The 46,663-nt window shown below is 67.3% G+C and carries 42 protein-coding genes and 3 pseudogenes; 31 read left to right on the forward strand and 14 right to left on the reverse strand.

The annotated features are described in order from the left end of the window. A partial coding sequence (locus tag BN4346_RS30130; protein WP_235653566.1) for a type VII secretion-associated protein occupies positions 1-723 on the forward strand: 723 nt, incomplete at its 5' end. A 10-nt stretch (positions 724-733) separates the two neighbouring features. Here the strand turns inward: BN4346_RS30130 and BN4346_RS30135 are convergent. Continuing rightward, positions 734-1,594 (reverse strand): helix-turn-helix transcriptional regulator, encoded by an 861-nt coding sequence (locus BN4346_RS30135; RefSeq protein WP_067970039.1) that lies wholly within the window; start codon positions 1,592-1,594, stop codon positions 734-736. Positions 1,595-1,841: 247 nt separating this feature from the next. Here BN4346_RS30135 and gjpA (BN4346_RS30140) point away from each other — a divergent pair, with 247 nt between their 5' ends. Together gjpA (BN4346_RS30140) and BN4346_RS49680 are read left to right on the forward strand one after the other, a co-directional pair. Next, positions 1,842-2,954 carry an outer membrane porin GjpA gene (gene gjpA / locus BN4346_RS30140; protein ID WP_067970043.1) on the forward strand — a complete coding sequence of 371 codons (1,113 nt, stop codon included), beginning with the start codon at positions 1,842-1,844 and terminating at the stop codon, positions 2,952-2,954. Between the two features lie 356 nt (positions 2,955-3,310). Next, positions 3,311-3,499, forward strand: a pseudogene (locus BN4346_RS49680) (PGRS repeat-containing protein); the annotation flags it as partial. A 978-nt stretch (positions 3,500-4,477) separates the two neighbouring features. Here BN4346_RS49680 and BN4346_RS49685 read toward each other — a convergent pair. Both BN4346_RS49685 and BN4346_RS30160 read right to left on the reverse strand, forming a co-directional pair. After that, entirely contained in the window at positions 4,478-4,840 is a 363-nt protein-coding gene (locus BN4346_RS49685) for a hypothetical protein (protein WP_078058507.1), read from the reverse strand. A 95-nt stretch (positions 4,841-4,935) separates the two neighbouring features. Next, positions 4,936-6,378: a PE-PPE domain-containing protein gene (locus BN4346_RS30160; protein WP_067970050.1), complete on the reverse strand. Its 1,443-nt coding sequence runs from the start codon at positions 6,376-6,378 to the stop codon at positions 4,936-4,938. A 241-nt stretch (positions 6,379-6,619) separates the two neighbouring features. Here BN4346_RS30160 and BN4346_RS30165 point away from each other — a divergent pair, with 241 nt between their 5' ends. The 9 genes from BN4346_RS30165 (at position 6,620) to BN4346_RS30205 (ending at position 12,048) form a co-directional block, all read left to right on the forward strand. Next, positions 6,620-6,946 carry a WXG100 family type VII secretion target gene (locus BN4346_RS30165; RefSeq protein WP_067970053.1) on the forward strand — a complete coding sequence of 109 codons (327 nt, stop codon included), beginning with the start codon at positions 6,620-6,622 and terminating at the stop codon, positions 6,944-6,946. Between the two features lie 12 nt (positions 6,947-6,958). Next, complete coding sequence (locus BN4346_RS30170; protein WP_067970055.1) at positions 6,959-7,255, forward strand: WXG100 family type VII secretion target; 297 nt, start codon at positions 6,959-6,961, stop codon at positions 7,253-7,255. Positions 7,256-7,528: 273 nt separating this feature from the next. Beyond that, the gene (rplM, locus tag BN4346_RS30175; RefSeq protein WP_067970058.1) at positions 7,529-7,972 is read left to right on the forward strand and encodes a 50S ribosomal protein L13; all 444 of its coding nucleotides are present in this window, start codon (positions 7,529-7,531) and stop codon (positions 7,970-7,972) included. Further along, entirely contained in the window at positions 7,969-8,490 is a 522-nt protein-coding gene (gene rpsI / locus BN4346_RS30180) for a 30S ribosomal protein S9 (protein WP_067970062.1), read from the forward strand. Before rplM ends, rpsI begins: the two co-directional genes overlap by 4 nt. 146 nt (positions 8,491-8,636) lie before the next feature. After that, entirely contained in the window at positions 8,637-9,968 is a 1,332-nt protein-coding gene (gene glmM / locus BN4346_RS30185; RefSeq protein ID WP_067970065.1) for a phosphoglucosamine mutase, read from the forward strand. Between the two features lie 61 nt (positions 9,969-10,029). Next, positions 10,030-10,332 carry a type VII secretion target gene (locus BN4346_RS30190; protein ID WP_067970068.1) on the forward strand — a complete coding sequence of 101 codons (303 nt, stop codon included), beginning with the start codon at positions 10,030-10,032 and terminating at the stop codon, positions 10,330-10,332. A 1-nt stretch (position 10,333) separates the two neighbouring features. Beyond that, a complete protein-coding gene (locus tag BN4346_RS30195) occupies positions 10,334-11,368 on the forward strand; it encodes a hypothetical protein (protein ID WP_096867481.1) in 1,035 nt (344 codons plus the stop codon). A 24-nt stretch (positions 11,369-11,392) separates the two neighbouring features. Beyond that, positions 11,393-11,620, forward strand: a complete 228-nt coding sequence (locus BN4346_RS30200) for a CopG family transcriptional regulator (RefSeq protein ID WP_067970071.1) — start codon at positions 11,393-11,395, stop codon at positions 11,618-11,620. Beyond that, complete coding sequence (locus tag BN4346_RS30205) at positions 11,617-12,048, forward strand: type II toxin-antitoxin system VapC family toxin (RefSeq protein WP_067970074.1); 432 nt, start codon at positions 11,617-11,619, stop codon at positions 12,046-12,048. The genes BN4346_RS30200 and BN4346_RS30205 overlap by 4 nt, the downstream gene beginning before the upstream one ends. Positions 12,049-12,063: 15 nt before the next feature. Here the strand turns inward: BN4346_RS30205 and BN4346_RS30210 are convergent, their stop codons facing one another. Together BN4346_RS30210 and BN4346_RS30215 are read right to left on the reverse strand one after the other, a co-directional pair. Next, complete coding sequence (locus tag BN4346_RS30210) at positions 12,064-13,887, reverse strand: fatty acyl-AMP ligase (protein WP_067970143.1); 1,824 nt, start codon at positions 13,885-13,887, stop codon at positions 12,064-12,066. Positions 13,888-13,955: 68 nt separating this feature from the next. Beyond that, entirely contained in the window at positions 13,956-14,999 is a 1,044-nt protein-coding gene (locus tag BN4346_RS30215; protein ID WP_067970076.1) for an LLM class F420-dependent oxidoreductase, read from the reverse strand. Between the two features lie 281 nt (positions 15,000-15,280). On the opposite strand from BN4346_RS30215, the gene gjpA (BN4346_RS30220) reads away from it, so the two are divergent. Next, positions 15,281-16,405: an outer membrane porin GjpA gene (gene gjpA / locus BN4346_RS30220; protein ID WP_067970079.1), complete on the forward strand. Its 1,125-nt coding sequence runs from the start codon at positions 15,281-15,283 to the stop codon at positions 16,403-16,405. A gap of 76 nt (positions 16,406-16,481) precedes the next feature. Further along, positions 16,482-17,231, forward strand: coding sequence for a PGRS repeat-containing protein (locus BN4346_RS47600; protein ID WP_067970085.1), 750 nt, complete (start codon positions 16,482-16,484; stop codon positions 17,229-17,231). Between the two features lie 594 nt (positions 17,232-17,825). Here the strand turns inward: BN4346_RS47600 and BN4346_RS48395 are convergent. After that, a pseudogene (locus tag BN4346_RS48395) lies at positions 17,826-18,623 on the reverse strand (dienelactone hydrolase family protein); the annotation flags it as partial. Between the two features lie 119 nt (positions 18,624-18,742). On the opposite strand from BN4346_RS48395, the gene glmS reads away from it, so the two are divergent. From glmS to BN4346_RS30245, 3 genes are all read left to right on the forward strand, one after another. Beyond that, positions 18,743-20,611, forward strand: coding sequence for a glutamine--fructose-6-phosphate transaminase (isomerizing) (gene glmS / locus BN4346_RS30235; RefSeq protein ID WP_067970089.1), 1,869 nt, complete (start codon positions 18,743-18,745; stop codon positions 20,609-20,611). Positions 20,612-20,641: 30 nt separating this feature from the next. Further along, positions 20,642-21,181: a cupredoxin domain-containing protein gene (locus tag BN4346_RS30240; RefSeq protein WP_078058508.1), complete on the forward strand. Its 540-nt coding sequence runs from the start codon at positions 20,642-20,644 to the stop codon at positions 21,179-21,181. Between the two features lie 215 nt (positions 21,182-21,396). Next, positions 21,397-22,209, forward strand: coding sequence for a DUF4436 domain-containing protein (locus BN4346_RS30245; protein WP_067970092.1), 813 nt, complete (start codon positions 21,397-21,399; stop codon positions 22,207-22,209). On the opposite strand, the gene BN4346_RS30250 is transcribed toward BN4346_RS30245, so the two are convergent. Next, positions 22,206-22,556: a helix-turn-helix domain-containing protein gene (locus tag BN4346_RS30250; RefSeq protein WP_235653567.1), complete on the reverse strand. Its 351-nt coding sequence runs from the start codon at positions 22,554-22,556 to the stop codon at positions 22,206-22,208. The two genes, BN4346_RS30245 and BN4346_RS30250, sit on opposite strands and share 4 nt — an antisense overlap. After that, positions 22,525-23,976 carry an FAD-dependent oxidoreductase gene (locus BN4346_RS30255; protein WP_067970099.1) on the reverse strand — a complete coding sequence of 484 codons (1,452 nt, stop codon included), beginning with the start codon at positions 23,974-23,976 and terminating at the stop codon, positions 22,525-22,527. The genes BN4346_RS30250 and BN4346_RS30255 overlap by 32 nt, the downstream gene beginning before the upstream one ends. 152 nt (positions 23,977-24,128) lie before the next feature. On the opposite strand from BN4346_RS30255, the gene BN4346_RS30260 reads away from it, so the two are divergent. The 4 genes from BN4346_RS30260 (at position 24,129) to BN4346_RS30275 (ending at position 28,917) form a co-directional block, all read left to right on the forward strand. Next, a complete protein-coding gene (locus BN4346_RS30260; protein WP_067970102.1) occupies positions 24,129-24,677 on the forward strand; it encodes a hypothetical protein in 549 nt (182 codons plus the stop codon). Positions 24,678-25,130: 453 nt separating this feature from the next. Continuing rightward, positions 25,131-25,814, forward strand: a complete 684-nt coding sequence (locus BN4346_RS30265) for a PGRS repeat-containing protein (protein WP_154677559.1) — start codon at positions 25,131-25,133, stop codon at positions 25,812-25,814. Positions 25,815-25,849: 35 nt separating this feature from the next. Continuing rightward, the gene (gjpA, locus tag BN4346_RS30270) at positions 25,850-26,995 is read left to right on the forward strand and encodes an outer membrane porin GjpA (RefSeq protein ID WP_167666204.1); all 1,146 of its coding nucleotides are present in this window, start codon (positions 25,850-25,852) and stop codon (positions 26,993-26,995) included. A gap of 77 nt (positions 26,996-27,072) precedes the next feature. Further along, positions 27,073-28,917, forward strand: coding sequence for a fatty acyl-AMP ligase (locus tag BN4346_RS30275; RefSeq protein ID WP_235653568.1), 1,845 nt, complete (start codon positions 27,073-27,075; stop codon positions 28,915-28,917). Positions 28,918-28,983: 66 nt separating this feature from the next. Here the strand turns inward: BN4346_RS30275 and BN4346_RS30280 are convergent, their stop codons facing one another. The 4 genes from BN4346_RS30280 to BN4346_RS30295 form a co-directional block, all read right to left on the reverse strand. After that, positions 28,984-29,721, reverse strand: coding sequence for an SDR family NAD(P)-dependent oxidoreductase (locus tag BN4346_RS30280; protein ID WP_067970111.1), 738 nt, complete (start codon positions 29,719-29,721; stop codon positions 28,984-28,986). Next, a complete protein-coding gene (locus BN4346_RS30285) occupies positions 29,718-31,655 on the reverse strand; it encodes a flavin-containing monooxygenase (protein WP_067970152.1) in 1,938 nt (645 codons plus the stop codon). Before BN4346_RS30285 ends, BN4346_RS30280 begins: the two co-directional genes overlap by 4 nt. 99 nt (positions 31,656-31,754) lie before the next feature. Next, positions 31,755-32,615 (reverse strand): sensor domain-containing protein, encoded by an 861-nt coding sequence (locus BN4346_RS30290; protein WP_067970115.1) that lies wholly within the window; start codon positions 32,613-32,615, stop codon positions 31,755-31,757. 30 nt (positions 32,616-32,645) lie between these two features. Further along, positions 32,646-33,527: a sensor domain-containing protein gene (locus BN4346_RS30295; RefSeq protein ID WP_067970117.1), complete on the reverse strand. Its 882-nt coding sequence runs from the start codon at positions 33,525-33,527 to the stop codon at positions 32,646-32,648. A 112-nt stretch (positions 33,528-33,639) separates the two neighbouring features. Between BN4346_RS30295 and BN4346_RS30300 the strand changes: the two genes are divergently transcribed. The 4 genes from BN4346_RS30300 (at position 33,640) to BN4346_RS30315 (ending at position 39,256) form a co-directional block, all read left to right on the forward strand. Next, positions 33,640-34,287, forward strand: a complete 648-nt coding sequence (locus BN4346_RS30300; RefSeq protein WP_067970121.1) for a rhomboid-like protein — start codon at positions 33,640-33,642, stop codon at positions 34,285-34,287. Positions 34,288-34,534: 247 nt separating this feature from the next. Then, positions 34,535-35,941, forward strand: a complete 1,407-nt coding sequence (locus BN4346_RS30305) for an IS1380 family transposase (protein ID WP_067970154.1) — start codon at positions 34,535-34,537, stop codon at positions 35,939-35,941. A 492-nt stretch (positions 35,942-36,433) separates the two neighbouring features. Next, entirely contained in the window at positions 36,434-37,855 is a 1,422-nt protein-coding gene (locus BN4346_RS30310; protein ID WP_067970123.1) for a bifunctional ADP-dependent NAD(P)H-hydrate dehydratase/NAD(P)H-hydrate epimerase, read from the forward strand. A 12-nt stretch (positions 37,856-37,867) separates the two neighbouring features. After that, on the forward strand, positions 37,868-39,256 hold the full coding sequence (locus tag BN4346_RS30315; RefSeq protein WP_067970125.1) for a glutamate decarboxylase: 1,389 nt from the start codon (positions 37,868-37,870) through the stop codon (positions 39,254-39,256). 99 nt (positions 39,257-39,355) lie between these two features. On the opposite strand, the gene BN4346_RS30320 is transcribed toward BN4346_RS30315, so the two are convergent. Continuing rightward, positions 39,356-40,225: a hypothetical protein gene (locus BN4346_RS30320; RefSeq protein WP_067970157.1), complete on the reverse strand. Its 870-nt coding sequence runs from the start codon at positions 40,223-40,225 to the stop codon at positions 39,356-39,358. Between the two features lie 162 nt (positions 40,226-40,387). On the opposite strand from BN4346_RS30320, the gene alr reads away from it, so the two are divergent. Genes alr through tsaD form a run of 5 tightly spaced genes read left to right on the forward strand, consistent with a single transcriptional unit; the run spans position 40,388 to position 45,193 of the window. Then, on the forward strand, positions 40,388-41,542 hold the full coding sequence (gene alr, locus BN4346_RS30325; protein ID WP_078058511.1) for an alanine racemase: 1,155 nt from the start codon (positions 40,388-40,390) through the stop codon (positions 41,540-41,542). Continuing rightward, entirely contained in the window at positions 41,532-42,638 is a 1,107-nt protein-coding gene (locus BN4346_RS30330) for an alpha/beta fold hydrolase (protein ID WP_067970128.1), read from the forward strand. Before alr ends, BN4346_RS30330 begins: the two co-directional genes overlap by 11 nt. Continuing rightward, positions 42,631-43,092: a tRNA (adenosine(37)-N6)-threonylcarbamoyltransferase complex ATPase subunit type 1 TsaE gene (gene tsaE / locus BN4346_RS30335; protein ID WP_067970132.1), complete on the forward strand. Its 462-nt coding sequence runs from the start codon at positions 42,631-42,633 to the stop codon at positions 43,090-43,092. Before BN4346_RS30330 ends, tsaE begins: the two co-directional genes overlap by 8 nt. Beyond that, the gene (tsaB, locus tag BN4346_RS30340) at positions 43,089-44,171 is read left to right on the forward strand and encodes a tRNA (adenosine(37)-N6)-threonylcarbamoyltransferase complex dimerization subunit type 1 TsaB (RefSeq protein WP_067970160.1); all 1,083 of its coding nucleotides are present in this window, start codon (positions 43,089-43,091) and stop codon (positions 44,169-44,171) included. The genes tsaE and tsaB overlap by 4 nt, the downstream gene beginning before the upstream one ends. Next, complete coding sequence (tsaD, locus tag BN4346_RS30345) at positions 44,168-45,193, forward strand: tRNA (adenosine(37)-N6)-threonylcarbamoyltransferase complex transferase subunit TsaD (protein ID WP_067970137.1); 1,026 nt, start codon at positions 44,168-44,170, stop codon at positions 45,191-45,193. The genes tsaB and tsaD overlap by 4 nt, the downstream gene beginning before the upstream one ends. A 4-nt stretch (positions 45,194-45,197) precedes the next feature. Here the strand turns inward: tsaD and BN4346_RS30350 are convergent, their stop codons facing one another. Continuing rightward, a complete protein-coding gene (locus BN4346_RS30350; protein ID WP_235653569.1) occupies positions 45,198-45,869 on the reverse strand; it encodes a C39 family peptidase in 672 nt (223 codons plus the stop codon). A 463-nt stretch (positions 45,870-46,332) separates the two neighbouring features. Between BN4346_RS30350 and BN4346_RS48070 the strand changes: the two are divergent. Further along, positions 46,333-46,663 (forward strand): annotated as a pseudogene (locus BN4346_RS48070) (PGRS repeat-containing protein); the annotation flags it as partial.

Consider the following 46,663-nt stretch of genomic DNA (forward strand, 5'->3'; position numbering starts at 1 on the left):
CTGCTCGATCGCCTTCCCGGTGTGAACGTCTATGGGCCGTTGGCACCGGTCAACACGACCGGCACACTCGCGCTGGCGGCAGCCAACGCGGATTTCTCCATTGCCGAAGCCGGCGTGCGGCTCGCGCGCGCCAATCGCGCGCCTCCGCCGATCCGCCGGGCCGTCGATCCGCCGGTGGCCGAACCGGCCGGTCGTGGGCTGCGGCGGGCCCCGGCCGTCCTGGTCGGCGGTGTGGTGGCGCTGGCCCTGCTGGCGCGTCACGATGCGCGGAAGGACATCGAGACTCCGGTGACTTACCTAGTGGAAAGCCATGTCGCGGTGCAGGTTCCGACGGGTTGGTCGACGCGACGGGTGACTGACGGGCCGGGGTCGGCCCGGGTGGAGGTGGTCTCGCCCAGTGACCCGCAGCTGATGCTGCACCTGACCCAAGCGCCGGCAGTTGGCGATACCCTGGCCGCCATCGCAGAGCCGTTGCAGCGGGGCCTGCAACGCGCTGACGCCGAGACGCCCGGAGTATTCGTCGGTTTCGACCCGGCCGGCACCAGCGCGGGACGGCCCGCCGTGACGTATCAAGAGATTCGCGATGGCCATCACATCGACTGGGCGGTCTTGGTCGACCGCGCCGTGCGGATCGGCATCGGGTGTCAGAGCGGCCCGGGTGGCGAGGACACGCTGCGAGCGGTGTGCGAGCAGGCGGTGCGCTCCGCCCATGCCGTCAGCTGAGGGTGTGACGTCACTGGGAGGCGGTAGGGGATTTGCGCCACTGGCTGGGTGAAATACCGTGTGTCTGGCGAAACTGCCGGGTGAAATAGGCCGCATCCGGTAGTCCGACCCGCTGCCCGATTTCGGTGATCGACAGCCGGGTATCGGTCAGCAGGCGGCGGGCTTCACCCATGCGGCGTTGGGTGATCCACTCCACCACCGTGCGGCCGGTGCGCCGGCGCACAACGGTGGTCAGATGCCCCGCCGATACCGACACCTCACGTGCGACTTCGCGTAGCGAGAGCGGTTCGGTGAAGCGTCGATCGATGGTAGCGAACACCTCAGCCAACAGTGGTTCATCTTCTTGGCGCAGACCACCGATGGTGTCCGCGGCGAGTCGGCTCAGCTTGACCAGCAGCAGGGTAAGCAGGGCCGACACCGCTTCGCGGTCTCCGTCCTGTCGTTGCGCGAGTTCGTATTTCATCGAATCGACGACGCAGAAGAACGCCTGACGATCAGTGACTGGCAGCTCTATACGCAGCAGACCGTCTTCGTGCTCATGCAGGAACAGGCAGAGCAGGGGATGCGATCGCCAGGAGAGCCACGGCGATGTCCCGTCGTCGCCGACCGCAGTCGGGTCGAAGAACACCGCGATGCCGTCGTCGGCGCATTCCACCGCCTCTGGACCGACCGTGGCGCCCACCGCGACCACGTAAACCACCCCGGTCGCCCGGTCGCACCAGATGGCCGGGAAGTTGTGGATCTGACCATGCTGGGACAGCCTTTCCTTTCCGACCCGGGCCACCACCACCGGTGGCAGATGTGGATCGATCGGATACTCGTAAACCTTCACCCCGGCGCGCTGACGCACCAATCGGGCCGTAGGAAGCATCCGCCGACGATAGTCCAAACCTGCGAAAGAACGTCCTAACTTCACAGAAAAATGAAAGTTAGCTTTAAGGCGTGCCGAGCGAGAAGCGCTGCCATTTCTTCGGATTCGCGCCCGACCTGGAGACGGGTGCGAGCGGACCCCTGTGTTCACCTGAGAGATCTCCGTGGTAAGCCTCGCCTGTCCCGCCGCACGCCAGCTAACGCCAAACCCACCCCCGGCAGTCGCCACAACCATGAGGAGATATCCCTTGCGCGCAACAATTCGCCCCTACGCGACAGCCGGTGTCGCCATTGCTGGGGCCGGCCTGATCGCGGCGACCCCGGTGGTAGCCCCGCAGTCCGAACTCCACTCGGTGCGCGACGTGGCCCTCGCCGCTTCCAGTGCCTGGGACGAGGTGTTCAACACCGCGTCGCAGAACCTGACCCAGATGCTCAACAACTACTACCTGGCGCCGGAGATTGCGTTCCAGCAGTTCGTCGCCAACCAGATCGACTATGCCCAGCAGCTTCTCGACGACCCGACCAACCTGACCCACGTGACCGAGCAGATTCGGCACAACCTCGACGGGCTGCTGACCGGATACACGTTGTCCGGCGCCAGCCAAGAGACGCTCGAAATCGTCATGAGCCACACCCTGGCCGCCGGCGACTCCTCCACCTTCACGTTTGGCTGGTATGACCTGTTCGCGGGGCCGTTGGCGGCGATCGCCGGCGGGATGTTCCCGGCCGAGATGATCCCGATCATCCACTTCCTGTCCTCGCCGCTGAGTGGGCTGATCATGGGTTCGCTGGGCCCGTGGATCGCACCCGGTGTCGCGCTGCTCAACAGCATCACGGACGGCGACAACTTCGGCGACACGCTGGCGAATGTCTTTGGTGCGTCCCTCAATGGCGCCACCCTCAATCTGGACAGTCTGCTGCCGATGATCAACGACGTCGCCGGTGACTTCCTGCCGGCTGGTGCCTCGATTGGCCACCTCGACATCGCGTTCGGTGGGTGGCTCAGCGCCGGCCATGTCGCCATCGACCCGTATCAGGTGTTGGGTGCGGGCGGCGCGGTAGTGGCCGAGACGCCCGCGGTGGGTGGCTCGATCCTCAACAGCGTCGGGTTGACGCTCAACGGCATTCCATTGCTCGGATCGCTGGAGATCGGGAGCAATGCGATCGGCCCGTTCGCGGCGATGCAGGCCTGGGGGCAGACCATCGGCGCCCTGCTGGGCTCTGGTTGGAACGGCAAGGGCGCGGTGCCGGTGACTCCGCCGCTGGCCGGTATCGATCTGCCGCACGTCCCCGACCTCGATGACGGCGGCGCGGGTTCTGCGGCGGCTGGCGACTGGTTCGCCGACCTGCTGGGTCTGTAACCCCGCCGGGCATCGTTTCCAACGAATTCGTTTATCCCACCCGACTTTTCCACGAGAGGCATTCGCACATGAGTTACCGCAACCGGATGATCGGCACGGGCAGTGCCGTCGCGGCGTTTTTGGCCTTCGGCATGACGCCGTTGGCGCCGGCGCCGCAAGCTCAGGCCGACTTCGAAGATCTGTTCAGTTTCGATTGGCTGGCCCCGGCCGCCGACGTCGACATCCCCGGCGCGGCCGATGCTTTCGACCTGTCGGGTCTGATGGGCGACTTCAACATGGCCACGCTGTTAGACCAGCTCTTCTACACGCCGCTGCACATGCTGACCGAGTTCTGGATCAACAACCCGCTTGGCGAAATGGTTAACGGCACGATCAACACCATTTCGGGGCAGTACTTGATCGGTGACGGCTTCGACGGCACAGCCGAGAACCCCGACGGCGGCCATGGCGGCCTGTGGTTCGGTGACGGCGGTGCGGGCTGGACCAGCGACGTGGCCGGAGTGGCCGGCGGCAACGGCGGCAACGCGATCGGCTTCGGTAACGGCGGCGCCGGCGGTGACGGCGGTGCAGGTGCCAATGGCGGCAACGGCGGTATCGGTGGCGTCTGGATGGGCCACGGTGGTGACGGCGGTGCCGGCGGCGACACCACCGTGGTCTACGCCGTCAGCGGCGGCGGTGCCGTCGGCGGCAACGGTGGCGATGGCGGCGCCGCGATGGCCTGGCTGCTCGGCAACGGCGGCGCCGGTGGCGCCGGCGGCAAGGGCGCCGACGGAGCCGCCGGCCGGTTCGACGGCCCGAATGAAGGTGCCGGTGGGACCGCCGGCTTCGGCGGCAACGGCGGCAACGGCGGGGTGTCGGGCTACCTGTTCGGCAACGGCGGGGCCGGCGGCGAGGGTGGCGCGGCCGGTAACGGCGGGGCCGCCGCGGCCGGCACGGCCGAGCACGTCAACGGCGCCAGCGGTGGCAGCGCCGGCGGAGCCCACGGTGGCGACGGTGGCGCGGGTGGTGCCCGCGGCTCCAACTTCTACGGCTCCCCGCTCTACGGGGCGTCCGGGCAGCGCGGTGACGGCGGCCAGGGCGGTGCCGGCGGCGCCGGCGGCAACGGATTCAAGGACGCCAGCGGCAAATACCTCGGCAACGGCGGGGCCGGCGGCGCCGGCGGCGGTGGCGGTACCGGGTACACCGGCGGCGACGGCGGTAACAGTGGTGACGGTGGCTCCGGTATCAACGGCGGCGACGCCGGCGCGTGGGCCGGCTCCGGTGGATACGGGCTGGGCAACGGCACCGACACTGAGAACGCCGACGGCATCGGCGGGCGCGGCGCGCCGCGGGCGCGGCGGGCGCCGCGGGTGGCGCTGGTCCCGGCGGGGCAGGCGGCGCCGGTGGCGCCGGCGACCCCGTCGGCCCCAACGGCACCGACGGCAAACCGGGCAACCCCGGCTAGCAGGTACGCCGTCGACACGGTCGCCGGGTCCCTTAAGGGGCCCGGCGACCGTGTCGTTTGTTCTCGGCTACCGCAGGGCCTAGGAGTTGCCGCCCTGCTCGCCGATCAGGCCCTGGATGAGTTCGACGATGTGCTGTTGACCGGCCGCGGTTGCGTCGAATCTTCCGCGCATCTCCATGAATCCACCGTTGACCTGCTCGAAGCGGGCGTTCATGTCCTCGAAGCGGTCGTTCATGTCCGCACGGAGGGCGTTGAAGCTTGCGATCGTGGCCCGCCGGAAGTCCCGCATCTCGCCGCGGATCTCGCTCACGTCCCGATCAGCGGCGCCGGCGAGGACGCGCGCGGCGGCAGCGTCGCGCTCGCTGCCACGCACCCGGCCATCAAGGTCTCGCACCTGGGTTTCCAGTGCCGCGACGCGTGCCTCCAGGTTCCCCGGTTCCATGCCGGCAGCCTACCGATGGACCGGGTCGCTGCCGTCCGGATCACCGGCCGGCCTGTGGATAACGCGCCGAGGTCAGCTCCTCAGCCACGTTGGGCCTAGATAATCCCTCCCACCAGCATGAGCGGGGCGAGTCCCACCAGCACCGCGAGCGGTTCGCCGATAGCGTCGAGCGGGTTGCCGGCAGCCATCTGGGTTTCGAACAGGTTCCAAGCGAACTGGGGCAGCGTGGACAGCAGGGTGCTGCTCATGTCGATGGACGGCAGGCCGGTGTGGGTGAGCGACAGCTCCTGAACGCCCTCGATGTACCAGTTGGCGGCGCCAGCGAGGAAGGTCCCCAGGTAACCCGCGATGTCCGCCAGCGACCCGTTGAGATTGAACGCTGCGATCGCCGAGTTCAGCAGCGGTCCCAGCACATCTGTCATCGTCCGCGGTGAGATCAGCTGGTAGTTGGTTGGATCGATCAGGTCGCGGTAGGCGTCCTGAAAGCCTTGCAGCACACCGTTCCACAGTGCCTCGGGCACCTGATCGAGAACGCTCTGGTCGGGCAGAAATCCCATCGGGGTGGGCACGTCGGCGTATCCCGGCGACCAGCCGTGGTCGATGCTGCCGTAGCCCAGGTTCACCAGTACCGACAGGGCCGGCTGCAGTAGGTCGGCCAGCGGGTTGCCGAACACCGGCAGCAGCCGTACGGGGTCCAACAGTGGCAGGCTCGCGGACTCGATCATGTAGTAGTTGGTCAGGCTGTCGGGATCCAAGGTCGGCAGCGCGACGGCGTTGCTGATCTGCTCCGGCGTCAGCCCCAGGTAGGCAACGTGGTTGAAGAGGATGCCCAGGTACGCGTTGAGGTCGGACAGCAAATTGATCGGGTACTGCGGGCAGTCGGCGAAGCCGTCGTATTCGTAGGTGTAGACATCGGTCGGGGAGACATCCGAGGGGGCGGCGTCGGAGAACGTCAGCCCCAAGTGCGCGACGTCGAGGTTATAGCCGGACGGGATCGCGAAGCGGTCCAGCAAGCCGCCGTTGGGGTTGTTCGGGTTGCCCAGCAGCACGAAGTGCAGGTTCGCGGGATCGATGCCGTCCTGCTGCAGTCGCGCCATCAGCAGCGAGTCGATGGTGGCGCTCTGCGAGTAACCGCTCACGACGACCGGGTTGTCGGGGCTGACGCCGCCGGCCGCGATCCGCTGTTTGATCGCTTCCTCGATGATCTGCATGCCCTGGGCTGTCGAGTTGTCGAAGGTCATGCTGAACGGACCGGTGAACGGGTACAGCGACTCCGGGGTGGTGATCGGTTGCGTATGACCGGTGAAGCCGTGCGGCTGCAGGTAAAGCGTGTCGAAGGCGTCCAACCAGCCCTGGCTGGGGGTTGCGATGAAGCTGGCGCCCATGATCAGCGCGGTGCCGTCGCCGAGTGCGGATTCAGCGCCGGCCAGCAGCACCTGCGCTTGTGCTGCCGCTGGTTGCACCGGCGGAACGATCAGCGCGCCGGAGCCGATGATGGCCAGTCCAGCGGTGCGATAGGCGTGCAGAGCGTGCTGCATTTCCCCTCCTAGATGCGGTCGACGGGCCCGCGTGCAGCAGTCAGCTCAAGCAATTGCGGTCCTCGTTTCTGCATTTATGTCATCAAGGCGGTGGCCATGGAATGGGAATGTGCAGATCGACGCGTCGGCCTGGTGGCCTACGCCCGGAGGTCGCCACAGCCGATGGAACCGAAAGCCGCCGAGCGCAGTCGAACTACATATCAGCGCGACTTGATCGCGACCGCCGACGGCAGGAGACGATGTGACCACACCCGCAGGCACCACCACACTGAGCGCCGACTTCGACGTCATGCTCGCCGTCGCGGCGGCCACCGACACCCGCAACGAGGAGATCCGCGCGATGCTGCAGGCGTTCGTCGGCCAGATGCGAGCGGTGCCGCCCTCGGTGTGGTCGGGTCTGGCAGCCGCCCGCTTCCAGGACGTCCTGGACCGCTGGAACTGCGAATCCTTGAAGCTGCACCACGCGCTGGCGGGCATCGCCGAGACCATCCGCCACAACGAGCGTGCGCTGCGCGAGGTCGCGCAGGCTCACTCCCACCACATCGCCGCCGCTGGCGACGGAATCTGAGCGGGGCCGGATATGGACTCCGCACTGTCGTACAACTTCGACGAGATCGAGTACGCCGTCCGTCAGGAGATTCACTCCACGGCCGCCCGGCTCAACGGGGCACTGGAGGAGCTGCGGTCGCAGATCGCACCCTTGCAGCAGGTGTGGACCCGGGAGGCGGCCGGCGCCTACCACGCTGAGCAGCTGCGATGGCAGCATGCCGTCAATGCGCTGAACCAGATCCTGTTCGACTTGGGCAGGGCCGTGCGTGACGGCGCAGCGGACGTCGCCGACGCCGATCGTCGCGCCGCGGGAGCTTGGGGGAGGTAGGAGAGGCCGCCCCCGAACACGGTGTGGCCCCCAAGGATGGAGAGCCGACGGGGCCACACCGGCTCAAGCCGGGGTGAAGGCGTTTTGACCCGCCCGGATCACCGCCGGTAAGCTGCACCGTTGGCGTGCGGTGCCTCCTGGCACAGCGGGTCCTCGGGTCACTGTCGGTCGCCGAGAACCACCCCGCCGTACACGCCAGACCGGCACCCGGTTCGCACCGGGATCCGCAAGAACCGGGAAGACCCGGCTCGAGTAAAAGAAGAGGTAAGCGCTGTGCCCACCTATACGCCGAAGGCGGGTGACACCACACGGTCGTGGTACGTCATCGACGCCAGCGACGTGGTGCTCGGCCGGCTCGCCGTTGCGGCAGCAACCCTGCTGCGCGGCAAGCACAAGCCGACATTCACGCCGAATGTTGACGGCGGTGACTTCGTCATCATCATCAACGCCGACAAGGTCGCGATCAGCGGCGACAAACTGCAGAAGAAGATGGCGTACCGCCACTCGGGCTACCCGGGCGGGCTGCGTAAGCGCAGCATCGGTGAGCTGATGGAGACCCGTCCCGACCGCGTCGTGGAGAAGGCGATCCTCGGGATGATCCCGCACACCAAGCTGGGGCGTCAGATCCAGCGCAAGCTGCACGTCTACGCCGGGCCGGTGCATCCGCACGCCGCCCAGCAGCCGATCCCGTTCGAAATCAAGCAGGTGGCGCAATGACCGAGACGGCAATTGAAGGTACTGAGGCCCCCGAGGTCGACGAGGCCACCGAGGCCACCGAGGTCACCGTGGTTGAAGAGACCGTAGAGGTGCACGCTGAGGTTGCGCCGGCTTACGAGCCGCACGACCTGGGTCGTCCCATCCAGACCGTCGGCCGCCGCAAGGAGGCCGTGGTGCGGGTGCGCCTGGTGCCCGGCACCGGCAAGTTCAACCTGGACGGACGCACCCTGGAGGCCTACTTCCCGAACAAGGTGCACCAGCAGCTGATCAAGGCTCCGCTGGTCACCGTGGACCGGGTGGACAGCTTCGACGTCTACGCCCACCTCGACGGCGGCGGCCCCTCCGGCCAGGCCGGTGCGCTGCGGCTGGCGCTGGCCCGCGCGCTGATCATCGTCCAGCCCGAAGACCGCCCGGCGCTGAAGAAGGCCGGCTTCCTGACTCGTGACCCCCGGGCCACCGAGCGCAAGAAGTACGGTCTCAAGAAGGCCCGCAAGGCTCCGCAGTACAGCAAGCGCTGATCTGCGATTGCACTCTGGCAGCAAGTTTGGGGGTGCCTTCCGCACGCGGAAGGTGCCCCCGGCTTGTTTTTGAGGGTGCGTGTTTCCGGTCCGATACCGGCGTGTCGGGCCGGGGACACGCACGCTCGCGGCGATAAAGGATAGTTATGGGTCGACTTTTCGGCACCGACGGCGTCCGCGGGGTTGCCAACCGTGAGCTGACCGCTGAGCTGGCGGTCGCGCTGGGCGGCGCGGCGGCGCAGCGGCTCTGTCCCGGCACCGGGCGCCGGGTGGCCGTCGTCGGCCGCGACCCGCGGGCCAGTGGCGAGATGCTGGAGGCCGCGGTCGTCGCCGGGCTGACCAGTCAGGGCGTCGACGCGTTGCGCGCCGGTGTGCTGCCGACGCCGGCAGTGGCCTACCTGACCAGCGCATATGAAGCCGACTTCGGCGTGATGATCTCCGCCTCGCACAACCCGATGCCCGACAACGGCATTAAATTCTTCGGCCCGGGCGGACACAAACTCGACGACGCCACCGAGGACCAGATCGAAGACCTGGTGGCCGCCGGACCGGGCTTGCGCCCGATCGGCGCCGAGCTAGGCCGGGTGGTGGACGCCAAGGATGCGCTGGACTGCTACCTGCGGCACCTGCGCGAATCCAATCCCAGCCGGCTGGACGGCCTGACCGTGGTGGTGGACTGCGCTCACGGCGCGGCATCGGACGCGGCGCCGCGGGCCTACCGGGCCGCCGGCGCCACCGTGATCACGATCAATGCCGATCCCGACGGGCTCAACATCAACGAGGGGTGCGGCTCGACGCACCTGGAACCGTTGCGTGCCGCGGTGCTCGCCCACGGCGCCGACCTGGGCCTGGCGCACGACGGTGACGCCGACCGCTGCCTGGCGGTCGACGCGGCCGGCAACGTGATCGACGGTGACGCCATCATGGTCGTGCTGGCCCTGGCCATGCGTGACGCCGGAGAACTTGCCGATGACACGTTGGTGGCGACCGTGATGAGCAATCTCGGGCTACATTTGGCGATGCGCGAGGCCGGGGTCACCGTACACACCACCGACGTCGGCGACCGCTACGTTCTCGAGCAGCTGCGGGCCGGCGGATTCACCCTCGGTGGTGAGCAGTCCGGCCACATCGTGCTGCCCCAGGTGGCCACCACCGGTGACGGCATCATGACCGGCCTGCGGCTGATGGGCCGCATGGCGCAGACCCGCACTCCGCTGGCCGGCCTGGCTTCGGCGATGCGCACCTTGCCGCAGGTGCTGATCAATGTGGAGGTCACTGACAAGGCCGAGGCGGTGGGCCGCCCGGCAGTGCGTGACGCGGTGCAGCGTGCCACCGAAGAGCTCGGTGATACTGGACGAATCCTGTTGCGCCCGTCGGGAACCGAGCAGCTCGTTCGGGTGATGGTGGAAGCCTCCGACGAGGACACGGCGCGCCGGATCGCGGCCGACGTCGCCGACGCGGTACGCACCCGGCGCTGAGCCCCTCGGTTTAGCGAGGAACCGAGGGGAACCCGTCCAGCGCTGTCGGCGTCATACCCGTATGGGACGACAACAGCTCTACCTCGACGCCTCCGCGCTGCATTCGGTGGCGGCTCACTTCGATGCGACCGCGGCGACCATTGATACAGCTTCCCGTATCCGGTTGGGCGGGTTGACATTCGACGGCGGTACTGCCGGGCGCGAGCATGTCGGTGCTGGCGAGGCGCTGCGCCGTGGTTTGCAGGCCTGGTTGCCCGAGCTGATGCGCTGGTCGCGGGCCAACACCGAGATCGCCACGGCGCTGCGGGTCGGGCTGGTGCGCTACGGGCAGGCCGAGGCCACTGCCGCCGGGCGGGTCGGCTGACATGGCGCAGCGATACGACGTGTCCGGGCGGCTGGCCGAGGGGCGTGAGGCGGTCACGCACACTCAGGGCTACGTGTCGGCCTGCCATCGACGGGGATACCGGCATTCAGAGCTCACCGGTTACGACGGTCAGCTCGCCGACCGCTACGACAGTGAAGCCGGCCTGGACCTGCACTCGCTCGATACCGACTGTGCCGCGCTGAACGCACTGGCCGACGCCGCCGACGACGCACTGCGTACGCAACGACTGCAACTGGTTGAGTTGGACGATGCCTGGCGCGGACCGGGCGCCGACGTCGCCGCGGAATTCCTGCGCCTGCACTGCGACGCCGCCGCGCAGCTGACGGCCCGGCTGCGCGCCGCGGCCAGCGGCTGTGCTGCGCTGCGCGATGAGCTGTGGCGGTTGGTCGACGCCAAGGTCGCCGTGGTGTTGGCCGTCGACGAGCGGGTGAGCGCGCACCGGTCGTCCTGGCTGGCGGCAGCCCACGCGGTGAACTCCGGCGCCGACGATGAGCATGCCGCCGAGGTGGTGGAGACGCAGGTGATGCCCTATGTGGACAACGATGTTCGCGGCGAGTGGGTGGCAGCCCTCCGGTCAGCACAGGACGGGATTGCTGCGGCCTACGGCGCCGCGGTCGCGGCGGCCGAGCCTGGGGCGGGTGTGGTGTTCGCGATTCCGGGCGACCTTGGACCGGTGGTCCAGCCCGACTGGGCGGCCCAGCCGGCAGCGGTGACGCCGGGGCAGAATCCGACGATCCCGCCGATTCCGAACCGGCGGCGGAGGCCGCAGACTCAGCCGAGGGACCCGAGCAGGCCGAACCGTCCGAAGAGATTGCTCCGGGGCCGGCAGCGGAGGAAGCCGCGGACGCCGAAGATACCCAACAAAGCGAACAGGCCGGGCAGGCCGACGAAGCCGCCGCGACGACCGTCGATGTCCCGCCGAAGACCCCCTGTGAAGCCGCCGCCGAGCAGTTGCCGCAGGTGGGGGAGTGATCCGAGGGGCAAGCATCACGATGCGGGTTCTACCGCGTCATGATGCGGAAAGCGTACGATAGAGAACGTGAGGACAACGGTGGTGATCGACAGTGACGTCGTTGCCGAGATCGAACGACTTCGACGGCAGGGTCTGGGTATCAGCGAGGCGCTGAACCTGCTTGCTCGCCGCGGCATCGCCGCCCAGGCCGCCGCGCCCGGGTCCCGGTACCGACATCGCACCGCGCAGATCGGGCTGAAGGTCGATGTCACCAACGTGGCCGAAGTTCTCGACCTACTCGATGGCGACCGATGATCCTCGACGCGAATCTCCTGCTGTACGCCGTCGACGCCGATAGCAAACATAATCCGGCCGCCGCGGCGTGGCTGGAAGAAACGTTGAACGGCGCCAACAGGATTGGTTTGCCGTGGCAGACCATTGGCGCGTTCATGCGGATCGTCACGCACCCCAGGGTGACCGTCGACCCATTGACCGGGCCCGAAGCGTGGAGCTACGTCTCGGACTGGTTGGCGGTCCCGGTGGTCTGGATCCCGCCCGCCACGGAATCGACGGCAAAGGCGTACGCCAAGCTCTGCACGCAGGTCGATGTGACTGGCAACCTCGTACCGGATGCGCAGCTTGCCGCCCTCGCGATTGAGCACGGCGTCGAACTAGCCTCTGCCGACTCCGATTTTCAGCGATTTCCCGGCCTGCGCTGGATCAACCCGTTGGCTGCCGGCTAGGTCCTGGCGCGTCGTTCAGTCCGGGCGGGTTCCCCAGGACTGCAGAGTCGAGACGATCCTGGCTGCCGCCTCCAGCTCTGCCAGCGACAGCTCCCGGGTCGGCGTACGCCACTCGGCGACCACCGCCAGCTTGCCGTCGGCGAAGTGTTGTTTGGTCTGGCCGCGCTGGATCTTGCCGCTCGAGGTGGTCGGCAGCGATACGTGGTGCACCAGGACCACGGCGTCTGCCGCGATCCCGTGATGGGTTGCGACCGCCAGTCGAATGGCCTCGATGACCGCGTCGAGGTCGGTCTCAGCTGCCCGCGCACTGTCCACTTCGTGCACGATGACCAGCTGCTCGAGGCCGCCGGTTGGCGCGTCGGTGGCGAACGCCGCCCCGCGGCCCGACACCAGCACCGGATTGCATTGCTGCACGGTGAATTCGATGTCGTTGGGGTAGTAGTTATGCCCGTCGATGGTGATCAGGTCCTTGCACCGTCCGGTGGTGAAAATCTCACCGGCGCAGAGGAAGCCGAGGTCTCCGGTGCGCAGGAACGGGCCGCGGGTCGGGTCGCCGGGCTCGGCCAGCACCGCCCCGAACGTCGCCGCCGTCTCCTCCGGCCGGTTCCAATAACCCAGCGCGACATTGGGTCCGGCGACCCAGATCTCGCCGACCTCGTCGGGTCCGCAGGGCTGGCGGGTCACCGGATCGACGATCGCGATGTCGGCTTGCCGCGGCGCACCGCAGCCGACGAACGTCGCGGCGGCGGGGTCATCCGGTGCCACGTCGACGATCCGGTCCTGCTCCAGTGCGGCCCGGTCGAGGTAGCGCACCCCGGGCACTCCGGCGGGCGATCCGGACGCCACACACAGGGTGGCCTCGGCCAGCCCGTACACCGGATAACACGACGAGAGCTGGAAACCTGCCGGCGCGAAGGCGTCAGCGAACGCCGCCAGGGACGTGGCGCGTACTGACTCGGCTCCGTTCATGGCGACCGTCATACAGGAAAGATCCAGTGCGGCTCGCTCTTCGGGGGTGCTGGTCTCCACGCACCGGTCGTAGGCGAAGTTCGGGGCTGCGGTGATCACGCCGCGATGGGATGACACCAGTTCCAGCCAGCGCATCGGGCGCTTGATGAATGCCGTCGGTGACATCAGCGCCGTGCTGGCCCCGATGTAGATCATGGACAGGATGCCGCCGATCAGGCCCAGGTCGTGGTGCGGTGGCAGCCAGAAGACGCCCTTGGCGTTCTCGTCGCCGTTCCACGACTGACGGATGGCATCGCAGTTGTGCAGGATGTTGCCGTGGCTCAGCAGCACACCCTTGGGGGAGCGGGTCGATCCGGAGGTGTATTGGATGGCAGCGGGGGAGTCGATGTTGAGGTCGGGCGCTACCCAGGTGTCGGGGTCGGCGCCGGCGTCGGTGAAGAACCAGTGCTCGGGTTCCCCGGGTATCCCGGCGACCGCGGCCCGGGTGTCCTCGCTCTTTTCGGCGGCGGTGAGCGCGAACCTCGCGGCAGCGTCGGGGACGACGACCTGCAGCCGCGGTGCCAGTTTCTGGTGGACCGGCACCGCCACGGCGCCCGCGTAGAGGCAGCCGAAGAACCCGGCGATGAAGTCCAGGCCCGGCCGCACCAGCACCAGCACCCGCTCGCCGGTGATGTCGTGGCGCTGCAGGTTCGCCGCGATGGCGCGTGCGCGACGGTCCAGCTCACTGAATGTCAGCTCGCTGCGGCCTTCGTCGTCACCGTTGTAGGAGAAGCTGAACGCGACCTTGTCGTCGAACCGTTCCGCTTGGCGTTGCAGCAGCTCAAACAGGGTTTGAGCGATGGGCGTTGTCACGGTAGGCGTGAAGTCCATGACCCCCATCTTGGCGTGCGGGGTGTCGTGGACCACACCCGGCCCACGTTCGGCCCCCGCGCGCCGAATCAGGACGGCAGCAGGGCGCGCAGCTCCTCGACGTAGCGGAGCGCTTCCTCCGGCCCGGTGGCCAGTGGACCGACCAGCAGCGTTGTCACGCCGGCTTCGGCGTAGGCGGCGAGGCGTTCGGCCACCAGGCCCGGTGGCCCGACCAACGAGGTGTTGCGCACCAGCTCGTCGGGCACGGCAGCGATCGCCTCGGCCTTGCGTCCCGACAGGTACAGCTCCTGAATGTGATCGGCGACATCGCCGAAGCCGTAGCGGGTGGCCAGATTGTGGTAGAAATTGCGACCCTTGGCGCCCATTCCACCGATGTACAGCGCCAGCTGCGGCTTCACCCAAGCCAGCCGGTCCTCGACGTCGTCGCCGATGGCCAGCGACGCCCCCACGATGACATCCAGCCGGCCTAACGCCGGATCACGTTTGGCCGCACCGGCTTTCAGGGAATCACCCCACACGTCGTCGGCTCGTTCCGGGTAGAAGAACACCGGCTGCCAACCGTCGGCGATCTCGGCGGTCAGTTCGACGTTCTTGGGTCCCAACGCAGCGATCGAGATCGGAATCCGCATCCGCACTGGGTGATTGATCAACTGCAATGACTTGCCCAGCCCGGTTCCGCGCTCTGCCGGCAGGGGCAGTTGGTAGTGCTTTCCGTTGTAGCTGAGTCGTTCGCGGCGCCACACCGCCCGGCAGATCTCCACCACCTCGCGGGTACGGCCCAGAGGGGCGTCGAAAGGCACGCCGTGGAAGCCCTCGATCACCTGCGGCCCGGACGTGCCGAGGCCCAGGGCGAACCGGCCGTCGGACACGTAGTCCAGGCCGGCGGCCGTCATCGCCAGCAGGGCGGGCGTTCGGGTGTAGATCGGCAGGACCCCGGTGAGGAGCTCGACTCGCGAAGTCTTGGCCGCCAGGTAGCCCAGCTGGCTGATGGCGTCGAACGAGTAGGCCTCGGCGACTGAGACCACGTCAATCCCGATTCGCTCTAGCTCGACGACCCGCTCTACCGCTTCCTTGAACCCGCCCGCGTAGGCCAGCTGTACACCCATCCGCACTAGTCAGACATACCACGACACCCAAGGCAGTGCACCAAATCGGCAACAAGTGGACCGATCGGTATCAGGAATTTCTCATAATCGACCTGGGAAGTTAACGCGCGCACTCGGATCAATCCCGAAAGCACAGCGAAAAACATCTGATGAATTTGCTTGCCTCTAAGGTTACTCATCGGTAGTGTCACCCTTCACATAAGTAAACAGGTGTGACCGAAGCTGCAATACGACGGCGTCACGGCCTTCGAGACGCTGGTCAAGGGCGGTGCCCCAACAACAAGGAGATGGCTGTGCAACAAACCCTTCGTCCCTACGTCACCGCCGGTGTCGCGATCGTGGGCGCAAGCCTGATCGCAGCCACTCCGACGGTCCCGCCGCCAAACATCAGCGTGGCGCGTGATGTGGCGTTGACCGCGAGCAGCGCATGGGACGAGGTGTTCAACACCGCGCAGCAGAACCTGACCCAGATGCTGAACAACTACTATCTGGCGCCGGGGGTCGCGTTCCAGCAGTTCATCGCCAACCAGAACTCCTACGCCCAGCAGCTGCTCGATGATCCGGCGAACATCACCGCCGTCACCGAGCAGATCCGCAACAACCTCGACGGGCTGCTGACCGGGTTCATCCTGAGCAACCCCAGCACGGAAACTCTCGACACCGTGCTCAGCCACACCTTGGCGGCGGGCAACTCGGCGAACTTCACGTTCGGCTGGTATGACTTGTTCGCCGGGCCACTGGCATCGATCGCGGGCGGTATGTTTCCGGCGGATCTCATCCCGGTCATCCATTTCCTGTCCTCGCCCTTGAGCGGCATCATCATGGGCTCGCTGGGCCCGGCGATCGCCCCATGGGTCGCGCTGCTCAACAGCATCGACGACCACGACGGCATCTCCACCACGCTGGCCAACATGTTCGGGGCCTCCCTCAACGGCGCCACCCTCAACCTGGACAGCTTGCTGCCGGTGATTAACCAGGTCGCCGGTGGCCTGCTGCCGGCCGGCATGGGAATCGGCCACTTGGACATCGCGTTCGGCGGACTGCTCACCGCCGGCCATGTGGCCATCGACCCCTACCAGGTGCTGGGTGCCGGTGGCGCGGTGGTCGCCGAGACGCCCGCAGTGGGCGGCTCGATCCTCAACAGCGTCGGCATCGACCTCACCGGTGTGCCGATTCTGGGGAGCATCAACATCGCCAGCAATGCGGTCGGCCCGATCGGCGCGATCATGGGTCTGGAACAGACCATCGGCGCCCTGCTGGGCTCCGGCTGGGACGGCAAGGGTGCAGTGCCGGTGACCCCGCCGCTGGCCGGGTCGGACCTGCCGCTGATTCCCGACCTCGACGACGGCGGTGCCGGTGGTGCCGCGGCTACCGACTGGTTCGCCGACCTGATGACGGGGCTGGGCCTGTAGAGGCCCGTTCCGCACCAGACCTAGATCCCACTGAAACCCGCTACCCCAAAACGACTTTCACACGAGAGGTATTCGCATGACTCAAGGCAAGACCGCATCGCGGCACCGCAACCGGATGATCGGCGCCGGCAGCGCCGTGGCGGCGTTCCTGGCGTTCGGCATGACGCCGCTGACGCCGGCGCCGCAGGCTCAGGCCGACTTCGAAGATCTGTTCAATTTCGATTGGCTGGCCCCGACCGCCGACATCGACGTCCCCGGCTCGGCCGATGCTTTCGACCTGTCCAGTCTGATGGGCGACTTCAACGCGGCCACGCTGTTTGACCAGCTGTTTTACGACCCCGTGCACATGCTGACCGAGTTCTGGATCAACAACCCGCTTGGTGAAATGGTCAACGGCACCATCAACAGCCTCGCCGGGCAGTACCTGATCGGCGACGGTGTCGCCGGCACCGCGGCCAACCCCGACGGCGGCAACGGTGGGCTGTGGTTCGGTGACGGCGGCGCCGGTTGGAACAGTGACGTGGCCGGGGTGGCCGGCGGTACCGGCGGTAACGCGCTGGGCTTCGGCAACGGCGGTGACGGCGGCGCCGGCGGCGCGGTCTCCGGTAATGGCGGTGCCGGTGGGGCCGCCGGCGCCGGAGGCAGTGGGGCGGCGCCGGCACCCCCAACGGCACGTCCGGCACGACCGGTGCTGACGGCACCGCCGGCACCGCGGGCAACCCCGGCAGCTAGTTACATCCAGTTAGATCGGCTCACGGTCGCCGGGTCCCCAACAGGGACCCGGCGACCGTGTCGTTTGCGGGGCTTGCCGCCGATCGGCCCTTAGCACAAATTATCGTCCCGTAGTGGCCACATGCCATGCCCGGAACAGGACTGCTGCTCATTCTCAGGGTGAAAATATGCTGCATCACGAGGTATTGGAAAGTTAACGCCTGTGAGCTTTGGAAATGCCGAAAAAATCTTTGATGAAGATGCTTGTGTCTTATCTTTCTCACGGCTAGTGTCCTATTTCACATCAGTAAATAAGTGTGAATCCAGGAGCAACACGGCAGCGCCACGGCTTCTTGAGGCGCTCGCCGAGGGCGGCACTAGTCAAGGCGGTGTTGCCGGGACGGGCGGTGATGGTGGCGCCGGCGGCAACGGCACTGCGTCCGGCGGTTACGGCGGCACCGGCGGCGGGGGCGGTAACGGTTTCAATGGCATCGGGACAGCCAGTGACGGCGGTGCCGGCGGCAACGGTGGGGCCGGCGGTAACAGTGCCGGCGTCGAGACCCCGACCGGCGCGCCGTCCGGCTTCGGGACCAGCCATGCCGGCAGCGGCGGTCAGGGCGGCGCCGGCGTTACTGTTGTTGCCGAAGGCCGTGCCGCCGGTAACGGTGGAACGGGCGGTTCTGGAGCAGGCTCGGTTGACGGCGGGACCGGGGGGGGCGGCGGGACCACCCTCGGTCCTGGGCAAGGTCACCTGCGGGTTGGCGAAGTCCCGGAATGTCTTATCGCCGACCAGTTGTGCCAGCAGATATCCGGTCAGCAGAGCCCGCACCCGCCGCTGAGTGCGCCGATCCGAGGTCGGCAAGCCGAAGAACCCGGTCAATCGGCGGCCCTGCGGCAGACCGGCCGGCGACACTTTGCCGACCACCCGCAGCGTCGAAAGCTGCCAGGCGCGTGCCAGTTCGATCGCGTTGGAACGCAGCGCTTTCCGGTCATCGGGGCTGCTGAAAACCACACCCGGCACGTCCAGCGTCAAGGCCGCCTGCTCGGCGGGCGGCGTAGTGACCGTCGGGAAAATCGCTGCTACCGCTGTAGGTTTCACCGACAGTCCGGCGGCGGCGAACACCGCGGCCGAACCGCCGAAGCCGTGACCGGCCACCGCGAGCCGGCCGCGGTCGACGCTGATCCGACCCGGCCCCAACCTGACCTCGGTGGCAATCTCCAGGGCGCGCCCCAGGTCGGCGGCCAGGTCCAGCACCGACGGCGCCAGGCCCCGTCCGGTGTCGGGGGCCGCGGCCACGATGCCCCACGACGCCAGGTGCTCCAGCAATCCGGCGTACCGGTCGGCTCCGGTCAGCCAGTCGTGGCCGAACGCCACCGCGGGGAGCCGGTACCCCGACTGCGGGGTGTAGACCACCCCGGTCAGGCCGGCGTAGGCCAGATTCCCCCGCAAGACGCGATGCGGACCGGGTCGGGTCAACGCGGCGTAAAGGCGCTTGATGCTGGCCATCCGATGACGGTAACGCACCGCCAGCCAGGGTTCGCAGAGATCCGGTACCGAACGATGTCTGGTCGCTTGACCTGCGCGATTGTCTGGGTCGGGCCGCTGGTGCACTACCCTGAACAGCTATGTGTGGAATCGTCGGCTACGTCGGGCAACGCCCTGCTCGCGACGTCGTCGTCGAGGCCCTGCGTCGCATGGAATACCGCGGCTATGACTCCGCGGGAATCGCCGTTGTCGACGGGATCGGGCAGCTGACCGTCCGGCGTCGTGCCGGCCGGCTGGCCAACCTGGAAGCCGAACTGGCCGCGACCGATCCGGCGCTGCTGGTCGGGGGTACCGGCCTGGGGCACACCCGCTGGGCCACCCACGGCCGTCCTACCGACCACAACGCCCACCCGCACTGCGACACGGCCGGCAAGTTCGCCGTGGTGCACAACGGCATCATTGAGAACTTCGCCGTGCTGCGCGACGAATTGGAACACGCCGGGGTGGAGTTCACCAGCGAGACCGACAGCGAGGTGACCGTCCACCTGCTGGCCCGCCAGTACCGGGAGGGCGACACCGCCGGAGACTTCGTGGCCTCGGCGCTGGCGGTGCTGCGTCGGCTGGAGGGCCACTTCACCGTGGTGTTCGCCCACGCCGACGAACCGGGCACCATCGTGGCGGCGCGTCGGTCCACCCCGCTGGTGGTCGGCATCGGCGACGGCGAGATGTTCCTGGGCTCGGATGTGGCGGCGTTCATCCCCTACACCCGCGAAGCCGTTGAGCTGGGCCAGGACCAGGCCGTGGTCATCACCGCCGACGGCTACCGCATCACCGATTTCGCGGGCAACGACGACGTCGCCAACGCTCGGCGCTTTCACATCGATTGGGACCTGTCGGCCGCCGAGAAGGGCGGCTACGAGTACTTCATGCTCAAAGAGATCGCCGAGCAGCCCACCGCGGTGGCCGAGACGCTGCTGGGGCACTTCGAGGACGGTCGGATCGTGCTCGACGAGCAACGCCTGAGCGATCAGGAGCTGCGCGAGATCGACAAGGTGTTCGTGGTGGCCTGCGGCACCGCATACCACTCCGGTCTGTTGGCCAAGTACGCGATCGAGCACTGGACGCGGCTGCCGGTGGAAGTCGAACTGGCCAGTGAGTTCCGCTACCGCGACCCGGTGCTGGACCGCAGCACCCTGGTGGTGGCCATCAGCCAGTCCGGCGAAACCGCCGACACCTTGGAGGCCGTCCGGCACGCCAAGGAGCAGAAGGCCAAGGTGCTCGCGGTCTGCAACACCAACGGCTCGCAGATTCCGCGGGAGTGCGACGCGGTGCTCTACACCCGGGCCGGACCGGAGATCGGTGTCGCGTCCACGAAGACGTTCCTGGCGCAGATCACCGCCAACTACCTGGTCGGTCTGGCCCTGGCCCAGGCCCGGGGCACCAAGTACCCCGACGAGGTCGAGCACGAGTACCGGCAACTAGAGGCGATGCCCGAACTGGTGTCGCACGTGCTGGACGGCATCGACTCGGTCGCCGAGTTGGCGCGGCAGTTCGCGTCGTCGAGCGCGGTGCTCTTTCTCGGTCGCCACGTCGGCTACCCGGTGGCCCTGGAAGGCGCGCTCAAGCTCAAGGAGCTGGCCTACATGCACGCCGAGGGTTTTGCCGCCGGTGAACTCAAGCACGGCCCGATCGCACTGATCGAGGACGACCTTCCGGTGATCGTCGTGATGCCGTCACCCAAGAACGCGGCGATGCTGCACTCCAAGCTGCTCTCCAACATTCGCGAGATTCAGGCCCGCGGCGCCGTCACGATCGTGATCGCCGAGGAGGGCGACGAGACGGTGCGCCCCTACGCCGACCACCTGATCGAAATCCCTGCGGTGTCAACGTTGTACCAGCCGCTGTTGTCGACCATCCCGCTGCAGGTGTTTGCTGCCGGGGTGGCGCAGGCTCGCGGCTACGACGTGGACAAGCCGCGCAACCTGGCCAAGTCAGTCACCGTCGAGTAGCGGGAGTTTTCAGTGCGACAATTGTTGGCGATGGCGTGCGCCGCAATGGCGGTGCTGGCGCAGGCACCGAATGCTGTTGCGGCAAACGAGATCCCCGACCTCGATCCGCTCTTTGATGACAGCGGACCGCTGCCCGGTTCAGTGGCAGACCTCACCGGAATCCCGGATCTGGCGTTCACCACCCCGTCGGGTCTAGCCTGCCGCAAGAGTCGCGGGAAAGTGACGCACAGTGTGGCCTGTGCCGGCAATCTCGTTGGCGCCCCGGCGGGAACCCGCAGCGTGAGTCTTGGGACCGTCTATGCCGACGGCAACGGCCCGGCGCAGTTCATGCCGATGGCGCCCGCTGGGCTGCTCGGCGATCCGGCAAGGGTTCCGTCGATCATGTTGGCGCCCGGGCACAAGATCGTGTTCTGGGATTTCTCACCCACCGAATCGCTGGTCTGTGGCGCTCCGATGGGCACCGAGGTGGTCTGTGTGCTCAAGGCCGCGCGCGAGAGCGGAGCAAAAAGTGCCGGCCCGGCGGTAACGCACGGATTCGTCATCGCGGCGCCGTACAGCGAAGTCTTCTAACGCGGCACAGACCCCCGGGCGGCGCCGGAATCTGGTTGCGGCAGCTCGATCAGGTGTCGCGCGCCCGCCGAAAACGCGGCGGCAATCGCGGCGACGATGAGACGATGCAGTCGTTGTTATCGACCATCAAGCTGACCGAGTGAGGGAGAACAGTTTTGTCCAACGCTGATCCTGCTGTTCACGTCAATCGGCCCAGGCTACTTCTGATCCTCGGCATGACGGTCTTCTTCGTCGCGTCCTACCTCGTCACCGTCGCGCTGTATGAGCGCGCGGGGTGTGGCTGCCCGCGTCACCTCACTGAAGGTCTGGAGTCATCCGATGGCACGAGTGTGACCATCGACATCGAGGATCTCCAGACGGTGAAGGGCACCCTGACCGGCAAGGTCACCATCAGCCCGGGGCCGGCACTGCTCGATCCGGTCCGGCACGGGCTCACCGAAGATCTGAGCATCGCGGTGCACTCCGCGGTCACGCCGACGAAGCGCACCTGGACCAAGGGCATGGTGCCCGGTGAGTTCCCGGTCCCGTTGACCATCTCCGGTAATTCGGCGAAGTGGCCGTTCGATCACTACCAGACCGGGCCGATCACCGTCGACGTCGTCCGCGGAGATGCCACGTTGCCCGAACGGATGTCGGTGACTTTTGTCGACCACATCGCCGGTTGGAAGAACGAGATTGTCAGCGACCGTGAGGACGGCGGCCCGTACCGGATCACACTGCACCGGTCGCCGAGCACGATGGCTTTTGGTGCCGTGATCGTCGGCGTCTTGATCGCCCTGGCCGCGGTGGCCGTCGTCGTCGCGAACCTGACGTTCCTGGGCTGGCGCAAATTCCAGCCGCCGATGACGACCTGGTATGCGGCAATGCTTTTCGCGGTGGTACCGCTGAGAAACGCACTGCCGGACGCGCCGCCGATCGGATCCTGGATCGACGTTACGATCACGCTCTGGGTGATCGTGGCGCTGGTGATGTCGATGCTGTTGTTCATCTACTGCTGGTGGCGCGATCTGAAACCCGAGCCGGACTAGCCGCGCGCGTCCGATGTACCGACGTCCGCGTTGCGAAGCGCTTCCCGCGCCAGCTGCACGCGCGAGGTCAGGCCCAGTTTGGTGTAGACGTGGGTGAGGTGGGTCTGCACGGTCCGCGGTGAGATGAACAACCGGGCACCGATTTCCTTGTTGCCGAGTCCTTCGCCTGCCAGTCTGGTCACGTCCAGCTCGGTCGGGGTCAACGAGGCCCAGCCGCTCGATGGGCGTTTCCGTTCGCCGCGTCCACGTTGCGCATAACCGATCGCCTCTTCGGTGGACAGCGCTGCGCCGTCGGCCCAGCAGGCGTCGAACACGTCATCGCCCAGCTTGTTTCGCCGATCCGCCAACGACGTAGCGATCCGCGGCTGATAGATCGGGAAGCGGACGGTCCCCATCGGTGACCGTGCCGCGTCGGCTGCGGCGAACAGTCGAACGCAGATGGACCCGCGCCACTCGAGCGACGAAGCTGGGCCGCAGCAGCCGCGAGGGCGGATCGATCATGCCGGTCAGTCGCGCGAGTTGACCCGAGACCAGCGGATCCGTCTCGGCAGCGGTCATCACCCAATCGAGGTAGCCGTTGGTCAGCCGCATCGACAGCGGGCGGGGCCCCGGCACCTCGGGCAATGCCAGATCGGAGCCGACCGCGGTCTGCCAGGCCACTCGGATCTCCTTCGCCGCAGCGCGGAAAAACCGCTGCGGCCTGTCCTGATCGCCGCGGGTCAAGCAGTCCCGCAACACCAGCGCTTCTAGTGCGGCGACGGCCATTCCTTGGCCATAGATCGGGTTGAAACTGCACATCGCATCGCCGACCACGAGAAGCCCCCGCGGGAACCGGCGCATCCGGTCGTAGCGGCGCCACCGGCTGGACGGCACTCGGTAGCGGGCCACCGCGCCCAACGGCTCCGCCGACGCCCAGGCCGCCAGCGCGTGCGCCGGCGTGAACGGTGCGGCGAAGGCAATCAACTCTTCCCGGGTTCCGGGTGGTTGTGTGCCGGTCATACCGCTCACCAACACCATCGCCGTGCCGTTTTCTTGAGCTGTGCAGGCGAACGTAGTGGGCCGGCCGGGCTGCGGGCCGATGAGAATCAGATCTTCCGGCACTGCGTCGGGCCGAAAACGTACGAGTTGGCTGGCGTACGTCAGTCGGATTGTCAGCTCGTCTTCGGTAGGTCGGCGGTATCCCAGTTCGTGCAGAAACACCGGGGTGCGAGATCCCCGGCCGGTCGCGTCGACCACCAGGTCCGCGGCCAGCTCCCGCTGTTGATGGCCGTCGCTGACCCGGACGCCCGTGACCCGGTCCTTGGCGCTGGTGGCGATCAAGCCGAGGACGGTATGCCCGTCGAGGACCACCACATTCGAGATGGCCCGCAACCGCCGTCGTACGTGATCTTCCAGCAGCGGACGGCTGGGAAAGTGCAGCGAGTTCGCCATGGTGTCGGGCAGTGTCCCGCGCTGAACCGTTTGATGCCCAAGGTATTTGACGCACAGTCTGCTCAGATCGCCGTCATCCCATACCGGAACGCCCCGATCCCGCAGTTCGCCGAGAAACCCGGGAAACAACTCCTCCAGGATCTGCGTGCAACGGGCCAGCGGGATATGGGCCTGACCGCTCTGCGGTACCCCGCGCCGCGCAGTGGGGCCCTCGCACAGCGCGTCGCGTTCCACGATGGTCACGCGTTGATAGAAGTCGGCGAGTACCCGCGCGGTAAGCAGCCCGGCCATGCTGCCGCCGAGTATCACGGCATGGTTTCCACGGAGTGTGCTCATCGAGAGTCCTTTCAGATATCGACTGAGTCGACTATCTGGGGGCAGGAGCCGGGAAACATCCGCCAATGCGCGTAGATCGCCGGCCGATGACGTTGCGCCGCGAGGCCGCCGCTCGTAGTTTGAAGATTTGACGGCGAACAAGGAGGCTCCGCGTGGCGCTGCGGGCACTGGCAGTGGCGGTCACCGCGGTGGCCCTGCTGACGACCGTGCCGACCGCGGCGGCGGCACCGGCGATCCCCGATGTGGACGCCCTGATCGATGACAGCGGGCCGCTGCCCGCCTCAGTCAGCGACCTGCAGAAGGTTCCCAATGTGGTCTTCGCGACCGATTCCGGGCTGGTCTGCAGGATGCGGCAGGGCAGGATCACTCATGACGTCAACTGCGCGGGCGACATTCCGGGAGCGCCGCGCGACGCTGGGGCGGTAGAGCTGCCGGGGATTTACGGCAAGGAAAGCATCCCGGCACGTTTTCTTCCCGCTCCCGCGGATGCTCTGATCGCCGGAAACCCACCGGCCGCAAAGCTTCCGGTGGGCCACAAGATCGTGTTCTGGGACTTCTCACCCGCCGAGTCGATGGTCTGCGGGGTTCCGCCGTCCACCGATTTGGTCTGTGTGCTCAAGGAGCCCCAGGTGCCCGGGCAGGTGAGTCCGGTGGTCAGCCACGGTTTCGTCATCGCCGCACCGCAGAGCTGGGTCTTCTAGACCCGTCACCGTCGAGCGGTTGACGGACTCAGTGACAACGGGCAGTAGACAACGGGCGGTACCAAAGCTGTGAATTTGATGCCCTTAACTGTAAGTTAACTGTGAATTATCTACGTAAGTGAGAATCAGGCACAGGTCTGGTATAGCTTGACTAAGCATTCCCGGATTCCGTGCATGACGGCGGGCTCAGCGCCGGGCCGCATGCCGCCTTGGGCTGTGCTGGTCGGCAATATTGGCTGGTCGGCATAGTGTTTCGTCGCTCCATCGGCAACGGTGCGGCCGTAGGTGCGGCTGGTGATAGGCGGAGCGAGCCGGCGGAATCGTGGGCGAACCATTCGAGGAAGTTAAGCATCGCAAATACTTGCCGCCTTACTTACTTATCGGTTAGGTTAACAATCGCTGAGATATCTCGAACCGCCTAGTAGATCTGTTCACAGAATGAGGTGTTCGCACATGAGCCGTCGTCACACCAACAGCCATCGCAACCCTCGGGGTGGGAGTGGGCAGCGCCGTAATGGGATGGTCGGTGCTGGTAGCGCGATAGCCGCGTTCTTGGCGTTCGGGGTGGCCCCGCTGGCGATCGCGCCGCAGGCGCAGGCTGACCTCGATGATCTCTTCGATCTAGGTTGGCTCTCTGACTTTCTCACCCCGGCGGATGCCGCGGCGGGTCTGGACGCACTGTCTGTCGACCCCGGTTCGGCGGCTGCGGGCGGTTTCGACTTGACGTCGCTGGTCGACGACTGGCTCTACACCCCGCTGCACTTCCTGAGCGAGGCTTGGATCAACAACCCGTTCGGTGAGCTGGTGGACGGCGCCATCAACACAATGTCCGGGCAGTACCTGATCGGCGACGGCATCGATGGCACGGCGGACAATCCCGACGGCGGCAACGGCGGCCTGTGGTTCGGCGACGGCGGTGCCGGCTGGGATAGCAACGCGGTAGGCGTCCAGGGCGGTGACGGTGGTAACGCACTCGGGTTCGGCAACGGCGGTGCTGGCGGCGATGGTGGCGTCGGTGCCGATGGTGGCGCCGGTGGCATCGGTGGCACGTTCATGGGCAACGGTGGGGTCCCGGCACTGGTGGCACCGCCGGTAATGCCGGCAGCGACGGTCAGCCCGGCTAGAGCTGCCTTCTGAAGACCTGAAGATCACCAAACCATAAGGAGATGGCCGTGCAGTTAGCCCTTCAGCCCTATGTCACTGCGGGTATCGCGATTGCGGGTGCCAGCCTCATCGCGGTGCCTACGGTGGCGGCGCCGTTGCCCGGCGTTTCCCCGGTCGCCAATATCCAGGCCCCGGCGATCCAGCTCACCAGCGCGTGGGACGACGCTTTCAACGCCGGGTCGGCCAACCTCACGCAACTGGTCAACAACTACGGCTTGGCGCCCGGCGTGAGTTTCCAGCAGAGCCTGGTCAACATGGTCGGCTTCATGCAGCTGATGATCGATGACCCGGCGAACATCACCACCATCGCCGAGCAGATGCAGGACAACATCAAGAACGTGATGTCGTCCTTCAGCCTGCTCAACGTCGACGACGACACGTTGGCCACCACGACGGCTTTCACCGTCAACGGCGACCACAATCTCCTGCTGAGTCAGATCCCCGGCTTCCTGCCGGCGAGTGTTGATCCCGAGACCGTGACCACGATCCTCAATTTCTTGTCGTCACCGCTGAGCGGCATCATCATCGGGTCGCTGGGCCCGTCCATCGCCCCCTGGGTCGCACTGGACAACAGCATCACTGACCACGACAGCATCAGCGACACTCTCGCCAACATGGTCGGCGCCTTCTTCAACGGTGCCACCCTCAACCTCGACAGCCTGCTGCCGGCGATCAACAACGCGGGTCTGCTGCCGGCGCCCATGGAGATCGACAACCTGGAGTTCGCCTTCGGCGGGCTGCTCACCGGTGGCAGTGTGGCTCACTCGCCGTGGAACATCTACTCCTCCGACGGCAGCGTGTTTCAATCGGTGCCGGTCGTCGGCGGCTCGATCATCAACAGTCTCGGCATCAATATCCTCGGTATTCCGGTCCTTGGCCACCTCGGCTTCGACGGCCACGCGATCGGACCGATCGGTGCATGGCTGAGCTTCTCGGAACTGACCGCACAACTGCTGGGCGCGGGCTGGAACGTGGCCGGTGACGGCAAGGGCGCGCCGACCACCCCGACCTGCCCGCCATTGGCCTGCATCGACTTCCCCACGATCCCTGGCGACGACGCCGGCGGCGCGGCGGCGACCGACGTCGGCGGTGGCGACTTCTTCAGCCACTTGACCGACGTCATCACCGACTTCCAATGGGGAGACCTCTTCTGACGTCTCAGCCGAGACGGCTGGGATTTCGGTAGGGTGCAACCGACCGGGATGAACCGCAAATCGTTGAGGGAGACGAGTTGTCGGACTACGACCTGACCAGCGAGAACACTTTGCTGGACATGTTGCAGCGGCGAGCCGAGCAGTACGCGGACAAGGTGTTGTTCAGCTTCTCCTATAACGGCGACGACGAGGATCGCAGCGAGCTGAGCTACCGCGAGCTCGATCGGAAGGCGCGCGCGATCGCATCCACTCTGCAGCAGCAGGGTGCGGAGGGACAGCGGGTGCTGGTTTTGTACCGCCCGGGTCTGGAGTTCGTTGCCGCCTTCTTCGGTTGTGTCTATGCGGGCGCGGTTGCGGTGCCGGTGCACCAGCGGCTGGCGCCGCGGCTAACGGCGGTGGTCCCCGATGCGAAGGCCGGCTTCGTTCTCGCCACCGCTGACACCCAGGCGAACACCAAGGCCAGCATTGACGAGCTGGCCGAGGGACATGCCCTGCGCTGGAATGTCATCGAAGACGCCGCCCTCGGAGACCCCGACGGGTGGGCGGTTCCGGCCATCGATGCGGACTCCACCGCGATGATCCAGTACACCTCGGGCTCCACCCGCTCGCCGAAGGGCGTGGTGCTGACGCACCGCAACCTCATGCACAACCTGGAGATCGTCCGTCAGGCGTGGCAGGGCGACGACACCGGGGTCGGCGTGTACTGGTTGCCGCCGCATCATGACATGGGGCTGATCGGTGTCGTCCTGGAAATCCTGTACTCCGGGGCCAGCGCGGTGCTCATGTCTCCGACCGCCTTCATCAAGCGTCCGATGCGCTGGCTGGAAGCCGTCTCCCGGCACAGGGCCGTCATCACCACCGCACCGAACTTCGCCTTCGAAAAGGCGGTGGCAACCAGCACCCCAGCGGAGCGTGCGGCACTGGATCTGTCCAACCTGTCCATCGCCATGAACGGCGGGGAGCCGATACGTGCCGTAACCCTGCAGAATTTCGCCGCGGCCTTCGCCCCGGCGGGTTTCAGGCTGGAGGCGTTCACGCCGGTGTACGGGCTGGCGGAGGCCACCTTGCTGGTGGCCGGCGGATCGGACGGCGCTGCACCGGGGGTTCGCTACGTCGATCGCACCGCGCTGAGTTCCGACCGGGTGGTCGACGTCGCACCGGAGCACCCCACTGCTGCAACCTTGGTCAGTTGCGGTCCTCCCCGGGGAGGACAGGACGTGGCCATCGTCGATCCGGTGACTCATCGGTTATGCGGCCCGGACCAGGTCGGCGAGATCTGGGTCGCCGGACCCAGCGTCGCCGAGGGTTACTTCGGACGCCCTGAAGAGACCAAGCAGTCCTTCGCGGCCCACCTGGCGCAGGCAGACGGCTCCGACTCGACCCGTGGGCCGTTCCTGCGCACCGGGGATCTGGGTTTCTTGTGCGCCGGGGAGTTGTTCGTCGCGGGGCGCTACCAAGACCTGGTCACCATCGACGGCCACAACTATTACCCCAACGATGTTGAGTTCACCGTGCAGGACTGCGATCCGGTGCTGGTGTCGGGTCGGGGTGCGGTCTTCACGGTGACGCCCCGACCGCATGCTGTCGAACAACTGGTGGTCGTGCAGGAAGTGGATCGTGACCTGATCGGCGACACCGACCTCGCCGACGTCATCGACGCCATCCGGGCCACGATCACCGAGCATCATTGCATCGAGGCCCACGATGTGGTGCTGGTGGAGCATGTGTCGATTCCCACCACATCCAGCGGCAAGATCCAGCGGCGTCAGTGTCGGCAGCAGTTCCTCGACGGCGATCTCGCGGTGGTGGCGCACTGGCAAGCACCACCCGACGGTGTTGCCGAGGCCCAGGAAGCCGCGAACATGACTGTGGCAGAGGAAATCCTGGCTGAGGCCATCCGACGGGCATCCGGCAGCGCCTGACCCGGCCGGCTATGGCGCGTGGTGCTTCCAGTCACTCAGACCACAACAGCTGACGGTCCTTCGCCGTCACGGATGCCGGGCGGTGACCCCACCGTCGACGACGATCTGGGTTCCGGTGACGAACGACGCCCGCGGCGACATCAGGAACGCCACCGCCTGGGCAACTTCCGCCGGTTGGCCGATCCGCCCCAGCGGTGCAGCGGCCACGAAGCCGGCCGCGACCTCTTCGACGTCGAGCGCGATCTGCAGCATCGGGGTTTCGATGAAGCCGGGACAGACCGCGTTGACGCGGATTCCGGCCGGGCCCAACTGGGCGGCCATCGACCTGGTCAGCCCCAGCAGCCCGGCCTTGGAGGCGCAGTAGGCGGGGATGAACGGGTTGGCAGTCAACCCCTCGATGCTGGAGATGCCGACCACGGCCGGGTCGCCGCCGGCCCGGGCGACAGTCTCCAGGTGCGGCAGCATCAACTGCACGAGCATCGCCTGGGCGCGCAGGTTGACATCCATCACCGCATCCCAGGATTCGGCGGTGTAGGCGCCTACCGGTTCGGGCAACACCCGGCCCGCGGCATGCACCAGCCCGTCGATTCCGTCCAGCGCCTCGGCCGCCGCCGCGACCGCGGCGGGCATCCCGTCGTCGTCGCACACGTCGACCACCGCGCCGGGCATCCCCAAACTTTCGGCTACGTCGTGGACCGCCTGGGCGATGTCCCACAACGTAACTCGGCGGCCGTCGGCGACCAGGGCCTGGGCGCAGGCCCGGCCGATCCCCGATGCTGCCCCGGTGACGACAACTCCGCTCACCTGCGCGCTCCCTCTGTGATGACGAACTGCGACCAATCCGGTTCACGCACCGCCGACCAGTACTCGTCGAGCCGCCACGGGCTCACCGTGTGGATCTCGCCGTCGGCGTTCTTGAAGTAGGAATGCTTGACCGCCGGATGCGCCCACACCGTCTGGGCGATCGCGGCCTGGGTGGCCCGATGCCACTCGGTGGCCGCCTGCACGGTCGGCTCGATCGAATGCAGTCGTTCGCCGGCGAGCTTGGCCAGGCAGGCGTCGATGTAGCGCATCTCCAACTCGGAGTTGAAGATCAGGCTGCCACCGTGCGCCAGATGCGCGCCGGGCCCGTACAGCACAAAGAAGTTCGGGAAGCCGGGCACCGTGATGCCCAGATACGCGTACGGCTTGCTGCCCCACAGCGCGTGCAGATCCGTCCCGTCACGGCCGGTGATGCGTATCGGCCACAACACATCGGTGTGCCGAAAGCCGGTGGCGTACACGATCACATCCACCTCGTGATGGACACCGTCGTCGGTCTCCACACCCTGCGCGGTGATGCGCCGTATCGGGGTGCGGATCAGTTCGACGTTGTCGCGTCTCAGGGTTTTGAGCCAGGTGCCGTTGTCCTGCAGGGTGCGCTTGCCGGTCGCCGGATAGTCGGGCAACACCTTGGCCAGCAGCTCGTCGTCGTCACCCACCTGATCGGTGATCCAGCCGGTGAACATCTGCCGGGCCAGGGCGTTGATCTCGCTCACCGCGTAGTCCTGGCCGGGATAGTCCGGGTCTACTCGGGCGGCCTCCAGGCCCTTGTCGGCACCGGGCCACAGCAGCAGGAAGCGGTACCAGCGGCCGTAGAACGGCAGGTGTTCCAACGCCCAGCGCACCCCGTCGTCGACGGCGTCGTGATACATCGGGTTGGGGAACATCCACTGCGCGGTGCGCTGAAACACCGTGAGGTGCTGCACTTTTCCCGCAATCGCGGGTGCGATCTGAAATCCGCTGGCACCCGCACCGATCAACGCCACCCGCTTACCGGTCAGGTCGACGGTGTGATCCCACGCCGCGGAGTGAAACGATGGGCCGGCGAAACTGTCGGCCCCGTCGAGATCGGGCAGATGCGGGCGGTTGAGCTGACCGACCGCGGTGATCACCGCGCGCGCCGAGAGCGTGGCCGCTGAATTGCCGGCGGTGCGGATGGTTAAGGTCCAGGTTCCGTTGCCCTCGTTCCAGACGGCGTCGGTGACTTCGGTGCCCCACCGAACATGCTCGCTCAGGCCGTGTTTGGTGACAAGATCGGTGAAGTACGCCCGCAGCTCGGGCTGTTCGGCGAAGTAATGTCCCCAGTCGTTGTTGGGTTCGAAGCTGTAGCAGTAGAAGTGGTTCGCGACGTCCACCCGAGCCCCCGGATAGTCGTTCTCCCACCACGTTCCGCCCGGACCTTCGTTCTTTTCGACAATCGTGAACGGAATACCGGCCTGCGCGAGCCGGATTCCGGCCAGCACGCCCGATTCGCCGCAACCGATCACCACCACCGGCAGCTCCGCCGCGCGGGCGGGGTCCAGCGGAGCCGGAGCGCGCGGGTCGACGCCGTCGAGGTCGAGTTCTTCGGAGAGCAACCCCAGGTAGGCGTCCGGCACGGTCTCGCAGGCCGCCCAGTCCATCATCTCCTTGACCAGCTCGGCGGGCAGGGGAGCGGGTTGCGGGCAGCCGCGGTCGCGGTAGTCCACGATCACCGGCAGCGCTTCGGCGCGGGCGCGGGCCTTGTCTTCCTCGGACATGAACCCCTGGATCTCGTTGAGGAAGATCCCGTTCTGCCTGAAGTCCCGGATGAAGCGGGGGTCGCCGGTGATGTGCACGCACGACAGCAACAAGCTGGGGATGGACACCTGCTCCAAAGCGGCGGCGATCTCGGAATCGGTGGTGGTGAACGGTTCCCCGGCGTAGCGGTTGCGCAACGGCTCGGCCCTCTCCCTGTATTCGCTACTGTGCGACGCGAAATTGAATCGGACGATACGCGAGGCGTAGGGGCGGAGCAAGGATTGGCTGGCGTGGACTCACCCGGCCGCGTCGATCTTCGAGGTGATCGAGTCGAGCAGCGTATGTGCCGCCACTATCGAAGGAGTTGTGCGTGCGGCTATCGAAGAAGTTGAGCTTTCGCACACGGCGGCGCGGACAACAACGTTGCTGCGCACGGTCAGCATGGTTTGACACGTCCAGTCGGAGTTGACGTTGTCCATCATGAGGGCAGCGAGCACGCCGTCGGAGTCGAGGAAATTGTCGATATACCAGAGTTGGTCTGGTGATTCTTTCGCATTGGCAAAGCGGCTGTTGACAATACGGACGTTGCACTTCTGCCATGCAGCGCTCTGATTGGCGTAAAACGCCCGGGCAGCGGCGGCGTGCGGATAGCTGGTGACGGACATCGAGACATGCTTCGCCAGGTAGCGGGGATCGGGTTCGGGCGGACTGTTCCATCGTTGCCAGCGGATAGCAGTCCAACCCGAGCCTGCGTAGGCCTGCGATGAGACGGACGTGATCCCTTGGCAATCGGCATCCGCCAGATTGTCGGGGTCGATGTACTCACCGTGCGACACCAGATCGATGGCTGGGTCGTCCACCGCGGAAGAGACGACGCCCCGGTCCGGCAAGAGGCCGTCGAGCGCGGCGACGGGCACCAGGCGGTCGGCAGCGGCGACGGGTGCCGGTGTCCGGTCGGGGGAGCCATCAGCTGACGATGTCGGGCTGGATTGCGGGCGTTCGTGCCGGTCACGGCGCATGACGGTCACCGTCAGTGCCACGACAATCGCCGCCAGCACGCAGACCAGCCCCAGCAGCATCGGTATCAGTCGGCGGTTGCCGTTCGGTGCCGGATTCGGCGGCATCCGTTGCCAAGGCGGCGGATCATAGGGGTTCATCGTGCACCCCAATCCCGTCGCGGTTGTGCATCAATGTCCTGCTGCCGCGTCGATCTTCGCGGTGATCGAGTCGAGGAGTGTCTGTGTCGCCGCTGCCGAATCCGTATCTGCGCACACGCTGATGCGGACGACAACGTTGCTGCGTGCGGTCAGCGCGTTCTGGCACGACCAGCCGCCGCCGCCCTCGGAGATCGTGGTCGCTTTGAGCACCCCATCGGCGTCGGCGACGCCCTCGACCGACCAGAATAGGCCGGGCGAGTCCGGGACGGTGGGCACGCGGGTATTGATGATGCGGCCGGAGCACTTCTGCCACGCCGCGCTCTCCTTGGTGTAGAAGGCACGAGCAGTGCTGGCGTGCGGATAGCTCGTTACCGACATCAGGGCTTGGTGCACCCACCTAGGTGGATTGGGCTCGGCGGGACTGTTCCATCCTTGCCAGCGGACAGCGGTCCATCCGGAACCGGCAAAAACGGGCCCGGAAACAGAGGTAAGTCCTTGGCAGTCGGCGTCCACCATGACGTCGGTGTCTATACCCGTACCTTCGGCGACGAGGCCGATTCCTGGGTCGCTTACCGCTGCGGAGACGACTTCCTTGGCCGGCAGCAGGCCTTCGAGAGCGGAGACCGGCACCGACGCTTGGTCATCGGACGTTGCCGATGCCGAGGTGGGAGATTGCGCGCTCTCGTGCCGGTCACGTCCGATGACCTTCACGGCGAGCACCACGGCGGTTACGGTCAGCAGGCAGACCAGCGCCAACAGGACCCGCATGAGTCGGCGATTGCGCCGCAGCGGCGGACCGGGTGGCCATGGCGGTGGGAACGGCCCGCCCGGACCCGGCGGCATGGGCTGGTTCATCGGCGCGAATGGGGGCTGGTCGTAGGGGTTGGGCGTCGGACCGTGCGGTTCGCTCATAGGTGCCCCCACCTCCCGTCGGGGCCGATCGCAGGCGGATGGCCCGATTTTCACCGAGGTTATCAGCGGTCGGTCTGTCCGTGTCTGCACCGACCATGCGACGCTGTACGCCGTGGCGGACGTCAGAACGCGCCTGGCCGCGGTGTGGCACTTTGTGCACACCGCGCCGTTGACCTATCTGTGGCTGGCGGTGCTGGGGGTCACCACCGTTATTCAGCACATGGTCGGCCGGCGCCTGCACACCATGCTCGTCGAGCAATCCACCAACCTGCACCACCTGGCCACCGACCCATTGGAGGTGCTGGTCTCCAGCCTGTTGTGGATCGACGGCAAGGACTGGTCGCCGTACCTGGTGCTGTTCACCCTGTTTCTGGCGCCGGCCGAACACTGGCTGGGGCACCTGCGTTGGCTGATGGTCGGATTGATCTCCCACGTCGGTGCCACCTATGTCAGCGAGGGTGCGCTCTACGCGCTGATCCACCTGCACCGGGAATCGGAGCGGTTGACCTTCGCGCGAGACATCGGGGTCAGCTACTTCCTGGTGGGTGTGATGGCGGTGCTGACCTATCGGATCCGTCGGCCCTGGCGGTGGGGATACCTGGCTTTATTGCTCGTGATCTTCGCGGTGCCGCTGGCCATCAACTCGGACTTCACCGCGGTCGGCCATGCCGCCGCGTTAGTCATCGGGTTGTGCTGTTACCCGCTGACGCACCCCCACCATCCGCTGCGACATCACCCGAGCGCCGTCGGCGGCCACTAGCCCAGATTTTTCGCGAAATGCGCCTTGTGAAGGTGTGTAGATGAGCGAAAGTGCCTGTCCTGCAAGGAATAATTGGACTTGTCGACGGTTCAATCGTTCCAAGTGGAAGGCACCTCGCAGGCACTAGCCCAGATTTTTCGCGAAATGCGCCTTGTGAAGGTGTGTAGATGAGCGAAAGTGCCTGTCCTGCAAGGAATAATTGGACTTGTCGACGGTTCAATCGTTCCAAGTGGAAGGCACCTCGCAGGTGAAGAATATCGCGGTGGCAGGGCGGGTGAAAGTGTCTGCTGACGGCCAAGGTGTGGTGTCGCATGCCGGGATGGGCATGCTGCGCGAACTGGCCGACCGGACCGGGTTATCGACGCAGGTCACGGCCGCGCTGGCGGATACCTACCGGGGCCCGTGGGTGTACGAGCCCGGGGAGGTGTTCGCTGATCTGGCCGCCGCGGTCGCCGACGGGGCCGACTGCATCGACGGGGTCGCGCAACTGTGCGGGGATCGCGAGCACGTCCTGGGTGCGAAGGCCTCGACGACCACGATGTGGCGGCTGGTCGATGAGCGCATCGACGCCGCACACCTACCCGGGGTACGGGCCGCGCGGGCCGCCGCGCGGGCCGCGGCCTGGGAAGCCGGAGCGTCCCCCGCTGGTGAGGGCTGGCTGCACATCGACATCGACGCCACCCTGGTCATCGATCACTCCGACAACAAGACCGGCGCCGCCCCGACCTGGAAGAAGACGTTCGGTCTTCATCCGCTGCTAGCGTTCCTGGACCGCCCCGAGATCGCCGGTGGCGAGGCTCTGGCCGGGTTGCTGCGCAACGGTAACGCCGGCTCCAACACTGCCAGTGACCACGTCATCGTTCTGGGACAGGCACTGGCCGCCCTGCCCCCGGCGTGGCGGCCCGACCCAGACCACCCCGATGATCCCGATAAGCCCCGGGTGGTGGTGCGCTGCGACACCGCCGGGGCCACCCACCGATTCGCCGATGCCTGCCGCATCGCCGGGGTCGGGTTCTCCTTCGGCTACCCTGTCGACGCCCGCGTGCAGGACGCCGTGGACAGTCTCACCCTCGCTGATGCCTGGTACCCGGCGATCGACACCGACGGCGGTATCCGCGACGGCGCCTGGGTCGCCGAGGCCACCACCCTGGTCAACCTGGCCTCCTGGCCGGCCGGGACCCGGTTGATCCTGCGCAGAGAACGCCCCCACCCCGGCGCGCAGTTGCGGTTCACCGACGCCGACGGGATGCGGATCACCGCGTTCATCACCGACACACCACCCGGAATCATCGCCGGGCAGGTAGCGGGCCTGGAGTTACGGCACCGTCAGCACGCCCGCGTCGAGGACCGTATCCGCGAACTGAAGGCCACCGGTCTGCGTAACCTGCCGTGTCATTCCTTCTGGGCCAACGCTGCCTGGCTCGAAGTCATTCTGGCCGGCGCCGACCTGGTCACCTGGACCCGACTCATCGGATTCGGTAGCCACCCGGCACTGGCCCGCGCTGAGATCGCCACCTTCCGCTACCGGGTCCTGCACGTCGCGGCCCGCGTCACCCGCAGTGCCCGTCAACTGCGGCTACGCCTGGATGTCACCTGGCGGTGGGCATCGGCGATAGCCGCCGCCTGGCAGACCATCCGCAGCGCCTTCCGATAACACCGCGGCCCATCCGACCGACCAACGTTGAAAGGCCCACCGGCCCTGGGAAAGCCCGCCCCACCCGGCGACACGGGACAGCTCCGCCACGCCACCACCCGAAAATCATTACCAATCAGCCAATTCGCCATCAGACCGAGCCCGAACCCATTTTCCATGCAAAATCGAGGCTAATGCCGTGTTTGAGCTGCCAACAGTGAACGGCGCAGGCCCCGTCCACCGGCCGGCTCCGACCATAAGAATCTCGGCGCGAGAAAGTCGGACCTGGCCGCGATCGCAATTTTGGCGACTGAACCCTCAGGCCTTGGCGNCGTTGAAAGGCCCACCGGCCCTGGGAAAGCCCGCCCCACCCGGCGACACGGGACAGCTCCGCCACGCCACCACCCGAAAATCATTACCAATCAGCCAATTCGCCATCAGACCGAGCCCGAACCCATTTTCCATGCAAAATCGAGGCTAGCCTGACAATCGCGAGCACGGCGAGGAGGGCAAGTGCGGCATTACTACAGCGTCGAGGTCATTCGCGCCGCCGAAGCACCGCTGTTGGCGAGCCTGCCCGACGGGGTGCTGATGCGCCGGGCCGCGTTCGGTTTGGCGACCGCGATCGCACGGGAGCTGGCCGCGCGCACCGGCGTGGTAGCCGGGCGTCAGCTGTGCGCGGTGGTGGGCTCCGGCGACAACGGCGGCGACGCGCTGTGGGCGGCTACCCTGCTGCGTCGACGCGGCGTGGCGGCCAGTGCCGTCCTGCTCGACCCCGAGCGTGCCCACGCCAAGGGCCTTGCAGCGTTCCAACGTGCCGGCGGCCGGATCGTTGACACCGTGCCGTCCGCAACGGATCTGGTGATCGACGGCGTGGTCGGCATCTCCGGGCGAGGCCCGTTGCGGCCGCATGCCGCTGAGGTCTTCGCCGGAGTCGAGGCGGCGGGTATTCCGGTGGTGGCCGTCGACATTCCCAGTGGCTTGGATCCGCATACCGGCGCGGCGGACGGGCCCGCGGTGCGCGCCGCTCTCACCGTCACTTTCGGTGGCCTCAAACCGGTGCACGCCCTGGGGCAGTGCGGGCGGGTCGAGCTCGTCGAGATCGGCCTGGACCTGCCGGGCACCGACCTGCACTCGTTGACCGCGGCCGACGTGGAGGCCTGCTGGCCGGCGCCCGGCCCACGCGACGACAAATACACCCAGGGCGTCACCGGAATCCTGGCCGGATCGGCGACCTACCCGGGCGCGGCGATCCTGTGCGCGGGGGCGGCGGTGGCGGCCACCTCCGGTATGGTGCGCTACGCCGGAAGCGCTGACGCCCAAGTGGTTTCGCACTGGCCGGAGGTGGTCGCGGCGCCCAGCCCGGCGGCTGCCGGGAAGGTGCAGGCCTGGGCGGTCGGTCCCGGTCTGGGCACCGGCGAACAGGCTGCCACCGCACTGTGGTTCGCCCTTGGCACCGATCTGCCGGTGATCGTCGACGCCGATGCGCTGACTATCCTGGCCGCCCACCCGTCGCTGGTGGCCGATCGCAACGCCCCGACGGTGCTGACCCCGCATGCGGGCGAATACGCCCGGCTGGCCGGACACCCGCCCGGTCCCGACCGGGTCGGCGCGGCCCGCGAGCTGGCCGACCGATTCGGGGCCACCGTGCTGTTGAAAGGCAACGTCACCGTCGTCGCCGACCCCTCCGGCCCGGTTTACCTCAATCCGGCCGGCGGGTCGTGGGCGGCCACCGCGGGCTCCGGCGACGTGCTGTCCGGCATCATCGGCGCGCTGTTGGCATCCGGCCTGCCCCCCGCCCAGGCCGCTGCCGCCGCCGCGTTCGTGCACACTCGCGCCGCCGCAGCCTCGGCCGCCGACCCTGGACCCGGCGCCACCCCGACGTCGGCCTCGCGCATCCTGGCCCACATCCGCACCGCCCTGGCCCAGCTATAGAGGAGAGTCGTAGTGACCCATTCCCACCCGTCCGTGCCGGCGCACGCCATCGCCCCCGCCTACACCGGCCGGATGTTCACCTCGCCGGTGCCGGCGTTGCGGCTGCCCGACGAGCCGATGGACCCGCAGACCGCCTACCGCTTCATCCACGACGAACTGATGCTCGACGGCAGTTCCCGGCTGAATCTGGCCACCTTCGTCACCACCTGGATGGACCCCGAAGCGTCGGCCCTAATGGCGGAGTCGTTCGACAAGAACATGATCGACAAGGACGAATACCCGGCTACCGCGGCCATTGAGCAGCGCTGCGTGTCCATGGTCGCCGACCTGTTTCACGCCGAGGATCTGCGTGACGATGATCCCGCCAGTGCGATCGGGGTGTCCACCGTCGGGTCCAGCGAGGCGGTGATGCTGGGCGGGCTGGCGATGAAATGGCGGTGGCGCCAGCGGGTCGGTGACGACTGGAAGGGCCGCACCCCGAACCTGGTGATGGGCTCCAATGTCCAGGTGGTGTGGGAGAAGTTCTGCCGCTACTTCGACGTCGAACCCCGCTACCTGCCGATGGGCCAGGACCGCTATGTGATCACCCCGGAGCAAGTGGTCGATGCCGTCGATGAGAACACCATCGGGGTGGTGAGCATCCTGGGCACCACCTACACCGGGGAGCTCGAACCCGTCGAGCAGATCTGTGCGGCCCTAGACAAGTTGGCGGCGGGCGGCGGGCCGGACGTGCCGGTGCACGTGGACGCGGCCAGCGGCGGATTCGTGGTGCCCTTCCTGCACCCGGGCCTCAAATGGGATTTCCGGCTGCCGCGGGTGGTCTCGGTCAACGTCAGCGGCCACAAGTACGGGCTGACCTACCCGGGCATCGGCTTCGTGGTGTGGCGCAGTGCCGACTATCTGCCCGAGGAGCTGGTGTTCCGGGTCAACTACCTGGGCGGCGACATGCCCACGTTCACGCTGAACTTCTCCCGGCCGGGCAACCAGGTCGTCGGCCAGTACTACAACTTCTTGCGCCTCGGCCGCGCCGGCTACACCGAGGTGATGCGGACCCTGTCCGACACCGCTCGCTGGCTGTCGCACCAACTGGCCGCTTCCGAGCACTTCGAGGTGATCAGCGACGGTTCGGCGATCCCGGTGGTGAGTTGCCGGCTGGCGGGCGAGCGCGGCTACACCGAGTTCGACGTGTCCCACGAGCTGCGTACGTTCGGCTGGCAGGTGCCGGCCTACACCATGCCCGAAGGCGCCGAGGACGTCGCGGTGTTGCGCGTCGTGGTCCGTGAAGGGCTGTCGGCGGATCTTGCCCGGGCGCTTTTCGACGACATCATGAAAGCGGTGACCGCCCTGGACCGGGTCAAACCCGCCGGCCTCTACGACGATCAGCAGCACTTTTCGCACTAGCCGGTCGGTCTCCCCGCAGGCCCATCCGGCCGCCGAGTGTGCGTTTTCGGTCCCAAGATCGCGATTTCGGCGACCAAACCGCACACTCGGCGCGGCAGGTCACCAGGTTTTCGGGCAGCTTCGGCTGATCAGGGCTGCTCCGACCCGGTCCAGGAACCGGTCCGGAGTCATGTGCAGCGTGCGGCTCGTCAGCTTGATGTCGATCCAACCGCGTTCGAGAAGGGTGTTGTAACGCTCGGCGTCACGTTCCCGCTGCTGGGGATCGGTCCAATGGTGGGCGCCTTCGAAGTCGACGCCGACGAGGTGCTCTTTCCACCCCATGTCGATGACGGCGACGAGTTGGCCGTAGTCGCCATACACCGGGATCTGGGTCTGCGGCCGCGGAAAGCCGGCGCGCATTAGGTGGAGTCGGGTGAGCGATTCGTAGGGTGAGTCGGCGCCTCCATCGACAAGCAACAGGGTCTCTTCGAGCTGGCGTAGGCCACGGGCGCCCCGGTGCACGTCGGCTACCGCGGCGACGTCGAGAACTTTGACGCCGGTGGCGTTCATCAGGGCGTCGATACGCTGCACTCCCGCGGTGAGATCGAGGCGTCTGCCCAGGTCGAAAGCGGTGCGGGCGGCCGTGGTCACCGGCATCCCGCGAACCGTCTGTGCCTCGCCGGGCAGCAGTGTGTCGCTGTGCACGGTGAGCAGCGGCGGTGCCCGACGGTTGTCGTGGATGAGTTCTGCGGGGCTGTCGGGATCGATCCACTTCGCGCCGAGCATCGCCGACGCGGACAACCCGGCAAGAACACCACGTCGGCGTGACCAGAGCCAGGCGGCCCGCGCCCGGTCGGACGCCGTCAGTGGCCCACGGGGCGTCCACACGCCCGGGTAGATGCGGACGTAGTCGCGGTGCAGCTGGGCGCGGGTCACGCCGCCGCGGGCCAGCGCTTCGGCCGCCCGAAACGGCCTTTGCGGTGATCGCATGACCGAGGGTGGCACCGCGGCCTGCCCCGGCGTGGACGTCAATCCACAGCCCGCCCGTCGAGTGTGTGTTTTCGGTCGCAAAACGGCCGTCGAGCGAACTAAACCGCACCCTCGGCGATCCGACGGGCCGGTTCGGCAGGTTCTGGGACAATGGAAGCTGACATGACTGCCGTATCCCGAACGTCCGGCCTGCTCGCGCAGGCGCTGGTGGACCTGGACGCCATCGCCCACAACGTGCGGGTGCTGGACGAACACGCCGGCGCCGCCGGGGTGATGGCCGTGGTCAAGGCCGATGGCTACGGGCACGGCGCAGTCCCGGTAGCCCGCGCCGCGCTGGCCGCCGGCGCGGCCGAACTCGGGGTCGCCACCGTCGACGAGGCCCTGACGTTGCGAGCGGCCGGCATAAGAGCGCCGGTGCTGGCCTGGCTGCACGGGCCGCACACCGACTTCGCTCCCGCCTTGGCCGCCGACGTGCAGATCGCGGTCTCCTCGGTGGCGCAGCTGAACGAACTGCTTGAGGCGGTGGGGCGCACGGGACAAACCGCGACCGTCACGGTCAAGGCCGATACCGGCATGAACCGTAACGGCATCGGCGCCGCCGACTTCCCGGAACTGGTGACCGCGCTGCGGCGAGCCGTCGCCGACGACGCGATCCGGGTGCGCGGCCTGATGTCGCATCTGGCCTGCGCCGACGAGACTGCTAACCCGGTCAACGACGTTCAGGCCCAACGCTTTTCCGATCTGCTGAGGGTGGCCAGCGAGCAGGGGCTGAAGTTCCCGGTCGCGCATCTGGCCAACTCGGCAGGGGCGATGACCCGCCCCGATCTAGCCTTTGACCTGGTGCGGCCCGGAATAGCCATGTACGGCCTGAGTCCGATCCCCGAGCGGGGTGACATGGGTCTGGTTCCGGCGATGACGCTGAAATCGCTTGTGGTGCTGGTCCGTCCGATCAAAGCCGGGGAGGCGGTCTCCTACGGCCACACCTGGGTCGCCCCGGTCGACACCACCGTGGCACTGGTGCCGATGGGTTACGCCGACGGGGTGTTCCGACCGCTCAGTGGACGGTTCGACGTATTGATCAACGGCCGGCGTCGGCCCAGCGTCGGGCGGGTGTGCATGGACCAGTTCGTCGTCGACCTGGGCCCCGGACCCGTCGACGTCACCGAGGGTGACGAGGTCATCCTGTTCGGGTCTGGAGCAGAGGGCGAGCCGCTGGCCCAGGACTGGGCCGACGCGTTGGGCACCATCCATTACGAGGTGGTCAACAGCCCACGTGGGCGGGTCGCCAGGACGTATCGGGGCGCCGATGGCCGGTAAGCGGCGCGGGTCGCGGCGGGCCGGTGGCTGGCTCGCGGGGGCGGCCGGCCTGGCCGCCGTCGGCACCATCGCCGGGACCACCATCGCCCGGTCGGTGACACGACGCACCACTGCCGAAGACGCTTACGCCGACGAGGATTTCGAGATCCTCGAACACGACCACGACTCGGTGGTGGTCACCGAAGACGGCGTCGAACTGGCGGTGCGCGACACCGGCCCGCGCAACGCACCGTTGACTGTGGTGTTCGCGCACGGATTCTGCCTGCGGATGGGGTCGTTTCACTTTCAGCGGGCGCGGCTGGCGGCCGAGTGGGGCGATCAGGTGCGCATGGTCTTTTACGATCAGCGCGGCCACGGCGAGTCCGGCACTGCCCCACCGGGCACCTACACCGTGCCGCGGCTCGGCCAGGACCTCGAAGCGGTGCTACGGGCCACCGTGCCACGCGGCCCCATAGTGCTGGTGGGGCATTCGATGGGCGGCATGACGGTGCTGGCGCACGCTCGGCAGTTTCCCCAGCGCTACGGCAGCCGGATTGTCGGCGCCGCGTTGATATCGTCGGCCGCCAAAGGGGTTTCGCGATCCCCGCTGGGCGAGATTCTGCGCAACCCGGCGCTGGAGGCCGTGCAGTTCAGCGTGCGGTACGCGCCGAAGCTGGTGCACCGCGGCCGCGGCGCGGCCCGCGGGGTGATCGCACCGATCCTGCGCGCCGCCTCCTACGGCACCGACCAGATCAGCCCGAGTGTGGTGGCATTCTCCGAGGAGATGATGCACTCCACCCCGGTCGCCACCATGGTCGGCTTCCTGCACGCCCTGGAAGTGCACGACGAGAGTGCCGCGCTGCCGACGCTGGCCAAGATCCCTACCCTGGTTGCCTGCGGCGACCAGGATCTGCTCACCCCGCCGGGGTACTCGCGGGCTATGGCGGCCACGCTGTGGGATTGTGAGCTGGTAATTGTGCCCGGGGCCGGGCATCTGGTGCAGTTGGAGGAACCCGATGTCATCGACGAGGCGCTGGTGCGACTGGTGGAGCGGGCCGCGCCGCGCCGCGGCATGCTGACGCACCGGTTGCGCCGAAAGGCCGGGCGCAGTGGCTGATCCGCAGGAGGCGACGCTGGCTACCGCCGAGGACACCGTCGCGCTGGGGGCCCGGCTGGGCGAACAGCTGCGAGCCGGCGACGTGGTGGTGCTGTCCGGTCCGCTGGGTGCTGGAAAAACCGTGTTGGCCAAGGGGATTGCGGCCGCACTCGACGTCGATGGGCCAGTCACCTCGCCGACGTTCGTGCTGGCCCGCGAGCATCGCGCCCGCCGCCCGGACAACCCGGCGATGATTCACGTCGACCTCTACCGCCTGCTCGACGAGTCGGGCCTGGACCTGCTGGCCGAACTGGACTCGTTGGACCTTGACACCGAACTCGACGACGCCGTCGTCGTGGTGGAGTGGGGCGAAGGACTGGCCGAGCGGCTCTCGGAGCGTCACCTGGATATCCGGCTGGACCGCGCCGCGGACTGCGAGACACGCACCGCGACCTGGCGGTGGCACACGCCGTGACCGGAGCGATTCTGACTATCGACACCGCCACCCCCGCGGTCACCGCGGGCGTGGTGGTCCTAGATGAGGCTGGTCGACCGACCGTGCTGGCCGAGCGGGTCACCCCCGACGCCCGCGCGCACGCCGAACGGCTGACCCCCAATGTGCTGGGCGCACTGGCCGACGCCGGCCTGAGCATGGCCGATCTGACTGCGGTCGTAGTGGGTTGCGGGCCGGGGCCATTCACCGGACTGCGGGTCGGGATGGCCAGCGCCGCCGCCTATGGGCACGCCCTGGGCATCCCGGTGTACGGGGTGTGCAGCCTGGATGCGATCGGGGTGCGCACCCGCGGGCCGGTCCTGGTGGTCACCGACGCGCGCCGTCGGGAGGTCTATTGGGCGCGCTACCGCGACGGCGTCCGGGTGGCGGGTCCGGCGGTGTGTGCACCGGCCGACGTAGATCCCGCCGACGCCGTCGCGGTGGCCGGTTCACCCGCGCACACCGAGCTGTTCGCCCTACCGGTTCTCGATATCGCCTACCCGACGCCTGCGGGACTGGTTGTCGCAGTGCGGGATTGGAGCGACCCTCCGGAATCGCTGGTGCCGCTGTATCTGCGCCGCCCGGATGCCAAACCGCCCGCATCGGCCGCTGCGCCAGTGACGCTGGGCGCGCTGGTGGACAGCGACGCAGTGCGCTGCGCCGAATTGGAAGCCCAACTATTCGGCGGCGATGACCCGTGGCCGGCCGAAGCCTTCAGCCGGGCGATCGACGCGGGCGACAACCACTACGTCGCCGCCCGGATCGGCGACACCGTGGTGGGCTACGGCGGAATCGCTAGGCTTGGGCGCACCCCGCCGTTCGAGTACGAGGTGCACACCATCGGGGTGGACAAGGCTCATCAGGGGCGCGGTATCGGGCGGCGGTTGCTCACCGACCTGCTGGAGTACGCCGACGGCGGCGTGGTGTACCTGGAAGTCCGCACCGACAACGCTGCGGCCATCGCGCTCTACCGCGATGTCGGCTTCGTCGAGACCGGACTGCGCAAGCGCTACTACCGCAACGGCGCCGACGCCTACACCATGAGGAGGAACGGCGCATGACAGTAGTTCTTGCCATCGAGTCCTCTTGCGACGAAACAGGTGTCGGCATCACTCGCCTGGACGCCGACGGCGCTCTGACCCTGCTGGCCGACGAGGTGGCCTCCAGCGTCGAAGAGCACACCCGCTTCGGCGGCGTGGTGCCCGAGATCGCGTCGCGTGCGCATCTGGAGGCGCTGGGGCCCACCATGCGGCGGGCGCTGGCGACCGCAGGGGTGGACAAACCCGACGCAGTGGCAGCCACCATCGGGCCGGGCCTGGCCGGGGCGTTGCTGGTGGGCGCGGCCGCGGCCAAGGCTTATGCGGCGGCCTGGGGAGTGCCGTTCTACGCCGTCAACCACCTAGGCGGACACCTGGCCGCCGACGTCTACGCGCACGGCCCGCTGCCGCAGTGCGTGGGCCTGCTGGTCTCCGGCGGCCACACCCACCTGCTGCACGTGCGGTCGCTGGGGGAGCCGATCGTCGAGCTGGGCAGCACCGTCGACGACGCTGCGGGGGAGGCCTACGACAAGGTGGCCCGGCTGCTCGGGCTGGGCTATCCGGGTGGGCGGGCGCTCGACGAGCTGGCCCGCACCGGGGACCGCTCGGCGATCACGTTCCCACGTGGGATGACCGGCCCGCGCGACGCCCCCTACGTGTTCAGCTTCTCGGGTCTCAAGACCGCCGTGGCTCGCTACGTCGAGAAGACCCCGGACTATTCAGCCGCCGATGTGGCGGCCGGCTTCCAGGAATCGGTCGCCGACGTGCTGACCGCCAAGGCGGTGCGCGCGGCCACCGACCTCGGCGTCAGCACTCTGCTGATCGCCGGCGGGGTGGCCGCCAACTCCCGGCTGCGCGAACTCGCCGAACAGCGCTGTGCGGCAGCAGGATTGACGCTGCGGATCCCGCCGCTGCGGTTGTGCACCGACAACGGAGCGATGATCGCGTCGTTCGCGGCGCATCTGATCGCCGCCGGAGTGGCGCCGTCGCCGCTGGACGTGGCCACCAACCCGGGCCTGCCGGTGGTGCAGGGCCAGGTGTCCTGACGGCTCAGATGCTTGGCGCCCACGGCACGGTGCCGTAGCCGGTCGCCTGGGTGACGATGAGCAGGTTGTTGCCGGTCGCCCACGCCTGGCTGAAGGTGTCCAACGGGATCTGTTCGTCGCGGCCGTCGGGGGTACCGCTGTCGTTGAGGTGCACCACGTCGTTGGCGGTGTCGACACCGGTGACGACGACGGCGTGGTCGGCTTGGGTGCGCTGGCCCTGCCCGGCCGGGTAGTTCCAGATGGTTTCGGCGTTGAGGCCGGCGATCACCTTGTGGCCGGCCGCCAGTTCTTGTTCCAGACCCGTCAGGGTGTTGCCGGCGGTCAGGTCCGAGGCGATCCCGTAGTTCTCCAGCAGCACCACCATGTCCTGCGGCGAGGTGCCGTCGAACTCGTAGATGCTGCCCTGGTGGTTGCTGCTGGGGGTGAACAGACCGCGCAGCTCGATGCCGATCTGCAGTGGTTCGTGGCCGGTGAGCTGGCCGACGACGTCGGCGACCGCCATCAGGCCGCAGTCCTCCTGGTGCTGGTAGCGCCAGTAGGGAGCGGCGGCGCCCGGGTCGCCGTAGATCTGGCCGTTCGGGTCGGCGGAGGCGATCGCGGCTCCGCCGACAGCGGCTGCCGCGATCAGTGCGGCTGCCCCGGTCGAGCGTATTGCGGTGCACATGGTGGTCAACATGCGCGCCATTATCGGTTCGCTTCCTGGACGCAACCTGCAAAATGATCTCGGCCCCGGCTCGCTCGGCACCCGCGACGACGACGCGAGGGTTCCCACGAATGCCGATCACCTTAAATAAGTACGTTCCGAGCTGCCGATCGCCGCTGGACGTGGCCACTAACCCGGCCTGCCGGTGGTGCAGGGCCAGATGGCGCGCTAACTCCAGGCCCTGGACGGGCGAGTAGCCCGCTTCGCTGACGTGCCCGACTGAGTAGTCGGCGCCGGATCGAGCCGACATAACAGGTAGTGCGCTACGCATAGGGGCGGCGGGTAGTGGGCGCAGGCTGGTGAACGCCCATTGGCCCGATCGGAAGTGGTACGGATGTCTGGACACCGCGATAGCCGGCGGGGCCGGCAAGCACACAACGCACACCACCGAACGGTCGGCGCTGCCAGCGCCGTGGGTGCATTTTTGGCGTTCGGGATGGCACCGCTAGCAACCGCGCCGGTCGCGCGGGCGGATGTCGACGATGCGATGGTCGATATGATCGCCGGGCTGTTCGACCCGGCGACGTGGGCTGACCCGGGCGCTTTGGGTGCAGCTTCTGACGGCTTTGACCTGACGTCGTTGTACGAGCAGTGGGTCTATCTGCCGTTGCATGACCTTGGGCAGGCCTGGATCGACAGCCCGCTCATGCAGCCGTTCGATGATTTCCTCAACCAGTTCGCGCCGGCTGGACAGATCTTCATCGGCAACGGCCTCGACGGTACTGCCGCTGACCCCAACGGTGGCGCCGGTGGGCTGTGGTGGGGAG

It is taken from the genome of Mycolicibacter icosiumassiliensis (assembly GCF_900078685.2).
GTDB lineage: Bacteria > Actinomycetota > Actinomycetes > Mycobacteriales > Mycobacteriaceae > Mycobacterium > Mycobacterium icosiumassiliensis.

Coding starts and splice junctions, on each gene's coding strand:
- BN4346_RS30135 (WP_067970039.1), bottom strand. CDS start 1,594: ATGCTTCCTACGGCCCGATTGGTGCGTCAGCGCGCCGGGGTGAAGGTT.
- BN4346_RS49685 (WP_078058507.1), bottom strand. CDS start 4,840: ATGGAACCGGGGAACCTGGAGGCACGCGTCGCGGCACTGGAAACCCAG.
- BN4346_RS30160 (WP_067970050.1), bottom strand. CDS start 6,378: ATGCAGCACGCTCTGCACGCCTATCGCACCGCTGGACTGGCCATCATC.
- BN4346_RS30170 (WP_067970055.1), top strand. CDS start 6,959: ATGGACTCCGCACTGTCGTACAACTTCGACGAGATCGAGTACGCCGTC.
- rpsI (WP_067970062.1), top strand. CDS start 7,969: ATGACCGAGACGGCAATTGAAGGTACTGAGGCCCCCGAGGTCGACGAG.
- glmM (WP_067970065.1), top strand. CDS start 8,637: ATGGGTCGACTTTTCGGCACCGACGGCGTCCGCGGGGTTGCCAACCGT.
- BN4346_RS30190 (WP_067970068.1), top strand. CDS start 10,030: ATGGGACGACAACAGCTCTACCTCGACGCCTCCGCGCTGCATTCGGTG.
- BN4346_RS30195 (WP_096867481.1), top strand. CDS start 10,334: ATGGCGCAGCGATACGACGTGTCCGGGCGGCTGGCCGAGGGGCGTGAG.
- BN4346_RS30205 (WP_067970074.1), top strand. CDS start 11,617: ATGATCCTCGACGCGAATCTCCTGCTGTACGCCGTCGACGCCGATAGC.
- BN4346_RS30210 (WP_067970143.1), bottom strand. CDS start 13,887: ATGGACTTCACGCCTACCGTGACAACGCCCATCGCTCAAACCCTGTTT.
- gjpA (WP_067970079.1), top strand. CDS start 15,281: ATGGCTGTGCAACAAACCCTTCGTCCCTACGTCACCGCCGGTGTCGCG.
- BN4346_RS47600 (WP_067970085.1), top strand. CDS start 16,482: ATGACTCAAGGCAAGACCGCATCGCGGCACCGCAACCGGATGATCGGC.
- glmS (WP_067970089.1), top strand. CDS start 18,743: ATGTGTGGAATCGTCGGCTACGTCGGGCAACGCCCTGCTCGCGACGTC.
- BN4346_RS30240 (WP_078058508.1), top strand. CDS start 20,642: ATGGCGTGCGCCGCAATGGCGGTGCTGGCGCAGGCACCGAATGCTGTT.
- BN4346_RS30245 (WP_067970092.1), top strand. CDS start 21,397: ATGACGGTCTTCTTCGTCGCGTCCTACCTCGTCACCGTCGCGCTGTAT.
- BN4346_RS30255 (WP_067970099.1), bottom strand. CDS start 23,976: ATGAGCACACTCCGTGGAAACCATGCCGTGATACTCGGCGGCAGCATG.
- BN4346_RS30265 (WP_154677559.1), top strand. CDS start 25,131: ATGAGCCGTCGTCACACCAACAGCCATCGCAACCCTCGGGGTGGGAGT.
- BN4346_RS30290 (WP_067970115.1), bottom strand. CDS start 32,615: ATGAACCCCTATGATCCGCCGCCTTGGCAACGGATGCCGCCGAATCCG.
- BN4346_RS30295 (WP_067970117.1), bottom strand. CDS start 33,527: ATGAGCGAACCGCACGGTCCGACGCCCAACCCCTACGACCAGCCCCCA.
- BN4346_RS30320 (WP_067970157.1), bottom strand. CDS start 40,225: ATGCGATCACCGCAAAGGCCGTTTCGGGCGGCCGAAGCGCTGGCCCGC.
- alr (WP_078058511.1), top strand. CDS start 40,388: ATGACTGCCGTATCCCGAACGTCCGGCCTGCTCGCGCAGGCGCTGGTG.
- BN4346_RS30330 (WP_067970128.1), top strand. CDS start 41,532: ATGGCCGGTAAGCGGCGCGGGTCGCGGCGGGCCGGTGGCTGGCTCGCG.
- tsaD (WP_067970137.1), top strand. CDS start 44,168: ATGACAGTAGTTCTTGCCATCGAGTCCTCTTGCGACGAAACAGGTGTC.
- BN4346_RS30350 (WP_235653569.1), bottom strand. CDS start 45,869: ATGTTGACCACCATGTGCACCGCAATACGCTCGACCGGGGCAGCCGCA.